A 56,262-nucleotide genomic window follows, 5' to 3' on the forward strand; every position below is an offset into this window, starting at 1 on the left:
CTCGTTACGGAATGGTGCGCGAGACGACGTACACCATGGGGTGTCCGGGCTCGGAGCGGTTCACGACGATGTCCTGGGTGGGCGCGGGGTCCTTCTGCTTGTGCACCAGACCCGACCAGGGGCCGGGTCCGTCGAACTCCCAGCCGACGACCTTCTGGTCGCGGTCGCCGATGGTGATGTCGTCCTTCTTGAGGTCGTCGGCCTTGGCGTCGACGCCCTTGAGGAAGCCGGCGAGGCCCGCCTCGGTGGTCCCGAACTGGACGTAGAGGCGGCTGGTCTTCCAGTTGTTCGTCTCGTAGTACGCGACGTCGGTGGACCGGCCGGGGATCGGGATCTGGTAGAGGCGGCGCTGCACGCGGGAGGGCCAGCCCGCGGTGAGGCCGGTCGCCGAGTACTTCTCCTCCTTGTCCTTGCCGCTGTCGCGGCTCTGGTTGGCGGAGATCACCAGATAGCCGGCCGGTACGCCGATGAGCAGCACGATGATCAGCAGCGTCAGGGCGCGGCGGCGGAACCGGTGCCGGGGGTCCTCAGGGGGCCGCTCGGGCTCGTCCGGGGAGGTCGCCTGGCGGGGCAGCGAGGCGGTCACATCGACTCCTGGCCGGTCGAGCGGCGCGACTCGGTGTAGCGCTCGTACCGCTCGTAGCGCTCCACGCGGCGGCGCTTGGCGCGCCGGAAGCGGCGGGCGACGAGGCGCGCGAGGTCGGCGGCGCCGACCATGCCGGCCTCGGGGCCGAGCTGGGCGCGCGCGATCCGGGCCTCGGGGCGGTAGCCGCGGCCGGTGAGGTGGCGGCGGAAGGCGTCGCGGGCGGGCCCGATGAGGAGGTCGTCGGCGGCGCTGACACCGCCGCCGATGACGAAGCAGGAGGGGTCGAGAGCGGCGGCCAGGTTGGCGATGCCGACGCCGAGCCACTGGCCGATGTCCTGGAGCAGCTCGATGCACATGGCGTCGCCCTCGCGGGCCAGCTCGGTGATCATCGGGCCGGTGATGTCGCCGATGCTGCCCTTGACGTGCTCGATGATCCCGTACGCCACCGGGGAGTCGGCGGCGGCGAGCTCGCGGGCCTCGCGGACCAGTGCGTTGCCGGAGCTGTACTGCTCCCAGCAGCCGCGGTTGCCGCACGGGCAGCGGTGGCCGCCGGGCACGACCTGCATGTGCCCGAACTCCCCGGCGACGCCGAACTTGCCGCGCTTGACCTGGCCGTCCTCCAGGATCGCGCCGCCGATGCCGGTGCCGAGCGTGATCATGACGAGGTGGTCCTCGCCCCGGCCGGCGCCGAACCGCCACTCGGCCCAGGCGGCCGCGTTCGCGTCGTTGTCGACGAGGACGGGCACGGCGAGGCGGCCGGCGAGGCGGTCGCGCAGCGGCTCGTTGCGCCAGGACAGGTGGGGGGCGAACAGGATGCGGTTGCGGTCGGCGTCGACCCAGCCGGCCGCGCCGATGCCGACGGCGTGCACGTCGTGCCGGTCGGAGAGGTCCAGCACCAGTTCGAGGATGGTGTCCTCGACGACCTTGGGGCTCTTGGACTTGTCCGGTGTCTCGGCGCGGACCTTCTCCAGGATGTTGCCGTCGGCGTCCACGACGCCCGCCATCACCTTCGTACCGCCGATGTCGATGCCGACGGTGGGGACACGGGGTGCCGTCAGGTGCGAACGGCGCTCGCGTGTTCCCACGGTCCGCAGGACGGTGGCCCGCGCGGAGCCCATGGAGGTGCTCCCTGCCCGAGCGGAGCCGAGAGCTCGGGGGAGCGCGAGGTCGCGGTAGGTGCTCATCGCGCCGATTCTGCCTTACGCCGTACCGGGGCCGCACCGCGGAAGGGCGGGGACGGGGGTGACCCGCGGCCTGTCCGGGGCCGGTCCCGGCCTGCCGGCGGAGCCGAACGGGTCACTCCCCCGCGCCCCTCACGCCGTGCGGTTCTCCAGTTCGTGCCGCAGGTCGTCGAGCTCGCTGCCGCCCGCCATCTGGCGTGTCAGCTCGTCGAGGGTGATCTCGTCGCGGGTGTGGCTGCCCGACATGGCTCCGCGCTTGAGGAGGACGAAGCGGTCGCCCACGAGATAGGCGTGATGCGGGTTGTGGGTGATCAAAACAACACCCAGTCCGGCGTCCCGGGCGGCGGCCACGTATTTGAGGACGACACCGGACTGCTTCACGCCGAGGGCGGCCGTGGGCTCGTCGAGGACGAGGACCTTGGCGCCGAAGTACACGGCGCGGGCGATCGCCACGCACTGGCGTTCGCCGCCGGAGAGGGTGCCGATCGGCTGGTCGACGTCGCGCAGGTCGATGCCCATGCGCAGGAGCTCCGCGTGGGTGGTGCGGCGCATGAGGTCGACGTCGAGGTGCTTGAAGGGGCCGACGCCCTTGCGCGGCTCGGAGCCGAGGAAGAAGTTCCGCCAGACCGGCATCAGCGGGACGACGGCGAGGTCCTGGTAGACGGTCGCGATGCCGAGGTCCAGGGCCTCGCGCGGGGAGGAGAGGCGGGTCTCCTCGCCCTCGATGCGCAGCGTGCCCGTGTCGTGCCGGTGCCGGCCCGCGATGATCTTGATGAGGGTGGACTTGCCCGCGCCGTTGTCGCCGAGCACACAGGTGATCTCGCCCGCGTGGACCTCCAGCGAGACGCCTTCGAGGGCTCGGATGTTGCCGTAGTACTTGCTGACGTCGTCGAGTTCGACGAGCGGCGCGCGTTCCCCGGCGGCGGGCTCCTTGGTCATGTTCGTGTCCGTGGTCATTTCGTCGCCTCCGCGCGCTTGCGGACCCAGTGGTTGAGCAGGGTCGCGAGGAGCAGCATCACGCCGAGGAAGAACTTGAACCAGTCCGGGTTCCACTCGGCGAACACGATGCCCTTGCTGACCATGCCGAAGATCAGGGCGCCGACCGCCGCGCCGACCGCGGAGCCGTAGCCGCCGGTGATCAGGCAGCCGCCGATGACGGCCGCGATGATGTAGATCAGTTCGTTGCCGACGCCCTCGCCGGACTGGACGACGTCGAACGAGAACAGCAGGTGCTGGCCGGAGATCCAGGCGCCGAACGCGACGCCCATGTAGAGGCCGATCTTGGTCTTGTCGACGGGGACACCGACCGCGCGGGCGGCCTCCTCGCCGCCGCCGACGGCATAGATCCAGTTGCCGACGCGGGTGCGCAGGAGGATCCAGGTGGCGACCGCGACCAGGACCAGCCACCACAGGATGGTGATCTTGAAGTCGACGCCGCCGATGGTGAGGGTGGAGGCGAAGACGTCCTTCGCGGAGGAGAAGCCCTCCATGTCGGAGATCGACTTGGTGGAGACGGTGCCGCTGATCAGCTTGGTGAAGCCGAGGTTGATGCCGGTGAGCATGAGGAAGGTGCCGAGCGTGATGATGAAGCTCGGCGGGTCGGTCCGGGTGAGCATGACGCCGTTGAAGACGCCGATGGCGAGGGTGACGATCAGCGAGACGAGCACGCCGACCCAGACGTTGGCCGTCATCTGGTAGCTGAACATCGACGAGATCAGCGCCGAGGTGGTGACCATGACGCCCGCCGAGAGGTCGAACTCGCCGCCGATCATGAGGAGCGCGACGGGGACGGCCATGATGCCGATGGTCGAGGCGGCGTACAGCACGGTGCTGAGGCTCGACGCCCGGACGAAGCTGTCGGCGAAGATCGCGAAGAAGAGGAAGACGGCGATCGCGCCGACCACGGAGCCGAGTTCGGGGCGGCCCATCAGCTTGCGCAGCGGCGAGGTCTTCAGGAGGCGCTCGTCGCTCGCGGGGCCGGGCGCCGGCGCGGGTGCGGTGGCGGTCATCGGGTCCCCCGGTCCGCGTACTGCTCCAGCTCGGACGCCTGGTCCTTGGTGATGATCTGCGGGCCGGTGAGGACCGGCTTGCCGCCGCCGAGGACGTCCGCGTTGTACTTGTACAGCCAGAGCAGGTCCACGGCCTCGTAGCCCTGGAGATAGGGCTGCTGGTCGACGGCGAAGCCGAGGGTGCCGTCCTTGAGCTCGGCGGCCACCTTGGCGTTCAGGTCGAAGGTGTCGATCTCGGCCTTGCTGCCCGCGTCCTTCTTGGCCTTGACGGCGGTGTCCGCGAACGGGGCGCCGAGCGTCACGACGGAGTCGATCGACCCGTCGGCCTGGAGCTTGGCGCCGATGGAGGACTGCACGTCCGGCATGCTCGTGCCCTGGACGTAGATGTTCTGCACGGTGCCGTGGAAGGTCTTCTTGATGCCGGCGCAGCGCTGCTCGTGACCGACGTTGCCCTGCTCGTGCAGGACGCACAGGGCCTTCTTGCGGCCCCGCTTGTTCAGCTCCTCGCCGACGGCCTCACCGGCGATCGTCTCGTCCTGGCCGATGTGGGTGAGCGCGCCGAAGGCCTTGGACTCCGCGGAGCCGGAGTTCACCGTGATCACCGGGATGCCGGCCTTGTGGGCGCGGGCGACGGCGGCCTTCATGGCGTCGGGCTTGGCCAGCGTGACGATGATGCCGTCGACCTTCTTGTCGATCGCGGCGTCCACGAGCTGGGCCTGCTGCTGGGCCTCGTCGTCGTGCGAGTAGAGGAACTTGATGTTGTCCTTGACGGCGGCCTGCTTGGCGCCGTTCTGGACGATGTCCCAGAAGGTGTCGCCGTCGCCCGAGTGGGTGATCATGGCGAAGGTCCACTTCGGCGTGTTCACCGCGGCCCTGCCCTGGGCCGCGGCGGCCTTACGGGCGTCCTCGGCCCGCTTCCCGCCGGTGCTGCTGCATCCCGCGAGGGACACTCCCAGCGCCCCTGCGAGCGCGATGCTTACCCAGGTCCGAGTCCGTGCCACGAGGCCGTGCCCTTCTTGCGTGCTCCTTGGTGTGCCGGGCCCTGCGGTCCTGCCCGGGGGCCGTTCCGCAGGCCCTTTCGGACCGGCTTCGTACCGGCCCAAACGACCAAGTATCAATCACGGGCACCGTCCGCCCGACCAGCGGGTCCCGCGCGCGGTGCGGCCATGCGGCGCGGTGCGGCCTTTCCGGTGACGGCGGCGGCGCCTCCGGCGTACCGGCGCGCGTCCGTCGGTCACGCGTGCCGGCGGCCTCGGTGCCGGGGCGCGGCGGGCGGGCGGTTCACGGGCGGACGAGGAGCTGGAACTCGAAGGAGTAGCGCGAGGCGCGGTAGATGTGTGTGCCGAACTCGACGGCGCGGCCGGTGTCGTCGAAGGTGGTGCGCTGCATGGTGAGCAGGGGTGAGCCGGCCGGCTCTCCGAGCCGCCCGCCCTCCTCCTCGGTGGCGGCGCGGGCGCCGACGGACTGGCGGGCGCTGTGCAGGGTGATGCCGGCGGTGCGCATCAGCCGGTACAGGCCGGTGGCCTCCATCCGGTCGCCGTCGAGGTCCAGCAGGCCGGGGGGCAGGTAGTTGCAGAGGTACGCCATCGGCTCACCGTGCGCGAGACGCAGCCGCTCGACGCGGTGCACGTCGCTGGTCTCGGTGACCCCCAGGGCGGCCGCGACCTCGGTGGACGCCGGCTCGACGGTGTTGACGACCACCTGGGTGGCGGGGCGCTGGCCCGCCGACTCCAGGTCGTCGTAGAGGCTGCTGAGTTCCAGAGGGCGTTTGACCTGGCTGTGCACGACCTGGGTGCCGACGCCTCGGCGCCGTACGAGCAGGCCCTTGTCGACGAGGGACTGGATGGCCTGGCGGACCGTGGGGCGGGACAGGCCGAGCCGTCCGGCGAGATCGATCTCGTTGCCGAGGAGACTTCCCGGGGTCAGCGCTCCGTGCTCGATGGCGGCCTCGAGTTGCTGCGACAGCTGGAAGTACAGCGGGACCGGGCTGCTGCGGTCGACGCTGAGCTGGAGCGACACGGTCGGATCCACATCTGGTTTCGGCACGGCCCGAGCGTAGCTCCGTGAGATGTTGACGGGAAGTTGTGAAGTTCGATTGTCCGGACAAACCATTGACAGGGCGGCGGGTCGGCCCTCAGTTTGTTCCCATGCGCATCGGACTCATCGGAGCGGGTCGTATCGGCACATTCCATGCCACGACTCTCAGCCGCCACCGTGAGGTCGGCGGCTCCCTCATCGTCACGGACGCGGACCCGGTTCGGGCCCAGCGGCTGGCGGACCGGCTGGGCGCGACAGCGGCGCCGAGCGTGAACGAGATCTTCACCTGGGGCGTGGACGCGGTGGTCATCACCGCCGCCACGTCGGCCCACGCGGAGCTGATCGGCCGGGCGGCACGCTCCGGGCTCCCGGTCTTCTGCGAGAAGCCCATCGCCGTCGATCTGCCGGGCACGCTGAGCGCGCTCGCCGAGGTCGACGCCGCGGGAACGGTTCTTCAGATGGGCTTCCAGCGCCGCTTCGACGTGGGCTACACCGCTGCCCGTGAGGCCGTGCGGTCGGGCCGGCTCGGCCGGCTGCACACCGTCCGCGCGATGACCTCCGACCAGTCGCCGCCGCCGGCCGGCTATCTCCCGCTCTCCGGCGGGCTGTACCGCGACTGTCTGATCCACGACTTCGACGTGCTGCGCTGGGTGACGGGCCGCGAGGTCGTCCAGGTGTATGCGGCCGGGTCCGACGCCGGACCCTCGATGTTCCGCGAGGCGGGCGACATCGACACCGCCGCCGCGGTCCTCACCTTCGACGACGGCATGCTCGCCACGGCGACGGCCACCCGGCTGAACGGCGCGGGCTACGACGTCCGCATGGAGCTGGCCGGCGAACGGGACCAGATCGGCGTCGGCCTGGACGACCGCACACCGATCGCCTCGACCGAACCGGCCGGTCCGCCGGCAGCGGACAAACCGTGGACGGGGTTCCTGGAACGCTTCGGCCCCGCGTACGAGGCGGAGCTGGCCGCCTTCGTCGAGGTGGTCCGCGGCGAGCGCGCCAACCCCTGCGACGGCCGCGAGGCCCTGGAGGCCCTCCGCATCGCCGAGGCCTGCGAACTGTCCCGCCGCGAACGCCGCCCGGTGTCCCCGGCGGAGATCCCGGGCGGCCGGGACTGACCCGGCCTCGCGGCGGGAGCCGCCCTCGGCCCGGTTCCGTCTCCCCGGCTCTCCCCGGCTCTCCTCAGCCGAGAAGCCGCACGGCGGGAGCCTCCCGGTCCATGGCGAGCAGCAGATCACAGTGCTCGCAGGTGATCCGGGCGGGCCGGACCAGGTTGGTCTGGATGCTGCCGGTCCCGGCCTCCTTCGCGACCGGGCAGTGGTAGGCGAGGTGCAGGCGCACCCACGGGTGACGGGTGGGCGCGGCCGCCTTCCCGCTGTCACGGCTGTCGGTGAAAGGTGCCCACCAGAAGTCGACCAGGGTCCGGAGCGCCAGGCGCTCCCGGCCGCTGGTGGTGTCGAACCCGGCGATCCTGGCGGGCGCGTGGTGCCGCTTGACCCCACTGCGGCTGCCGGAGCACAGCGCCTGCTCGGCTCCGACGTCGAACAGCGTCGTGCGCCCGGTCCGCTCGCAGATGAAACAGTCCAGGCTGAACTCCAGCGAGGAACGCCAGTACAGCAGGTGCGTGTCCTCCCGGGCGGTCAGCTCGGTTCTGATCTCCGCCGTACGCAGCACGGTCGACGCTCCCTTCCTTCCTGAGCCCGGTTCACCACCGCACCGGCATCCGGCGTGCCCCGCGCATCAGCATGCCGGGCAGCCAGCCGCTCGGCGGCCCGTCGAGGGCCAGGTCCGGGCAGCGCTCCAGCAGGGAGCCGAGGGCCACGCGCGCCTCGAGCCGGGCGAGCGGGGCGCCGAGGCAGTAGTGGATGCCGTGCCCGAAGGCGATGTGGCCGCGGGCCTCGCGCCGGATGTCGAAGCGGTCGGGGGCGGGGTACCGCGTGCCGTCGCGGTCGGCCGCCGTGAGGCCGATCATCACCGCGTCGCCGGAGGCCATCGCCGTGCCGCCGATGTCGAGCGGTTCCGCGGCGTAGCGGAAGGTCGCGTTCTCGACCGGTCCCTCGTAGCGCAGGGTCTCCTCGATGGTGGCGTCCAGGAGCGTCATGTCGGCGCGCAGGGCGGCGAGTTGGTCCGGGTGGGTGAGCAGGCCGTGCACCGCGCCGGCGATGAGGTTGACCGTCGTCTCGTGTCCGGCGACGAGCAGCACGAAGGCCATGCCGCGCAGTTCCTCGGGCGAGAGCCGGTCGCCGTCCTCGGCGGTGGTGCGGATCAGCCCGCTGAGCAGGTCGTCCGCGGGACCGGCGGACCGCTTGTCCTCGATCAGATCGCGCAGATAGGCGGCGAGCCGGACGAAGGCGTCGTACTCGCTCTCGGCGCTGGTGGGCGCGACCGCCTCGCTGGACAGCGCGCGGAAGGTGGCCCGGTCCGGAGCGGGCACTCCGAGCAGCTCGCAGATGACGGTCAGCGGGAGCGGATAGGCGAACGACTCGACCAGGTCGGCGTGTCCGCGCGGCAGCATCGCGTCGAGCAGCTCGTCGGTGATCTCCTGGATCCGCGGGGCCAGGGCCGCGACGCGCCGCGGGGTGAACTCACGGGCGATCAGGCTGCGCAGTCTCGTGTGCTGCGGCGGGTCGGCGACCAGCAGATACTTGCCGATCAGCTCCTCGTCGAGGAACGTGATGCCGATCTTCCCGGCGTCCTTGGCCAACCGTGGATCGGCCAGCGCTGCCCGCGCCTCCTCGTACCCGACCACGAGCCAGGTCTCGTGATGCGCGTCCGGCGGTGGCAGCCGCACCCGGTGCACCGGGCCGAGCGCGCGCAACTCGGCGTAGACCGGGTGCGGGTTCTCGGTGAACCCCGTCCCGTACTCCCCCAGATCGATCACGCCTTCCCCTCCCCGTCACCCCGCACAACGCGCGAGCCCCCCGCTCAGTGCCCGTCCTCCTCCAGCAACCCCGCGTCGTACGTCAACAACGCCACCTGGACCCGGTTGTTGAGGTCGAGCTTCGCGAGGATCCGGGAGACATGCGTCTTGACCGTGGCGACGCTCATGAACAGCTCGGCCGCGATGTCGGCGTTCGAACCGCCCCGGCCGACCGCCACCGCGACCTCGCGCTCCCGCTCGTTCAGGGCGGCGATCCGCGAACGGGCCCCGGACTTGCGGGCGTCGGCGGAGGAACCGGCGGCGTGCTCCATCAACTGGCGTGTGACGGTGGGCGACAGCACCGGGTCCCCGGCCGCCACCCGGCGCACCGCGTCCAGGATCTCGGCGGGCGGCGTGTCCTTCAGCACGAACCCGGCCGCGCCCGCGCGCAGGGCACGCAGCACCTGGTCGTCGGCGTGAAACGTCGTCAGGACCACCACCTGGGGTGCCTCCTTGCGGGCGCGCAGCCGCTCGGTGGCGGTGAGGCCGTCGACGTTCGGCATCCGGATGTCCATCAGGACGACGTCGGGCCTCGTGCGGTCCACCAGTTCCTCGACCTCGGCGCCGTCGGCGGCCTCACCGACGATCTCGACGTCCTCGGCGCCGCCCATCATGAGGGCCAGCCCCGCTCGCACCAGAGGGTCGTCGTCGACGAGCACCAGCCGAATCACAGTCATCCCCCCACCTAACCAGCTCCCGAAGATGTTTCCCGCCCCCTCCGCCCCTACCCTTCCCGTACCCGGGGCTCCGCCCCGGACCCCGCTCCTCAAACGCCGGAGGGGCTGAAACTCACGCACGGCCCGCAGTCGGCATTCGACTGGAGGGGCTGAAATTCACGTACTGCCCGCAGTCGGCATCCGGCGGGAGGGGCCGTGCCGGTACATCACATGCCCGTCGCTTACGCCCGGATCGAGCAGCTCCCGCTGCTCGACCCACGTCTGATCCAACGGCGACGGGCGGATGTACCGGCACGGCCCCGACCCCCCACCGGCGGAATCCGGAACGCCCGGCGCGCAGCCGCCCTCACGGACCGGTCACCCCCACGGCAACCATGCCGCCACCCGAAACCCCCCGTCACCCTCGTCCCCGTGCTGAAGCCGCCCACCCGCGAGCGTGGCCCGCTCCCGCAGCCCGATCAGCCCCTGCCCGGACCCCGGAACCGACGGCACCTCTCCCGACGGGGCGGGGTTGACGACGGACACGGTCAGACCGTCCCCGGCCGCTCCCCGCACCGACACGGTGACCTCCGTGCCCGGCGCGTGCTTGCGCGCGTTCGTCAGTCCCTCCTGCGCGATGCGGTACGCCGTGCGGCCGACGGACGCGGGCACGGCGTCGGGGTCGGCGACCTGGTTGTCGAGGACCACCTTCATGCCCGCGGAGCGCGACTCCGCGACCAGCCCGTCGAGCGCCGCGAGCGTGGGCTGCGGCCGCCCCCCGTCGTCGGAGTCCGACGCCCGCAGCACTCCGATGATCTCCCGCAGATCCTGCAGTGCCTCGTGCGCGCTCTCCCGGATGATCCCGGCGGCCCTGGCGACCTCCTCCCGCGGCGCGTCGGGCCGGAACTCCAGGGCCCCGGCGTGCACGCTCAGGAGGGTGAGCCGGTGGGCGAGCACGTCGTGCATCTCGCGCGCGATGGACTCGCGGGCGAGCTGCTGCGCCTGCTCGGCCCGCAGCGCCGCCTCGGTCTCGGCCCGTCGCGCCCGGTCCCGCAGACTCAGCATGAGCTGGCGCTTGGACCGTACGAACATGCCCCAGCCGACCACCGCCGAGGTGAGCAGCACGGTGACCGCGAGGGCGACGGGGTACGACAGGTCCGGGTCGGGCCGCAGCAGGAAGTACGCCGGGAGGAGGGCGAGCTGCGCGCCGGCGATCCAGGCCACGTACCGGAAGGGCCGGTGGACGGCGAGGGTGAACAGGGCGACGAGCCCGGCGCCGCCCGAGGTGGTCGAGATGAGTCCGACGGGGATGAGCGCGACGGCCAGCCCGAGCGGCCAGCGGCGCCGCAGCCAGACGGCCGCGCAGGCGACCGCTCCGACCCACTGGTCGGCGACCGCGAGGGCGTGCGGGGTGTTGGGGTCGTCGGCCAGCGTGTTCGCTGCCGCGATACCCACTCCGACGGCCAGAAGGAAACAGCCGAAGTCGACGATCCAGTCGCGCACGGTGCGCCGGGGCCGACCGGAGCGGCCGTTCCGCTCGGCGTCGGGGTCGAGGTCCGCGGCCACGGCGGACGGCAGCAGCCAGCGCCGGCCCCGCAGGGTCGGCACCGGAACGTCTCGCGGCACGCGGGCCGAATCGTCACCACTCACGGTCGACAAATCTACGCAGCCGAACCCGCGGCCACCTCCCCGTCGGCACCTTCACCGACCAAAGTCGGCAGGCTTCAGACTTTCGTCGGAGCGGGGCCGCCGCACGGGCCGACTTTCCGCCGCCCGCACGCGCCCCGCGGCCGATGCGCGCGGCACGCGCGCGGGGCGAGGGTCATGACATGAAGCAGCTGCTGGAGGTGCTCGGATTCATCGCCCTGGTGCAGGGCGTTCTCGGTCTGGTCCAGGAGATCACCGGGCTGCTGCGCGGATGGGGCATCGTGCGGCGGCTCGGCTTCCTGGACGGCTACGAGATCTACGCGAGCGCCGCACTCGTCGTCCTGGCGTTCGCCCTGTTCGCGGCCGCGGAGAGCAGCCGTACCTGAAGAGGGCGGCAGCAGCTGCCCCGGGACGCACCACGGGGCCGGCCACCCGCACACACGGGGGCCGACCCCGCAGTCCCGCTCCGCTCCTCGCGCCGTCAAGCCGTCACACCATCACGCCGCCACGCTGTGGAGCCGTCGCGCGATCAGGCCGCCGGGCCGTGGCGCCGAGCCGTGGGGACTCGGCGCCGGGCCGGCGTCAGCAGCCGAAGTCGACCAGGTCGAACGTCACGTAGTGGTCGGCCGTGTAGTAGTCCTCCTGGGTCTCCTCGCCGGTGACGATGCGGCGGGCGCCCCGGGTCGACGAGCCCGGGGTGATGACCGTGTACTCGTGGTAGTACCCGGAGGACTGGGAGGGCAGGACGCCCTCGCGGTTCTGGAAGACGACGCCGTCCTGCGAGTAGGGGAAGGGCCCTCCCGCGTCGATCAGGTCGAGCGTGTCGTGCGCCTGCGACGGCAGCGCGCCGTAACAGATGCTGCCGACGGAGGCCGCTGCGGCGTTGGCCGGGACGACGGCGGTGCCGCCCACGAGGAGGGCGGACATGAGGGCCACGAGGGCACCGATACGAGTGGTACGTGGGGGGAATCTCATGGATCCACCATGACGCGCGTAGACCATGGCATGTCAATGTCAAGGCGGCTGTTTTCTCCCGGCACGTCCGATGATTTTTCCCCGAGTTAACGGCCTGCACGGAGTCCCCGCAGGGCATCCCCGCGACCTCCACAAGCCCCGCCGGTGCACCGGTCCGCGCCCCGCACCCGGACGCCTCCGTCTCCGTCGGCCCGGACCCCTCCGCCCCCGTCGGCCGGGCCGGCGGTCGTCGCCCGCCCGTCTCACCCCTCGTTCGTCGAGAAGAGCCCGCCCGTCGGACCCTGCTTGTCGCCGCCCTGGGCCTTCCTCAGGGCGTTGGCGAGGCCCTCGATGGTGAGGGACTGGAGGATGACCTGGCCGTCACCCTCAAGGGTGGCGAGCGACAGTCCCTCACCGCCGAAGACCGCGTTCATCAGGCCCTGCCGGTTCAGGCCGCCGATGCGCTGGACGCCGTAGCGGATGCCGTCCTCGAAGGCGACGACGCAGCCCGTGTCGACCTCGATGCGGCCGCCGAAGTCCGCCGGGTTCAGGTCGATGAAGTTGCCCGCACCCGCGATGATCACCGTGCCCTGCCCGGTGAACTTCTCCAGGACGAATCCCTCGCCGCCGCTGCGCCCGGTCCGGCCGCCCTGGAAGGCGATTCCGAACCGCACGCTCGACTCCGCCGCCACGAAGGCGTCCTTCTCGGCGAACCACGCGCGCGTGCCGTCCAGTTCCAGGGCGCGCATCTCGCCGGGCAGCACGCCTGCGAACCCGACGGTGCCCTCGCCGCCCACCGCCGTGAAGTACTGGAACGCGAGGGACTCTCCCGCGAGAGCGCGCTGACCGGCCTGCATGGCGGTGCCCATGGCCTGGCGGAGCATCCCGCCCATGCCGCCGCCGCCGCCGGCCTGCGGCGCACCGCCTCCGGCTGCACCGCCGCCGCCCGGCGGACCGGAGAGCCGGGTCTCCATGGTCACGCCGGTCGTCTTGAAGAGGAACTTCCCCGCCTCGCAGTACACGGTCTGGCCGGGGTGCAGGCTCACGACCGCCATCTGCATGGCGTTGCCGACGATCTCTTGCTGAAGGGTCACGCCGGAAGAACGAGGGAAGCGGAGCTGAAGGTTCCGGCCCATCGGGTGAGCTGCCGGGACAGGGGCCGGGCCGGCCGGCCCGGGGCAGGGTGCGGTGAGCACGGCGTCCGTTGGCCGCCAGCTTCGCCGGCTCCCGGCCGCTGGGATGGACCCATGACTTCTCAGGACATCGCGAACGGCACGAACAGCGGCACGGGAACGGACGGCAGGGATGGCATGGACGGCAGGGACGACAGGGACGGCATGAAGGGAAAGGTGGCCCTCGTGACCGGGGGCGGCCGGGGCATCGGGGCCGCGACCGCGCTGCGCCTCGCCCGTGAGGGTGCGGACGTGGCCGTCACCTATGTGCGCGGCAAAGAGGCGGCGGCGGAGGTCGTACGGGCCGTCGAGGCGCTCGGCGTCCGGGGGCTCGCGCTGTGCGCGGACTCCTCCGACGCGGTCCAGGCCGGCGCGGTGGTGGACCGGGTCGTCGAGGAGTTCGGGCGGCTCGACGTGCTCGTCAACAACGCGGGTGCGGGCGTGCTGGGACCTCTGGAGTCGCTGTCCCTGGCGGACGTCGACCACGTGCTCGCCGTCAATGTCCGGGGGGTCTTCCTGACGTCGCAGGCGGCCGCGCCGCACCTCGGGGCGGGCGGCCGGATCATCACGATCGGGAGCTGCATGACCCAGCGGGTCCCCGGTCCCGGCGGGACCCTCTACGCGACGAGCAAGTCCGCGCTGATCGGCCTGACCAAGGCCCTCGCGCGGGAACTGGGCGGGCGCGGAGTGACCGCCAACATCGTCCACCCCGGCCCGACCGACACCGACATGAATCCGGCGGACGGCCCGTTCGCGTCCGGCCAGGTGGCCCTGACCGCCGTGGGCCGCTTCGCCGCCGCCGACGAGGTGGCGTCGATGGTCGCGTACCTGGCCGGGAGCGGGGCCGCCTACGTCACCGGCGCGGAGTTCGCCGTGGACGGCGGCCACGCGGCGTGACACCGCCGGACGCGGGCCCTCGCAGGGGGCCGGGCACAGCCCACGCCTGAGGTCGGCCGGCACACGAGATGACCGGCGCGCGCCCCCGAGGCACGGGGAGCGCCCCCTGGGGCACCCCGAGGGACAGGGTCCGTCCGGGCGCACCGGGCGCCGTCACGGCCTGGGGGCCGCATCGATTCCGATGCGGCCCCCAGGTGCGCGGTCACCGGCCGGGCGGGGCGGTGACGCGGTGCGGCGGTCGGGCAGGGCGGTGACGCGTACCGCGGGCGGTGGGCCGGAGGGGTCAGCCGCCCAGTTCCTGGTGGCGGGCGGCCAGCCGGGAGGCGCCGTCCTCCGTCAGGGAGCCGAAGAGGCGCAGGCGGGAGATGCCGCCGTCCGGGAAGATGTCCACGCGCGCGTGGGTGCCGACGACCGGTGCGTCGAGGGTGAAGCGGTGGTTGGTGTCGGGCTGGAGGCGGGTGCGGGGCAGGACCTCGGTCCACTCCCCCTCGTCGCCGTCGCGGACCGACACCGACGCCCATCCGGCGCTGTTGCCCTTCAGGTACGCCGTGTCGATCTCGACCGCGCGGATCTCGGACTGGGCGACGAGCTGGTAGCGGATCCAGTCGTTGCCGTCGTCACGGCGACGGCGGGTCTCCCAGCCGTCGTCCATCTTGCGGGAGCGGCCCGGCTGGATGGTGTTCGTGGCCGGGGAGTAGAAGCGGTCGGAGGCGTCCTCGACCTGGCCGCCGTTCTCCAGGGCGACGACGTCGAAGGCGCCGAGCACGGACAGCCAGCGCGGGTCGGGCACGACCTCGCCGTACACACGCAGCCGGGCGATGCCGCCGTCGGGGTGCTGGTTGACGCGCAGGTGGGTGAAGCGCTGTTCGGCCAGGACGGAGAACCCGTTGGCCGCGTGGCCGCCGACCGCCGTGCGGGGTACGAGGGTCGTCCACTTCACGTCGTCCGCGAGGAGTTCCTCGGGGGACGGCGAACCCGGCAGCGAGGTGCCCTCGACGGACACCGCCTGCGGGTAGTTGCCGCGGAAGTGGGCCGTGTCGACCACGATGCCGCGGATCACGCCGGGGGCGCCGAGGCGGACCAGGGCCCAGTCGTGGTCCTCGGCGGTCGGCCACGGGTGCCCGGCCGAGACGCCGCGGCGGCGCCGGGTCTCCCAGCCGTCCATGATCTTGCCCTTGTGCCCGAAGTGCTCGGGGTCGAACTCGGCGGCGCCGGGCACGAGCAGGTTCTCGCGCTGGGCGAAGAACTCGTCGTTGGCGGCCACCACCCCGGCGCCGAGCTGCCGGTCGGCGAGGTTGGCGTACTGGGTGAACGGGAAGTCGGCGGTGCGGTAGTCCGCGTACGGGTCGCCGCCTCCGTAGGGGTTCGCGTCTCCGGTGAAGGTGGCCAAAACGGGCGGGTTCTGCGCCGTCACGATGATCGATCTGCCTTTCGGGGGTCGGCCGTTGCGGATGCGGGTGCCGGAGTGCGGTACGGCGGTCGGTGGTGCGGTTCGGGGGTGGGGGGCCGGGGTCGACGCGTCCCGCGAGGGGGCGGAGGGCGGACCCCGGGGGCCGGAGGGGCTACGGGTTCCGGGTGAGGAGCTGTCCGGTGGGGTCGGTGAACTCGCCCGCGGCGACGATGCGTTCGCCGCGCAGCCAGGTCGACTTGACGACACCGCTGAGGGTCTTGCCGGCGTAGGCCGTGACCCGGTTGCGGTGCTGGAGCGCCGCCGGGTCGACGGTGAAGGTCTCGTCGGGGGCGAGAACCGCGAAGTCGGCGTCCCGGCCCGGTGCGATGGCGCCCTTGCGGTCGCCGAGGCCGACCAGTTCGGCCGTGCGGGAGGACATCCAGCGGACCACGTCCTCCAGTCCGTGGCCGCGCTTGCGGGCCTCGGTCCAGACGGCGGACAGGCTGAGCTGGAGGCCGGAGATGCCGCCCCAGGCGGTGGCGAAGTCGTCCGTCTTGAGGTCGGCGGTGGACGGCGAGTGGTCGGTGACGACACAGTCGATGGTGCCGTCGGCCAGCGCCTGCCAGAGCAGGTCCTGGTTGGCGGCCTCGCGGATGGGCGGGCAGCACTTGAACTCGCTGGCGCCGTCCGGGACTTCCTCGGCGGTCAGGGTGAGGTAGTGCGGGCAGGTCTCCACGGTGAGCCGGACGCCGTCGGCCTTCGCGGCGGCGATCAGCGGGAGGGCGTCGCTCGACGACAGGTGCAGCACGTGCACCCGGGCGTCGAGGCGCCGGGCCTGCGCGACGAGGCTCTCGATGGCGGTGTCCTCGGCGTCGCGGGGGCGCGAGGCGAGGAAGTCGGCGTACTTCTGGCCGCCCTTCTGCGGGGCGGCGGCCAGGTGGTGCGGGTCCTCGGCGTGGACGATCAGCAGGCCGCCGAAGCCCGCGATCTCGGCGAGGGAGCGGGTCAGCTGCTCCTGGTCCAGCTCGGGGAACTCCTCGACACCGGAGGGCGAGAGGAACGCCTTGAACCCGAAGACGCCCGCCTCGTGCAGGGGTCGCAGGTCCTTGACGTTGTCCGGGAGCGCGCCGCCCCAGAAGCCGACGTCGATGTGCGCCTTGGGCCGGGCGACATCCCGCTTCGTGCGGAGGTTGTCCACCGTCGTCGTCGGCGGCAGGGAGTTGAGCGGCATGTCGACGAGGGTGGTGATGCCGCCGGCGGCCGCGGCGCGGGTCGCGGTCCAGAACCCCTCCCACTCGGTGCGGCCGGGGTCGTTCACATGGACGTGCGTGTCGACCAGGCCGGGGAGCAGGACGTCGTCGCCGAAGTCCTCGAGCCGGGCACCGGCCGGCACCTCGGCGTCGTACGGAAGCACGGCCGTGATCTTCCCCGCGGTGACCGCGACCGAAGCGGCGCGCGTCCCTTCGGGAGTGATGACGCGCGTCGAGCGCAGCACCAGTTCGACGTCGGACACCCGGACCCCTCTCTCTGCCGCCGTTGACCCCCGTCGACGCGGGTTTACTTCCACGTAACGAAATTCAACGTTCTGTTGAAGGAGTCTTCACTCCGACCCCCGTGCCGTCAAGAGTCCCCCGTGCTCTCCATCCGTCATCCCCACTCTCTGGATGTTTCCACAAAGCGGAAGTAGACTTCCGGCAAGCAGAACGTAGTGACGTACAACCAGGGAGTCAACCGACTGCCGGGTAGGCTGCGTCCCTGCCCGTCCGTCACCGGCCACCGCCCTGATCGAGAGCCTTCGGGTCATGTCTCTCGATTCTGCGCCCTGAAAGGACCGCCGCCGTGTCGCCGTCCAGCGCCAGCACCACCGACGCCGCCAAATCACCCGCTCCCAGTGGTGGCGTCCAGTCCCTGGAGCGCGCCTTCGATCTGCTGGAGCGCATGGCGGACGCCGGGGGCGAGGTCGGCCTGAGCGAGCTCTCCGCGAGCAGCGGGCTGCCGCTGCCCACCATCCACCGCCTGATGCGCACCCTGGTGGCCTGCGGGTACGTACGCCAGCAGACCAACCGCCGGTACGCGCTCGGCCCCCGCCTCATCCGCCTCGGCGAGTCCGCCTCCCGGCTGCTCGGCACCTGGGCCCGTCCCTACCTCGCGCGCCTCGTCGAGGAGACCGGCGAGACGGCGAACATGGCGCTGCTCGACGGCGACGAGATCGTGTACGTGGCGCAGGTGCCCTCCAAGCACTCGATGCGCATGTTCACCGAGGTGGGCCGCCGGGTGCTGCCGCACTCCACGGGCGTCGGCAAGGCCCTGCTGGCGCACGCCTCGGCCGACGAGGTGCGCGCGCTCCTCGCCCGTACGGGCATGCCGGCGGCGACGGAGAAGACGATCACCACGCCGGACGGTTTCCTCGCGGCGCTGGAGGACGTGCGTCGCACCGGGTACGCGGTGGACGACAACGAGCAGGAGATCGGCGTGCGCTGCCTGGCCGTCCCGGTGCCCGACTCCCCCACCGCCGCCGCGATCTCCATCTCCGGCCCCGCGGGCCGGGTCACCGAGGCCGCCACCGACAAGATCGTGCCGGTGCTCCAGCAGGTCGCGGCCGAGCTGTCGCAGGCGCTGGCCAGTTCGGGACCCGGCGCCGTCTGACCGCTCCACCGCGTCCTCGGCCGCGCTCGGCCGTCGCCTGGGTCAGCCGTTCGCGGCCGTCACGGCGAGCGGGTCCAGCCGCCCGTCCCGCATCTCCCGCACCGCGTCCGCCTCTTCGAGGCGGGCGCGGTCGTGCGTGACGAGGACGGTGGCCGTTCGCCGCTCACGGGTCAGCCGCAGCAGCAGGCCGAGGACGGCCGCGCCGCGCTCGTGGTCGAGGGCGCTGGTCGGTTCGTCGACCAGGAGCACGGACGGTTCGCTGACCAGGGCGCGGGCGATGTTCACCCGCTGCCGCTGGCCGCCCGAGAGCTGGTGCGGCCGGCGGTGCGCGAGGTCGCCGAGCCCCACCGCCGCCAGCAACTCCCGTGCACGGGACGTCACATGACGTCTCCCGTCCAGGTGTCCCATGACCTGGAGCTGCTCCAGGGCGGTCAGCGAGGGCAGCAGGTTCGGCTGCTGGAACACGATCCCGATCTCGCGTCTGCGCAGGACGGCCCGTTCCGCGGGCCGCAGCGTCGCCGTGTCCGTACCGCCGACGAGGACGCGCCCGCGGTCGGGGGTGGCCAGGGTCGCCGCGACCGCGAGGAGGCTGGACTTGCCGGATCCCGAGGGGCCGACGACGGCGGTGACGGTTCCGGGCGGCACGACGAGGCCGACCTCGTCGAGCGCGGTCAGGCGCCCGTCGCCGTCCGGGTAGGTGAGGGTGACGGTGTCGAGGGTCAGGCTCATGAGGGCACTTCCTGGTGGTCGGTCCGATGGTTCCGGCGCCTTCAGCGGGCGCTTCCCAGGGCGGTCAGCGGGTCGACGGCGGTGATCCGGCGGACGGAGAGACCCGCGCCGAGCGTGCCGAGGGCGATCAGCACGGCGGCGGGTACGAGCACGGTCGGGCCGTCCAGGACGAACGGGACGTCGACGCCGCGCACGAGGGCGCCGGCTCCTGCGGCGAGTCCGGTGCCGAGCAGGGTTCCGGCGGTGAGCATCAGGGCCGCCTGGCCGAGCGCGTCGCGCAGCAGGTACGGCGTCGAGGCGCCGAGCGCCTTCAGGACGGCGATGTCGGGGGACCGCTGGATCGTCCAGACCGTGAAGAACGCGCCGATGACCAGGGCCGAGATGGCGAAGAGGAATCCGCGCATGAGCTGGAGGGAGCCGTTCTCGGCCCGGTAGGAGCCGATGGCGGTGAGGGCGTCGGCCTTGGCCAGGGTCTTCGTGCCCGCCGCCCGGTCACCGGCCGCCAGGTCCGCGCCGTCGGTCCGCAGCGCGATCACGGTCGCCGGCCCGGCGGGCTCGGTCCACACCACCGGGGTGTGGCTGTACGCGGCGTGTCCGGACACCGCGGCGACGGTCCGCGCGGTTCCGCCGAGCGTCACCCGGTCCCCGGGGCCGGCGGACAGCTCGGTGGCCGCCTTCTCGGAGAGGACGACGCGGCCGGGGCCGACCCCGGCCGGCGCGATCCCGGAGCCCGGCCGCACGGCGAACGACGACACCGCGGCCGTACGGTGCCCGGCGGACGCGTTCAGGGTGCGCACGCCGACCGGCTCGGCGGAGACGACCCCCGGACGGTCGGCCCAGGTCCGTACGGCGCGCGAGGAGACCTCTGCGCCGGTGAAGGACACCGACTGCCCGGTGGGCGGCGCGGCGAAGGCGAGGTGGTCGGCGGGCAGCCCGGTGACGGCCGAGGTGTTCTCCTCGGCGAGCCCGGCGGTCAGGCCGGACAGCAGCCCCACGAGCAGGGTGATCAGCACGACCACGGCGCCCATCAGGGTGAACCGCCCCTTGGCGAACCGGAGGTCTCTCCATGCGACGAACATGCCTCCCAGCCTGCGGCCGGGGCCTGCTCCGGGGCATCGCACCCGGGCATGGTTCCGCGGCGTCGAAAGGCGGAGCGGAGCCGCGCCGGAAGGCGGACCGGTCGGGGGTGCGCCGAGGCGGCGAAAGGGGGCGAAGGGGGGCGGCAGCTTTCAACCTTTCGGTTGACCGGGGTCCGGGGGCATCCGCCTACCCTGGAACGACCATGAATGTCCCCCGCCGCTCCCCCGTCCTGACCACCCTGCGCCTGTGCCTGTACGCCCTGCTCGCGGGGCTGCTGGCGCTGGCCGCCGTCCGGTCCGGGGACAGCGCCCATCCGCGGGGCGTCGTCCTGTCGGTGATCATGACCGGCGCGGTGTTCGCGGCGGGCTCGTTCAGTACGAGGGTGCGGCGCTCGCGCCGCGCGGCCGCGGTCTGGCTGGCGGCGCTGACCGCGAGCTGGCTGATCCTCGTCGCGCTGTCACCGGACGCGTTGTGGGTGGCGTTCCCTCTCTACTTCCTCCAGCTGCACCTGCTGCCGACGCGCTGGAGCGTGCCGGCCGTGACGCTGACCGCGGGAGCGGCCATCGCGAGCTTCGTGGCGCACGGCGCGCCGCTGACTCCCGGGGCGTTCATCGGACCGCTCCTCGGGGCGGCGGTCGCGGCGGCCACGGTGCTCGGCTACGAAGCGCTCTACCAGGAGAGCGAGCGCCGCCGTGCCCTGATCGAGGAACTCGTCGCCACCCGCGCGGAACTGGCCGAGGCCGAGCGCACGGCGGGCACGCTCGCCGAACGGGAACGGCTCGCCCACGAGATCCACGACACGCTCGCCCAGGGTCTGTCCAGCATCCAGCTGCTGCTGCGGGCCGCTCAGCGCCTGCTGCCCCCGGACGCCCCGGCGGCCCCGCACCTGGAGCAGGCCCGCTCGACGGCGCAGGACAACCTGGCCGAGGCCCGCCGATTCGTCCGCGCCCTGACGCCACCCGGCCTGGACGGGGGCTCGCTCGGCGCGGCGCTGGAGCGGCTGTGCCGTGCGCCCGCCGTGGGCGGTCCCGCGGTTCGCTTCTCGGTGAGCGGACCGCCCGCGGCTCTCCCGACGCCGTACGAGGTGGCTCTGCTGCGGATCGCGCAGTCGGCGCTCGGCAACACGCTGCGGCACGCGCGGGCGGACCGTGCGGAGATCACGCTCAGCTTCATGGACACCGCGGTGGCGCTGGACGTGGTCGACGACGGTGTCGGCTTCGCCCCCGGCGCGGTCGGACCGTACCCGGGCGGCGGGGACGAGGACCGTACGGACGGCGGCTTCGGGCTGCCCGCGATGCGTTCGCGCGCGGAGTCGCTGGGCGGCACGTTCACCGTCGAGTCGGCGCCCGGGCAGGGTACGGCGGTGGCTGTCACCCTGCCGCTGCCCGCCGCCGCGGAGCCCGCGGGGAACACGCCCGTGAGTGATGGCCGCCGTCCCCGGCCGCACACCGTCGGGAGCCCCGCGTGAGCGTCAGGCTGCTGCTCGCGGACGATCACCCGGTCGTCCGCGCCGGACTGCGCGCGGTGCTGTCCGCGGAGCCGGACTTCGAGATCGTCGGGGAGGCGCCGACGGCGGAGGCCGCGGTGGAACGCGCCTTGGCGGGCGGGGTGGACGTCGTCCTCATGGACCTGCAGTTCGGTGCCGGCCTGCACGGCGCCGAGGCCACCGCGGCGATCACGGCGCGCCCCGGCGCCCCGCGGGTGCTGGTCCTCACGACGTACGACACCGACGCGGACATCCTCGCCGCCGTCGAGGCGGGCGCCTGCGGCTACCTCCTCAAGGACGCCCCGCCCGAGGAGCTGTCGGCGGCCGTGCGGACGGCGGCCTCGGGTCACTCGGCCCTCGCCCCGGCGGTCGCCGACCGCCTCATGGACCGGATGCGCGCGCCGGCCGCCGCGCTGAGCCGCCGCGAGCTGGAGGTCCTCGAACTGGTCAAGGACGGCCTCTCGAACCAGCAGATCAGCAAGAAGCTGTTCCTGAGCCAGGCCACCGTGAAGTCCCATCTGGTGCACATCTACGCCAAGTTGGGCGTGGACTCCCGCACGTCGGCGGTGGCGGCGGCCACCGAGCGCGGAGTCATCCGCAGGCGCGGGTGAGACGCCGGTCGCAGGCCGGGGCGGCGCGGCGGAACCGCCGTGGCGTCAGCGGCGGTTCTCGCTCGGGGGCTCCCCGAAGAGGTCGACCGCGTTGCGGACGTCCGCGAGGCGGGTCGCGAGGGCGCTGACCGAGCCGATCGAACCGGCGATGAGTAACAGGGAGCGGCGCAGCCGGGGTGTCTCGGGGACTCCGCCGGCCACCATCGCGGCGAGCGCGGCCAGTTCGTCCTCGGCGATGCCCCGGTCGGGGAACTCGGCCGGATGCGTGGCGAGTTCACGGCGCAGCCGGGAGACGGCGGTGCGCAGTTCCGCCACCCTCGGATCCTCGTTGCTGCCCGTCACTGGTCTCTGCCCCAAGCTCCGCAACACAGCTCTCCCCCTCGCACACCGTCGTGCGTCGGTCCTTCTCGCGTCGGCACCGCGCCCCGTGGCGGTGGTCGGGCGCCGAGGGACGCGGGCCAGTAAACGCCACCCGGTGCGCCGGGCGCCACTGCCCGGACCGAAATTCAGCCCGGGGACATCGCGGGCCACGGCCCGGTTCCGAGGCGGGCCGGGGGCCGGTCGGGTATGCAGGGGACATGACGGAGAACAAGGACCAGGTGGCCGGGCTGCTGCTGGCCGCCGGTGGCGGGCGACGCCTCGGGGGTCGCCCCAAGGCACTCCTGTCCCACCGGGGACGCCCCCTCATCGAACACGCGGTCGAGGTGTTGCGGGCCGGCGGCTGCGCGAGCGTCCATGTCGTACTGGGCGCGCAGGCGAAGGAGGTACGGGAACGGGCCGCGCTGTCCGGATGCGTGCTCGTGGACAACCCGGACTGGGAGGAGGGCATGGGCTCCTCGCTGCGGGCGGGGCTCGGTTCGCTGGCGGACTCGGGGGTACCCGCCGCCCTGGTGTCACTGGTCGACCAGCCGGGGATCGGCCCGGAGGCGGTGGCGCGGGTGCTCGGGGCGTACGGCTCGCCGCGGACGCTCGCCGCGGCTGCGTACGACGGGGAGCGCGGCCATCCGGTGCTCTTCGGCGCGGACCACTGGGCGGGGATCGCGGCGACCGCCACCGGCGACCGGGGTGCGCGCGCCTACCTGAAGGCCCATCAGGACGCGATCACACTCGTGGAGTGCGGCGACGTCGCGCGGGCCTTCGACATCGACACGGAGGCCGACCTGGTCCACCTTGAGTGAACGGGGTGGCACTGAGCGCCACCTTCTGTCGACTCAGAGAATCTCGACATCAACAAACCATTGAACTTCCACCATGAGGAAACTAGTATCCACTGATCAGAAGCGCCCCGCCGTGTCGAGGGCGCCCGGCGCCGTCCCCCCGCGCCCTGGCACCGGGTGCCACGGCGCGTCGACGCCGCCATGGTCCACCCGCACAGCCCGTAGCAGCCCGCACGTAGTTCGCTGAAGGAAGTGACAGCTCATGTCCGCACCAGCGCCGTCCCCGCTGGCCATCGTCGACGCCGAGCCCCTGCCCCGGCAGGAAGAGGTCCTCACCGACGCGGCCCTCGCCTTCGTGGCCGAGCTGCACCGGCTGTTCACGCCCCGGCGTGACGAGCTCCTCGCCCGCCGTGCCGAGCGCCGCGCCGAGATCGCCCGCACCTCCACCCTCGACTTCCTCCCGGAGACCGCGGCCATCCGCGCGGACGACTCCTGGAAGGTCGCCCCCGCTCCGGCCGCGCTGAACGACCGCCGTGTCGAGATCACCGGCCCCACCGACCGTAAGATGACCATCAACGCCCTGAACTCCGGTGCCCGCGTGTGGCTCGCGGACTTCGAGGACGCCTCGGCCCCCACCTGGGAGAACGTGGTCCTCGGTCAGGTCAACCTGATCGACGCCTACACCCGGAACATCGACTTCACCGACCCGAGGTCCGGCAAGTCGTACGCCCTCAAGGCGAACGAGGAGCTCGCGACGGTCGTGATGCGCCCGCGCGGCTGGCACCTGAACGAACGTCACCTCGTCGCCGCCGACGGCACGCCCGTGCCCGGCGCCCTGGTCGACTTCGGCCTGTACTTCTTCCACAACGCGCAGCGGCTCATCGATCTCGGCAAGGGCCCGTACTTCTACCTGCCGAAGACGGAGTCGCACCTCGAAGCGCGCCTGTGGAACGAGGTGTTCGTCTTCGCGCAGGACTACGTCGGGGTCCCGCAGGGCACGGTCCGCGCGACCGTCCTGATCGAGACGATCACGGCCGCCTACGAGATGGACGAGATCCTCTACGAACTCCGCGACCACGCGGCCGGGTTGAACGCGGGCCGCTGGGACTACCTGTTCTCCATCGTCAAGAACTTCCGTGACGGCGGCGCCAAGTTCGTCCTGCCGGACCGCAACGCGGTGACGATGACCGCGCCGTTCATGCGCGCGTACACCGAGCTCCTCGTCCGCACCTGCCACCGGCGGGGCGCGCACGCGATCGGCGGCATGGCCGCGTTCATCCCCTCGCGCCGCGACGAGGAGGTCAACAAGGTCGCCTTCGAGAAGGTCAAGGCCGACAAGGACCGTGAGGCCGGCGACGGTTTCGACGGCTCGTGGGTGGCCCACCCCGACCTCGTCCCGATCGCGATGGCCTCCTTCGACGCGGTGCTCGGCGACCGGCCGAACCAGAAGGAGCGGCTGCGCGAGGACGTGTCGGTCGCGGCCGGTGACCTCATCGCCGTCGACTCGCTCGACGCGAGCCCGACGTACGACGGTCTCGTCAACGCCGTGCAGGTCGGCATCCGTTACATCGAGGCCTGGCTGCGCGGGCTCGGCGCGGTCGCGATCTTCAACCTCATGGAGGACGCCGCCACCGCCGAGATCTCGCGCTCGCAGATCTGGCAGTGGATCAACGCCGGCGTCGTCTTCGAGCACGACGGGAAGACCGTGGCGGCCACCCCGGAGCTGGCCCGCGAGATCGCCGCGCGGGAACTCGCGGACATCCGCGCCGAGATCGGCGAGGAGGCGTTCGCGGCCGGCTCCTGGCAGCAGGCGCACGACCTGCTCCTGAAGGTCGCGCTGGACGAGGACTACGCGGACTTCCTCACGCTGCCGGCCTACGAGCAGCTCGCCGGCTGACCCGGCTCAGTCCGTCGTACGGTCCGAGTGGCCCAGGGATCTCTCCGGGGCCACTCGGTCGCGTACGAGGCGCTTGACCGCCGTGGGTTCGGGGAAACCCTGCTCTCGGCGGTCCCACACCACCTCGTCGTTGACCCGGACGACGAAGACGCCGCCGGTGCCCGGCTTCAGGGACAGCTCGTCCAGCTCGGTCTCGAAGGTGGTGAGCAGTTCCTGGGCCAGCCAGGCGGCGCGGGGCAGCCAGCGGCACTGGGTGCAGTACTCGATCTGTACGCGCTGGGGGTCCGTCATCCGCTCCGCCATCCGATCCGTGGTCCCGTCCGTGGTCCCGTCCGTGGTCCGGTCCGTCGTACGGTCGGTCATCCGAGGTGCACCGACCAGTCCTGTTCCGCCGCCGGTTTGCCGTGCAGGTCAGGGACGCGTTTGAGCCAGTCCGGGCGGCCCTGCTGGGTCCGCTCCGCGCGGTCGGCGTCCTCCGCCGCGAGCTGTTCACGGCTCGGGAAGTCCGTGGGGAGCCACGCGGCGGAGGCCCGCACGCGCGCGAGGAGGTACCCGACGTAGGCCTCACGGAGCGCGTCGGGGCCCGCGAAGCCCGGCTCGTCGGTGAGCCAGGCGTCGGGCACCTCGGCCAGCACCGCGCGCAGCAGCTCCTCCGTCACCTTCGGCGCGAGTTCGGCGTCGGCGGCCCGGGTGTCCGGGCCGTAGCCGCCGAGCGCGTGGCTCCTGAAGTCGTACGCCTTCTCCGGTGCCGAGGCGTCCCAGCGGTGGTGGAAGACGAGGGCGGCGCCGTGGTCGATCAGCCACAGCCGGGGCGGCGCGACCCCGAGGGTGGGCCACACCATCAGGTTCGAGCTGTGCACCGTGCGGTCCACGTTGACGGTGAGGGCGTCCAGCCAGACCACCTTGCCCGCCTCCAGCGGGTCGACCGGGAACGCCCGCGCGACCTCGGGAGTGAGGTCGCGGGCGCCCGGCAGGTAGTCCATGCCGAGGTTGAGCCCGGCGCTGGCCCGCAGCAGGTCCTGGACCTCCTGGTGGGGTTCGTGCCCGCCGACGGCCGGGTCGAAGTGGACGAGGACCAGCTCGGGGAAGCGCAGCCCGAGGGCGCGGGCCAGTTCGCCGACGACGATCTCGGCGACGAGCGCCTTGCGGCCCTGGGCCGCGCCGGTGAACTTCACGACGTAGGTCCCCAGGTCGTCGGCCTCGACGACCCCGGGAACGGAGCCGCCCGCCGTCAGCGGGGTCACGTATCGAACAGCAGTCACGTCGCGGAGCACACTGGCCACTGTAGAACAGCAGGTCCCGACGCCGTCCGGCCTCGGGGGGCGGCCGAACGGGGGCGGCCCGGCGTATCGGGCCGCCCCCGTTCGGAAAAGGGGCTCAGCCGACGGTGAGGTCGTCCCCGTGGACCGCGCCCTGGCCGTACCAGCCGTGCAGGTACACGGTCACGGTGCCGGAGGTGCCGGTCGTGAACGGCACCGAGACCTTCGTCCAGGTGCCGGACGAGGCCCAGCCGCTGGCCGTCGCGCCTCCGCTCACGCCCAGGTAGGCGTAGGAGCCCTGCACCCACCCGCTGAGGGTGTACTTCGTCTTCGGCAGCAGCGTCAGCGTCTGCTCGCACTGGCCGGTCGCCGAGGAGCTGGGCACGGACTCCAGGGCGTGCGTGCCGGTGTGCGCGGTCGTGGTGGTGATCCCGCTGCCCGCGGCGCAGGTCCACGGGGCGAGCGAGCCGGTCTCCAGACCGCCGTTGACGACGGCTCCGCCGCCACCGCCGCCCGTGCCGGTGACGGTCAGGGTGAGCGTCGCCGTGTGCGCGGTGGAGCCCGCCGTGCCGGTGATCGTGAGGGGGTAGGTTCCGGGCGCCGTGGCCGAGGTGGTGGTCACCGAGAGCGCGGAGGTGGCGCCGGCCTTCACCGAGGCCGGGCTGAGCGTGGCGGTCACGCCCGTCGGGGCTCCCGTCACCTTCAGGGCCACCTGCTGGGCCGCGCCGGACACCACCGAGGTGGAGACGGTGGCCGAGGTGCTGCCGCCGGGTGCGACCGAGGCCGCGCCGGGGGCGACGGCCACCCCGAAGTCGTCGGGGACCGGCGTGCCGGGCCCGCTGAAGTCCGCGAAGGCGTGGCTGAAGGCCCAGGTGTCCTGGGCGATGCCGGAGCAGGTGTCGCTGCCGCCGGTGCCGGGGCAGCCGCCGTTGTCCCGCTGGAGGGCCCAGAACGAGAGGGTGTTGATCCCCTGCGTCTTCGCCCAGGAGTCCACCGCCGCCGCGTCGGCCGTGGTGAACGTCTCCGCGGCGCCGAAGTCGTCGATGCCCGGCATCTCGGTGACGCCGATGGACGCCCAGATCTGCGCGGTCGTCATCTCCGGATGCAGCGTGGCGAGTTGGCTCGCGAGTCCGGCCGTCGCGGTCTTCGTGTCGTCCGCCATGTGGTGCGTGGCGTTGTCGTAGTAGTCGAACGTCATGAGGTTGACGACGTCGATGCGGGCGCCCGCGGTCTTCGCGCTCTTCAGCACCTTCAGACCGCTGGCGGCCAGGCCGCTGGTGGTGGTCGGGAGGGTGTACGAGAACTGGACGGAGCGCCCGTTGGCGGCGGCCCAGTCCTGCACCTTCTTGATCGCCTGGTTGCGGCGGTCGATGCCGGCCGTGTTGGTGAGGGAGTTGTCCTCGACGTCGAGGTCGATGCGGGGCACGTTGTAGGTGGTGACGACCTTCTCGAACGCGGCGGCGATCGCGTTCACGTCGGTGCAGCTGTCGGCGAGTTCGGTGCCGCCGTTGTCGGCGGCGTAACCGCCGAAGGACGGGATGGCGTTGCCGCCCCGGCCCTGGAGGTCGGCGATCTCGCCGCCGAACGCCGCCTGCCCGACCGGCAGCGAGGTGTCGCCGTCCCAGTAGGGGGTGCAGGACCCCTTCTTCTCGGTCTGCAGGAACGCCAGGGTCAGGTACTTGTTGCCGGACGCGGCCGCGAGGTCGGAGATGTCGTCCGGCTGGTACGTCTCGAAGTAGGGCGCGACCACGTGCGCCGGCAGCGGAGCGGCGTCGGCATGTGCGGGGACGGCCGTGGCGAGCAGGGCGCCGGCCCCGGCGAGCACCGCGGTCAGGGCGGCGAGGGGGCGGATGGTGGCGGCTGGTCTCATGGAGACTCCCGGCAATGGGGGGGGTGGACGGTGCGGGTGACCGCCCTGCGCGCCGGGGCGGACTACGAGCGGCCCCATGATTGGTCTGGACCAACCGAACGGTCAAGATGCCGCACCCACGCATCACTTGGGCCGCTCCGCCCACCTGCGGCGGGAGGGGATCCCGTTGCCCGTTCAGCGGAAAAGCTTTACCCGGCGGTCCGCCCCGCCTCGCCGCGTCGCCGATCAGAAGTGCGTGGCGATGCCGAACGCCTCGCGGAGCCGGGCCATGTCGTGGCGGTCCCGGTCCGACGGCTCGTACCCCTGGTGGAAGGAGACCTGCTGTTCGGCGGAGAGACACGGAACGGTGCTGTCTCGAACGGTGCCGGTGACGAAGCAGGACGCCGGACAGCGGAACGGGTGCCCCGGTTCCGGGGAGGCCTGGGTGGCGCTTCCGTCGGATGCGAAGACCAGAGGGTGCAGATCGATCTCGCGTCCCGTCGCGTCGGCGACGACGAAGCGCACCGGCCGCTGGTCGAGCGACTCGGCGAAACCCGCTCCGGCGAGGGCGGCGACGACCGCCGGCTCCTGCTCCTCGCGGTGCATGAGGTCCAGGTCCCGGTGGGGCCGGGTCTGTCTCCCCAGGAGTGCGTCGATACCCCATCCGCCGCCGATCCAGACATCCGTTCCGGCGGCTCGGAGGACGTCCAGGATCTCCAGCACGTCGTCGCCCGTCATGGCCTTCGGTCCCTTCTTCCCGGCCGGCGCCGAGAGCCCACGGAGCCTCGGATCACGACGTGGCCAGCGGGTTCGGCAGCGGCACGTAGCGGGCGTCCGCGCCGTCCGCGTCCGTCCAGCGGAGCAGCAGGTTGGTCTTGCCGGGCAGGGTGGGTGAGGTGAGCAGGGCGGCGATCTCGGGGAGGTCCCCGTCCGTGGCGTGGCGCAGGAGTTCCGCCCGTACGGCGGGCCAGGGGTCCGCGCCGGGGAACCGCTCGGCGAGCAGCGCGGCCAGTTCGGCGAGGTGGTTGACGACCAGGCAGTACACGAGGCGTTCCCAGCCGGCCTCGCGGGTCACTCCGGGCAGCAGTTTCACGCCTTCCGCGTCCCGGAACAGGGCCTGGACGGGCAGGCCCTGGGCGTCGACGGCCACGACCGTGTTCTGCAGGTGGGCCTCGACGACGACGCCGTGCCGGGCGAACGCCTCCAGGACCGGGGGCACCACCTGACGGAGGTAGGCCGCCCACCAGTCGGCGGGGTCGGTGAGGCGGTCGAGCGGGCTGCCCTCGAACCCCTCCACGAGGGCGGCGGCGAGCAGCGGGGTGGCCCCGGGGAGGAGGTGGCCGGCGAATCCGTCGCGGACCAGGACGGCGAGTTCCTCGAAGGCGAAGGCGGCGGTGCGGTAGCCGCGGTCGCTCAGCCAGGCGGCGGGGCCGCCGAGGGAGGCGAAGGCGGCGGCGGTCGCCGCGTCCGTGGCGCGCAGCTTCAGCAGGTCGTGCCGCCACAGCCGGCGGATGTCGTTGGTGATCCGCACGTCCAGGCTGAACTTGACGAACAGGTCCTCGTCGGGGGCGTAGAGCGTACGGATGGCCGCCGTCGGCCACAGGAGGCGGCCGGTGCGTCCGAGGCGCAGGAGCCGGCCGTCGGCGAAGGCCTCGCGGATCGCCGGGGAGGACCGGGTGAGGGCGAGCTGCCAGGGGTGGGCGGGCAGCAGCCGGTAACCGGGCGGGGCCTCGCCGAACGCGTCGAGGGCGGTCGTGTCGCCGTCCTCGACGACGGCGTCCTCGCGCACCGCGAGGAGGTCCACGGGGAAGGAGGCGTACGCCTCGGGGGCGTACGGCAGCCAGTCGGCCGCGGGGCCGCCGCCGCGGATCTTGGGCGCGGGGTGGTGCGGGTGGCCGAGGATCAGGGACTGCTCGGAACGGCGGTACGGATCCCTCGGCGGCGTCGTCCGCGCGCGGGCCCGCAGGAGCGCGGCGACGACGTCCCGGCTGCCGGTCATCTCGGCGGGCAGTTCGGTGTTGGCGACTCCGGTGGCGCGGAACAGTTCGTCGGCGGTGAGCCGGACCAGCTCCGGGTGACCGAGCGGGCGCCAGGCGCCGTCGGCGTGCACCTCGGGTTCGACGGGACGTCGGGTGCCTCGTACCCGCAGCAGCGCGCCGCCGCCGGGCAGGCGGTGAACGCCCGGTTCCGGTGTGGGTTCCGCGACTTCGCGAAGGAGACAATTGAGCAACGGCGCGGCGGCGTACGCGTCGGCGGCCTCGTCCGTGTCGCCCCTGGTGAGTGCGGGGAACACGGTCGGCTTGAAGTCCACGCGATCCATCCGGTCCGTTCGATCCATACGGTGCACTGGTGATCAGTATGTCTGCCACGGCGGACGACCGCGACGCAGTCCCGTACCCAAGGAGCCAGCCCGTGCCCCGTCCCTCCACGACCGACACCGAGGCCGTGTTCGCCGACGAACTGAGCGGTGTGCGCCCCGACCTGTCGGCGCCGTACACGGCCGCGCTGCCCGGCGCCCGGGCGGCCGTGCTGACCCGGCTGTGGCGCGCGCTGGCCTACGAGCCGCTGCCGTGGATCGCCGAGCGGTCCGCCGACAGCACCGGCGACCGTGACAGCGGCGGCGGCCTGACGCTGCGGCTGCGGGACGGCCGCCGCCTGCACGGGCCGCGCCCGGACCCGTACGCGACGGACGGGTACGTCACCGAAGTGTGGCTGGACAGAGAGCCCTTCGAGCGCCCGGAGCGGCTCGTGGACGCCCTCGGTGTCCCGCACGGGGCCTCCTTCTCGGCCGAACTCGGCAACAGCGTCGCCTCCTTGGCCCTGTCGCGGGCCGACCGGGTGCCCGGTGTCCCGGAGGCGTCCGCGGCGAGCTGGGAGTGGGAGCAGCGGATCGTGGACGGACATCCCTACCACCCCAACTGCCGCTCCCGGCCGGGGTTCTCGGTGGCCGAGCAGTTCGCCTACGCGCCGGAGCACCGGCCGTCGGTGGACCTGGGCCTGGTGGCGGTCGACGACGCCCTCGTGACGGGCGAGTGGCCCAAGTGGCTGCGGGACGGCGAGCGGGTGCTGGTCCCCGTGCATCCCTGGCAGACCGCGCACGTGCTGGACGCCGAGGTCCAGGAGGGTTTCCCCGCGCACCCGTTGATGTCCCTGCGCACGCTCGCCGTGCCGGACGGAACGCATGTGAAGACGGCCCTGAGTGCCCGGCTCACCTCGTCGGTGCGGGACATCTCGGTGTACTCGGTCCGGACGGCGGACACCGTCTCGGCGTTCATGGAGGGGCTGACGGCCCGGCTGGACGCGCCGCTGCACGTCACCCGCACGCTCGGCGCGGCCTCGGCGGGTGTCGCGGATCTCGCGGCGGTGGCGCGGGAGTCCCCCGACGCGTACGCGGGCGACGGCGAGAGCTGCGTGCCGGTGGCCGCGCTGCCGCTGACCCGGCTGCCCGAAAAGCCCGCGTGGCTGGCCGAGTTCACCCGGCTCGTCCTCGGAGTGGGGCTGCGGCTGCTGGAGCTGGGCGTGGCCCTGGAGGCACACGGCCAGAACCTGCTGGTGGTGCTGGACAGCGCGGGCGCCCCCGTACGGCTCGTCTACCGCGACCTGGCCGACATCCGGGTCAGTCCGGCCCGGCTGGCGCGCCACGGCGTCCCCGTTCCCGGCCTGTCCGGCCGCATCGTCACGGACGACGAGACCGCCCTGCGCCGCAAGCTCTTCGGCTCCCTCGTGGGCGGCGCGCTCGGCGCGACGGCGGGTTCCACGGCCGCGCTCCGCGACGCGCTGGAGACGGTCGCGCCGGACCTTCCGCGCACGGCGGACCTGCCCGCGCTGCTGAGTGAGCCACTTCCCACCAAGGCGCTCACCTTGATGCGGCTCTCCCCCGGCACCCCCGGTGACCAGTGGACTCTGCTCCCTCAACCGCTCGGCGGACCCTTGCCGTTGTGAGACGCGGCGCATCTCGTTTTGAAGCGCGGCACCTTTGATCAATAGGATCCGCCGATGATCACAAGACAACGGCTGGCGGCGGGCGTCTGCGCCCTGCTCGCCGCCCTGACCGCGGGGATCGCGTTCCCGGCCGGAGCGGTCGCCGACGAAACCACGGCGACCGCCCCCAAGGTCGAACTGCTGCTGGACGTCAGCGGTTCGATGCGCGCCCGGGACATCGACGGCGAGTCGCGGATGTCCGCGGCCAAGCAGGCGTTCAACGAGGTGCTCGACGCGACGCCGGAGGAGGTGCAGCTCGGCATCCGCACGCTCGGGGCCAACTACCCCGGGGACGACCGCAAGACGGGCTGCAAGGACACGGCCCAGCTCTACCCGGTGGGGACACTGGACCGCACCGAGGCCAAGACCGCCGTCGCGACCCTCAGTCCGACCGGCTGGACCCCGATAGGCCCCGCCCTCCTGAAGGCGGCCGACGACCTTCAGGGCGGTGAGGGCACCCGGCGGATCGTGCTGATCAGCGACGGAGAGGACACCTGCCAGCCCCTCGACCCGTGCGAGGTGGCCCGCGAGATCGCCGCCAAGGGCATCGACCTCACCATCGACACCCTCGGCCTGGTCCCGAACGTCAAGATGCGCAAGCAGCTGAGCTGCATCGCCGAGGCGACCGGGGGCACCTACACCTCGGTCGAGCACAAGGAACAACTCAGCGACCGGGTCAATCAGTTGGTCGACCGGGCCGCCGATCCGGTGGTGAAGCCGGTGGCCGTCGAGGGCGCCTCCGCGTGCACCGGCGCGCCGGTCGTCGAGTCGGGTCTGTACACCGACCGCGAGGAGTTCACGCAGCAGCGCTGGTACCGCGTGGAGCTCGATCCCGGCAAGGAGCTGCGTGCCTCGGTGAGCATCGCCGCCGACCGGCAGGTGAACCCGGACCACGGGGTGCTGCTGCGGGCGGTCACCCAGCACGGCCGGGAGATCGTGCGCGGCGAGGCGGCCGGACACGGCCGCACCGACGTGGTGTCGACCGGTCTGCGCTACCCGAAGGCCGAGAGCGACGACGAGGACGCGCCCGCCGAGGTCGTGTGCCTCCAGGTCTCCAACTCCTTCTCCGCGGCGGCGGGCGTGAAGACCACGCCCGGTCTGCCGCTGGAACTGACCGTCGACGTCGTCGACGGTCCCGACCAGGCCGCGGACGTGGCCTCGTTCGGCCTCGGACGCGGCTGGTGGCTGCTCGGCGCCCTGGTGATCGCCGGCTTCCTCGCCGGTGTCCTGTGGGGCTGGATCTCACGCTGGCGGTTCGCGGTCTGGAGGACCAACTGATGCGTGTCCGACGTGTGTTGAGCACAGCCGCACTGTTGCTGGGGGTCGCCGCGGCGCCCGCCCTGCTCGGTGCCACCGCCTCCCCCGCCGCCGCGGACGCCTCGCCGTCGGCGAGCCCGTCCGGCGACGACGGCGGTGACAGCGCGCCCACCCAGGCCGGTACGTCGTTCCGTACGGCGACCGAGGTCGAGCAGGGTGTCGACGCCACCGCGAACGGCTCCACGGGTGACTACCTGTACTGGTCGTTCCCCGCCGACGCCGGGCAGCGTCCGACCGTGAAGGCGACGGTGAAACTGCCCGAGGCCTCCAGGCCCTCCGCCTCGCAGACCTGGCAGATCGACGTGTACGACGGTCTGCGGCGACGCCAGGCCTGTCAGTACGGGGCACAGACCCGGACGGCCGCGGCGGACGCGGCGTCGGTCGAGCTGGCGTGCACGCTGCGCACCGTCCGCGCGTGGTCGGAGCCGTGGGCCGACGACCCGCTGCCGGGCACGTACTACATCCGGCTGACCGCCGTCGGGCTCGGCGCGGGCGACCTCGGGCAGCCGGTGGGCGCCGAGGTGCGGGTGGACTCCAAGGACATCGGCGGTTCGGCCGCGGTGGACGGTTCACTCGCCGAGCCGCTCGTCCCGGGCGTCGCGACGACGTCCGAGAAGGCGGACTCCGACGAGGAGTCCGGTTCGGCCTCGGCCGCGCTGTCCTCGCTCGAACCCGACGACGGCTGGACGTCCGGCTGGTGGTCCGACCGCTGGGTGTGGACCGGGATCGGTGGTGTTCTCGCGGCCCTCGCGGGGATCGGCGGCTACGCGCTGACGCGCGGGAACGGCCGCCCGCGCCGGGTGCCGCCGGGCGCCTGACCCGGACACCCCGCCCACGGCCCGCCGCAGCCCCGTCCCGGGGATGCGGCGGGCCTCTTTGTCACCGCACCCGCCCCCGGCGCCCGGCCCGGGACCAGCCCCGGAGCGGGCCAACGGCGTTCACACGGAACGCAGTTCCTTGGCCAGGGGTCCGTCGCCCGCCACCTCGACCCGGCCCTCCCGCAACAGGTCCGCCAGCGTGGCCTCGCCGCGGCTCACCGCCTCGCAGGCCGGTGTGTCCAGGGTCAGCCGGGCGTCCGGCTCGCCGGGTGCCCCGCCGTCGCCGTAGGGCGGCGCCGCCTCGTCACCGAGGCGCACATGGAACCGCCCCTCGTCCAGGCGGACTTCGAGCAGCCCCTCTCCCACGCCCAGCGACCGAAGGCCTCGCAGCAGCGGCAGCGCGAACCAGTGCGCCCGTACGGCGTCGGTGGGCCGCCGCCCGTCGAGCGCGGGCGCGCCCCACTCCCCGAGGGCCTGGAGGACCGGCAGCAACTCCTGGCCGCGCCCGGTGAGTTCGTAGACGTAGGCCGCGCCGGGCGGCGGCAGACGGCGACGGGTGGTCAGGCCGTCGCGTTCCATGTCCTTCAGCCGGGAGGCCAGGACGTCGGTGCTGACGCCGGGCAGATCGGCGTGCAGGTCGGTGTAGCGGCGCGGGCCGCCGAGCAGTTCGCGGACGATCAGGAGGGTCCACCGGTCCCCGACGGCGTCGAGGGCACGGGCGGCGGAACAGTACTGGTCGTAGCTTCGGCGCGGTGACATGCGACGCAGTCTAGCTATCTTGTTGGACTTTCCAAGCTCCCACTTGGTAAAACCAAGCAACACCACAACCGGAGGGCACAGCGCATGGAGTTCCGGCAGTCGAGCAAGCTCAGCGAGGTCTGTTACGAGATCCGCGGTCCGGTCATCGAGCAGGCCGACGCGCTGGAGGCGGCGGGCCACAGCGTGCTCCGCCTGAACACCGGCAACCCGGCACTCTTCGGCTTCGAGGCGCCGGAGGAGATCCTCCAGGACATGATCCGGATGCTGCCCCAGGCGCACGGCTACACCGACTCCCGCGGGGTCCTGTCCGCCCGCCGCGCGGTCGCCCAGCGCTACCAGGACCGGGGGCTGGCCGTCGACGTGGACGACGTCTTCCTCGGCAACGGCGTGTCCGAGCTGGTCTCCATGGCCGTGCAGGCCCTCGTCGAGGACGGCGACGAGGTCCTCATCCCCGCACCGGACTTCCCCCTCTGGACGGCCGTCACCACCCTCGCCGGCGGCAAGGCGGTGCACTACCTCTGCGACGAGCAGGCCGACTGGTACCCGGACCTGGACGACATGGCGTCGAAGATCACCGACCGGACCCGCGCGGTCGTCATCATCAACCCCAACAACCCGACGGGCGCGGTGTATCCGAAGGAGATCGTCGAGGGCATCCTCGACCTGGCCCGCCGGCACGGCCTGATGGTGTTCGCGGACGAGATCTACGACCAGATCCTGTACGACGGCGAGGTGCACCACTCGGCCGCCGCCCTCGCCCCCGACCTGGTCGTCCTCACCTTCTGCGGGCTGTCGAAGACCTACCGCGTCGCCGGTTTCCGGTCCGGCTGGCTGGTCGTCACCGGTCCCAAGCAGCACGCCCGCAGCTATCTGGAGGGGCTGACGATGCTGGCCTCCATGCGGCTGTGCGCCAACGCCCCGGCGCAGTACGCCATCCAGGCCGCGCTCGGCGGCCGGCAGTCGATCCACGAGCTGACCGGGCCCGGCGGACGGCTGCGCGAGCAGCGCGACCGCGCGTGGGAGAAGCTCAACGAGATCCCGGGCGTCTCGTGCGTCAAGCCCAAGGGCGCCCTCTACGCGTTCCCGCGCATCGACCCGGCGGTGCACCCCATCCACGACGACGAGAAGTTCGTCCTCGACCTGCTGCTGCGCGAGAAGATCCAGGTCGTCCAGGGCACCGGCTTCAACTGGCCGCGCCCCGACCACTTCCGCATCCTCACCCTCCCGCACGCCGACGACCTGGACGCGGCGATCAGCAGGATCGGACGCTTCCTCGGCGGGTACCGGCAGTAGAGACCGGCCCGGCGGCCCCGGTAGGGCCGACCGGAGGAGCCGGTGCTGCGTTCCCGCCCGGTCGGTGTCACCGTACGGGGGACAGCATCTGACGCAGGGACGGAAAGGGTGCGGCGATGGGTGACCTGCTCCTCGTACGGCACGGCGAGACCGAGTGGTCGTTGTCCGGACGGCACACGGGGTCGACGGATGTCCCGCTGACCGACAACGGCCGGGAGCAGGCGCGGCGGCTCGCCCCGCTGATCGCCCGGCACCACATCGCGGCGGCGTTCGTCAGCCCGATGCGGCGGGCCCGCGAGACGGCCCAGCTGGCCGGGATCGGCGGTGCCCGCGTGGACGCGGACCTCTCCGAGTGGGACTACGGCGGGTACGAGGGGATCACCACCGTCGAGATCCACCGCGAGCGGCCCGACTGGTTCCTGTTCACGGACGGTGTGGCGGCCGGGCCGCCGGAGCATCCCGGGGAGAGCCCCGAGGAGGTCGGGGCCCGCGCCGAGCGGATGCTGGCCAGGATCGACGCGTCGCTCGCCGAGTCGGAGGGCAGCGTGGTCGTCGTCTCGCACGGTCACTTCCTGCGGGTGCTGACCGCACGGCGGCTCGGGCTGACCGCCCAGTCCGGCGCGCTGTTCCAGCTCGGCACCGGGACGATGAGCCGGCTGAGCACCGAGCACCGGCGGCATGTGGTGGCCGGGTGGAATGTCAGACCCGACGCGTACTGTTCCCATGGTCCGCTCACCCCCGCAGGGGAGCTGCCCGAGCAGCAGTGACCTGCGGCGGAGGCGGAGCGCCGTGGCACCACCGGGTGGAGGGAGCGCGCCGTGACACGACCGCCGACCGCCGCGCAGCTGCGCCTGATCGAGGCCGCCGATCCCGTGACCGGGCGGCTGAGAGGAACGGACACACAGCTCGCCGCGCTGGTGAAGCGGGGGCTCGCCTTCCGCCATCCGCGTCCGCCGCGCGACCACTTCCTGACCCCGGCGGGGCACCGCGTGCGGGAGGCACCGCAGGACCCCGTTCCGCCGCCCGCCGCACCGGATGCGGTCGCGGAGCCGTCCGGCGCGGCGGCCGCAGCGGCCTCAGGGGGCTTCTCCGCGCGGATCGGCGGCGAGGAGGGCGCCGTGTCGGGGCCGGCCCGGCTGCGGGAGGTGCACAGCGCCTGGCAGGGCCTGCTGGAGCTGCGCCGCATGACCCGCACGGACGGCGCCACCGACCGTCCGTGCGCCTGGGAGCGCACCCATCTGGTGCAGGCCGCGGCGCTCGCCCTGGAGGCGGCGGGCCATCGTCCGGCCGCTGCGGAGGGCGGCGGGTACCGGGTACGGGCGACCCCCCAGCCCGAGGCGGTCTCCGTCCACGAACCGGACCCGGCCGCGCTGCGCGCCTGTGCCGCCACCCTGGACGGGGCAGGCTGGCAGACGGGCGAACACACCGAGCCGCGCACCGGCGCCCGCTACCTCCTGGCCTCGCCCCGCAGGGCCTGACACGCACCGCCCTCGCGGGGCGGTGTCACATGCCCGGACAGGTGTGAGGTACAAGGGAGTTGGCGGTTTCCTGAGGCGCGGCCCGCTCCACCGTGCGCGGCTCGCGGCACGAACCGCCGCGGCCCGCGCGGCCGGGCCGGCGGAGCGGCCGCCGGCACCGTCGCATCACCGTCGTCGAAGGGAACCTCGATGCAGAGCCGTTTTCCGTGCCCGTGACCGTGCGCGGGTACGAGACCGATGTGCAGGGCCATCTCAACCAGGCCGTGTACCTGCAGTACGCCGAACACGCCCGCTGGTCGGTGCTCCAGGCGTCCGGCATCAGTCAGGCGGTCCTGGCGGCCCGAGGGGTCGGCCCGGTCGCCCTGGAGACCACCATCCGCTACCGGCGGGAGCTGCGGGCCGGCGACGAGGTCGAGGTGACGTGCGTCTTCCTGTGGGGTGAGGGCAAGACCTTCCGCATCCAGCAGACCATCCGCAGGACGGACGGCACGGTCGCGGCGGAGATCACGGCCGTCGGCGGTCTGATGGACCTCACGGAGCGCCGGCTGGTCTCCGGCCCGCGCGACGCCTTCAAGGCCCTCGCCACCGACCCGGGCCCGCTCGGCCTGTAGGCCGGACGGCAGGCCCTACGTGTCCAGCAGCTCCGGCCGGTGCTCGGCGTCGTAGGCCGCGCGGGACTCGGCGATGGTCACGCGGTGCCGCTCGGCCCAGTCGGTCAGGGAGAGCAGCGTCGCGTGCAACTCGCGGGCCACCGGGGTGAGTTCGTACTCCACCTTCGGTGGCACCGTCGGGTGGACGGTGCGGGTGACGAGCCCGTCGCGCTCCAGGTGACGCAGGGTGAGGGTCAGCATGCGCCGGCTGATCCCCTCGATGCTGCGCTCCAGTGCGGTGAAGCGGATCGGGCCGTGCGCGGCGGCCACGATGATCAGCACGCTCCATTTTCCGGCGACCCTGTCAAGAACCTCGCGGACCGGGCACGCCTGCGCGAGCACGGCCTGCGACGTAACACCGGTGTTCCCCTGGGACATCCGGGTGCCTCCTTATGCCGTCTCCCATGGTCACTCACGATGTACCCCGTTACAAGTCGTGCACCAAGGGAGAACGTCCACGGGCCGGTCACCGTCCGTGGAGAACACGGAGGTCGTCATGTCGTCCCGGACCGGGCCCGCAAACCCCCCGACACCACGAACGTACTCGCGCCGGGCCTCGCTCGTGGTGCTCTGCGCGGGAACGCTGATGACCGTCCTGGACGGGAACGTCGTCACCGTCGCCCTGCCCGCGATCCAGGAGGACCTGGGCTTCTCGGCCGCCGGACTGGCCTGGGTGGTGAACGCCTACCTGATCCCGTTCGGCGGACTGCTGCTGCTCGCCGGGCGGCTCGGCGACCTGGTGGGCCGCAAGCGGATGTTCACCGCGGGGCTGGCCGTGTTCACCGCGGCGTCCGTCCTGTGCGGGGTCGCGACCGGCCCCGCCGTGCTGGTCGCCGCCCGCGCCCTGCAGGGCGTCGGCGGGGCGATGACCTCGGCGGTCGTCCTCGGCATGCTCGTGTCGCTCTTCGCCGGAGACCGCGAACAGGGCCGCGCCATCGCGGTGTTCAGCGCGGTCGGCGCGGCGGGCGGCGCGCTCGGCACGTTCCTCGGCGGCGCCCTGACGCAGGCGCTCGGCTGGCACTGGATCTTCCTGATCAACCTGCCGATCGGCGTCCTGGCCTGGGGCGCCGCGCTGCGGATCCTCGCGCCGGACCGACCGGACCGGGGAGCCGGCGTCGGGCGGGGCGCCGACCACCCCGGCGCCGCCCTCGTCACGGGCGCACTGATGCTGACGGTGTACACGATCGTGGGCGCGGGCGACCGGCCCCTCGGCGGCACGCTCGCCCTCGGCGCCCTCGCACTCGCCCTCTTCGCGGGTTTCACCGTCCGCCAGGCCCGGGCCGCCCGACCCCTGCTGCGTCTGCGGCTGTTCCGCTCCCGGACCCTGACGAGCGCCAACGCCGTGCAGGTCCTGATGATCGCCGGTATGTACGGCTTCCAGTACATCGGCGCGCTGTATCTCCAACGGGTGCTCGGTTACAGCGAGTTGCTGACGGGAACGGCGTTCCTTCCGGCGCCGGTCGCCATCGGCGTGCTGATGCTGACCCTGTCGGCGCGCACGGTCGCCCGCTTCGGCCCGTACCGGGTGCTGCTCGCCGGACTCACCCTGATCACGGCGGGGCTCGCCCTGCTCGGCCGGGCGCCGGTCGACGGGTCCTACGCCGTCGACGTCCTGCCCGCCCTCCTCCTGCTCTCCGCCGGATTCGCGGCCGCGATGCCCGCGGTGACCGGACTCGCGATGTCGGGCGCCCGCCCGGAGGACGCGGGGCTCGCCTCGGGCCTCTTCAACACCACGCAGGTGGTGGGTGGTTCGCTCGGACTCGCCGTCCTGACGACCCTGGCGGCGAGCCGCACCGAGGAACTCACGGGCGCGGGCGAGCACGTCGTGACGGCGACGGCGGACGGCTACCGGCTGGCCTTCACCGCCGCCGCCGTGATCGCCGCCACCGCCCTGACCTCGGCCGCCGTGCTGCTGCGTCCACGCCCGGGATCCTCAACTCCCGCCGCGGAAGCGGAATCCGGGACGCATGAGGTGCGCGAGGCATTCAACTAGCCCTCGCCGAACGGGTGTACGCCCTTCCGAATCTCTGGTAGGAAACCTTCCTAACAATACGCGGCACCATCACTCCCCTACCGGAGGCACCGTGAACACCCCCCACATAGGCACCTCGCGTCGCGCCCTGCTCGGCCTGCTCGGCGCGTCGCTCGTGGCCGTCCCCCTCCTCACCACCCAGAGCGCGACGGCCGCGCCCGTCGGACTGGACGACCCGGCGAAGAAGGAGATCGCCATGAAGCTGGTCTCCAGCGCGGAGAACTCCTCGCTGGACTGGAAGGCGCAGTACAAGTACATCGAGGACATCGGCGACGGCCGCGGCTACACCGCCGGCATCATCGGCTTCTGCTCCGGGACCCACGACATGCTCGACCTCGTCGAGCTGTACACCCAGCGCAAGCCCGGCAACGTACTGGCCAAGTACCTGCCCGCGCTGCGTGAGGTCGACGGCAGCGACTCCCACGAGGGACTGGACCCCGGCTTCCCCGCCGACTGGCGCAAGGCCGCTCAGGACACCGCGTTCCAGCAGGCCCAGAACGACGAGCGCGACCGGGTCTACTTCAACCCCGCCGTGAAGCAGGGCAAGACCGACGGCATCGGCGTGCTCGGCCAGTTCACCTACTACGACGCCATCGTCATGCACGGCGACGGCGGCGACAGCACGAGCTTCGGCAGCATCCGCAAGCGCGCGCTGGCGAAGGCCAAGCCCCCGGCCCAGGGCGGCGACGAGGTGACGTGGCTGAACGCCTTCCTCGACGCGCGGGTGTGGGCCATGAAGCAGGAGGAGGCCCACTCCGACACCAGCCGCGTCGACACCGAGCAGCGGGTCTTCGTCCGCAACAAGAACCTGAACCTGAACACGCCGCTGGACTGGAAGGTCTACGGCGACAGCTACCACATCGGCTGATCCGCACGAGCGCGGCGGAGGGCGCGGCACCTTTCGTGTGCCGCGCCCTCCGTGTGCCGCCTTCTCCGGTCAGTGGGCGGGTACCGGATTGAGGTCCTCCCCCGCCTCCATGGGATGGGTGACCTCGCCGGCGTCCTCGCGGCCCCTGCCGAGGTGGTTGAAGACGAGGTTGAGGACCACGGCCGCGACGCAGCCGGTCGAGATGCCGGAGTCGAGGACGATCCGCGCCGTCTCCGGGAACGCGTGGTAGAAACCCGGCGCGGTGATCGGGATGATGCCGACCGCGAGGGAGACGGCCACGATCAGCACGTTGTTGTCCTTCTCCAGGCCGGCCCTGACCAGGGTCTGGATGCCGCTGGCCGCGACCGAGCCGAAGAGGACGACCCCCGCGCCGCCGAGCACCGGGCGCGGCACCACGGCTATCAGGGACGCCGCCATCGGACACAGCCCCATGAGCACCAGGAAGCCGCCTCCGGTGGCGACGACGTACCTGCTGCGGATCCGGGTCATCGCCACCAGGCCGATGTTCTGCGCGAAGGCGCTGCACATGAAGCCGTTGAAGAGCGGGCTCAGGGCGGAGCCGAGGGTGTCGGCGCGCAGTCCGGCCGCGATGGTCTTCTCGTCGGCCGGCCGCTCGACTATCTCGCCGAGCGCCAGCATGTCCGCCGTCGACTCGGTCATCGAGACGACCATGACCACGCACAGGGAGAGGATCGCGGCGAGGTGGAACTGCGGGGCGCCGAAGTGGAACGGCGTCGGGAAGCCGACGACGTCCGCGTCGGCCACCGGGCCGAAGTCCGTGACGCCGAACGGGATCGCGACGAGCGTGCCCACGATCAGGCCGAGCAGGACCGCGATCTGTTTGACGAACCCGCGGGTGAAGCGGCGCAGCAGCAGGACGATGACGAGGGTCACCGCCGCGAGGCCGAGGTACGTCTGCGAACCGTAGTCGTGCGCGGCGGGGTCGGGGCCCTGCGCCCAGCCGAAGGCGACCGGCAGCAGGGAGACGCCGATGAGCGTGATGACGCTGCCGGTGACGACGGGCGGGAAGAAGCGGACGGCCTTGCTGAAGAAGGGGGCGGCCAGAAAGCCGAGGACACCGGCGACGATGACCGCGCCGTAGATGATCGGCAGGGCGTCGCTCTTGTCCTTGGCGGCGGCGACGACCGCGGTCATCGGGGCGACGCCGGCGAACGTGACGCCGTTGACGAAGGGCAGCCGGGCTCCGATCTTCCAGAAGCCGAGCGTCTGGAGGAACGTGGCGAGGCCCGCGGTGAACAGGCAGGCGCCGGTGAGGAAGGTGAGTTCGGTGGCGGAGAGACCGACGGCGGCGCCCACGATCAGGGGCGGCGCGACGACTCCGGCGTACATGGCGGCCACGTGCTGCAGGCCGCTCGTCGCCATCTTCAGGGCGGGCAGTTTCTCGTCAACCGGGTGCTTCGACTGGCCAGGTGCTCCAGTTGCTCCAGTTGGTCGTGCATCGGTGCTGGGCTCGGGCTGGGCGGCCACGGCGGCTCCTCCGGTCGGGTACACGTCGCCGTCGACGTGGGTGTCAGGGAGGTGATGCGCGGTCGTGCGGGACCGGGACGATGACCGTCGCGGGGACGCGGTGTCCACGCGGCGGAGACCGTTCCGGGGCGCGCACGTCCATGCACGCCCCGGATACGGCCGCCATGGACCCCGCTCGGGTCCACGGCTACCGGCCGAGGGCCGTCCCCCTCAGCCGGAGATCTTCGGTTGTCAGGCCTGCGCGGCGATCCGCGCGAGGCGCTGCGCCTCCGCCCGCGTGGAGCGGGCGATGGCGTCCTCGTCGACGTTGAGGAGCCGGCTGTCCTCGACGACCGGCTTTCCGTTGACGAGCGAGAGGGAGACCGGCGCTGCCGCGCCGAAGACGAGCGCCGTCACCGGGTCGGCGATCGACGCGTGCGCCAGGGTGTCCAGGTTCCACAGCACGAGGTCGGCGAGCTTGCCCGCCTCCAGGGAGCCGATCTGGCTCGCGCGGCCGAGGACCTGGGCGCCGCCGAAGGTGCCGAGACGCAGCGCCTGACGGGCGTTCAGGGCGGCCTCGCGGTGGGCGCCGAGACGGTTGATGAGGAGCGCGTTGCGCAGCTCGGTGTGGAGTTCGCCGGACTCGTTCGAGGCGGTGCCGTCGACGCCGAGGCCGACCGGGACGCCGGCGGCGAGCATGTCGGGGACCCGGGCGATGCCGGCGGCGAGCCGGGCGTTGGAGGACGGGCAGTGGGCGACGCCCGTCTTCGTACGGGCGAAGGCGGCGATGTCGGAGTCGTTCATGTGGACGCAGTGCGCCATCCACACGTCCTCGCCGAGCCAGCCGGTCGACTCGAAGTAGTCGGTCGGGCCCATCCCGAACAGTTCCTTGCAGAACTGCTCCTCCTCGACGGTCTCCGAGCCGTGCGTGTGGAGCCGTACGCCCTTGCGGCGGGCCAGCTCGGCGCCCTGCTTCATGAGTTCGGTGGAGACGGAGAAGGGCGAGCAGGGCGCGACGGCGACCTGGGTCATGGCGTCGAAGGAGGCGTCGTGGTGCTCGTCGACGGTCGCCTCGGTGGCGGCGAGCGCGCCGTCGAGGGTCTCGACGGCGAAGTCCGGCGGCAGTCCGCCGTCCTTCTCGCTGCGGTCCATGGAGCCGCGGGCGAGGGTGAAGCGGACGCCGGTCTCGCGGGCGGCCCGGATGATGGCGCCGGACAGGTCGCCGGAGCCCTTCGGGAAGACGTAGTGGTGGTCCATGGCCGTGGTGACTCCGCCGCGGGCCATCATGGCGAGGGAGCCCTGCGCGGCCGAGTAGGCCATCTGCTCGTCGATGCGCGCCCAGGTCGGGTACAGCGCGACGAGCCAGTTGAAGAGGTTGTGGTCCGTGGCGAGGCCGCGGGTGATCCACTGGTAGAAGTGGTGGTGGGTGTTGACCAGGCCGGGGGTGGCCAGGTGCCCGGTGCCGTCGATGCGGCGGACCACGTTCTCCAGGTTCTCGGGGGCCTTTCCGGCACCCACCGACTCGATCCTGTTGTCGGCGACGACGATGTGACCCGAGGCGTACTCGGTGTCACCCGCGTCCACGGTCGCGATGGCGCAGTTCTCGATGACGATGCGCTGGACTGCCACGACGGTTCCTCGTTCTTCCCATTGGTGGACGGACCCGGGGGCCGAGCGGGGTGACGACCGGGTCCGTGGTGCTGTTGTTGCGCAGATGCCCCCGCTCTCCCCTGGGACCAGGGCCTGTCGTTCGGATCATGTGGCGGGTCGCGGGGCAGGTCACGCACATCTGCGGCGTTGTCGTCGGTTGCCGACGCTCCGCGTCGTCGCCCTCCTCCGCCTTGCAGCTGCACGCACCCTGCCCCGCTCGACCGTCCGACAAGGCGCCGCACCTCGGCGCCACCTGACCCGAACGACAGACCCTTGACGCCGGCGCACGCGTCGGGGGTACAGCGGCAGTACCGCGGGGGCGGTCCGTGCGGACCGCCCGTGCAGTACTACAGGTTGGTGAGGTCCACCGGGATGTGCGGCTCGCAGCCGTCGCGCAGGATGGTGGCCTCGATCAGCCCGTACGGACGGTCGGCCGCGAAGTAGACCTCGTTGTCGTTCTCGAGGCCGAACGGCTTCAGGTCCACCAGGAAGTGGTGCTTGTTCGGCAGGGAGAAGCGGACCTCGTCGATCTCGCTGCGGTTGTTGATGATCCGCGAGCCCATCTGGTACAGGGTCTGCTGGAGCGAGAGCGAGTAGGTCTCCGCGAAGGCCTGGAGCATGTGCTTCCTGACCTGGTCGTAGGACTTCTCCCAGTTGGGCATCTTCTGGTCGTCGCCGGTCCAGTTGAAGCGCCAGCGGCTGGAGACCTGGGTGGCCAGGATGCGGTCGTAGGCCTCCTGGAGCGTCGTGTACTTGTCCTTGACGTAGCCCCAGAACTCGGAGTTGGTCGAGTTCATCACGACGAGGTCCTTCAGGCCCGAGATGACCTCCCAGTTCTCACCGTCGAAGGTGATCTGGGTGACCCGGGTCTCCTGGCCCTTGCGGACGAAGGAGTGCTTGACCTCGTCGGCGCCGATGAAGCGGGAGTTGGCGTCCGAGGTCGCGATCCGCTCCCAGGAGTACTCCTCGATGCGGATGCGCGCCTGCTTGATCGGCTCCTGGCTGGTGACGAAGTGCCGGGCCAGGTGGATGCCGAACTGCTCGGCGGACTCGATGCCGTGCTCCTTGGCGAAGGCGTACACCGTGTTCTTGGTGGTGTCCGTCGGCAGGACGTTCGCGTTGGAGCCCGAGAGGTGGACCTCGGACATGTCGCCGCTGAGCGCGACGGACACGTTCAGGTCCTTGATGTGGTGCGTGTCGCCGTCGCGGGTGATCTTGACGACGCGGTTCTCGGCCTTGCCGTACTGGTTCTGTCCCAGAATCGTGGGCATGTCTGCTAGCTCCCTCGGTAAACGGAGTAGCCGAACGGGTTGAGCAGCAGCGGTACGTGGTAGTGCTCGCCCGGCCTGACGGCGAAGGTGATGGCCACCTCGGGGAAAAACGTCTCGCTGTCCCGATTCGCGGGGGCGTCCTGCTGCGCATCGGCTTGCTGTGTCGCTGATTCCGACTCGAAGTACGCCTCGACCGCGAAGTCGAGCCGCACGTGGGTCGTGCCCTCCGGCAGGGCCGGAAGGTCCTTGCACCGGCCGTCCGCGTCGGTCGCGGAACCGCCGAGCGCCCGCCAGTCGGCCTCGCGCCCGGCGCGGGCCGCGAGTTGGACGGCGACGCCCCCGGCGGGGCGGCCGACGCTGGTGTCCAGGATGTGGGTGGACACGGAGGCGGTGGTGTCGGTGCTCATGCCTCTTCTTCCTGTACGAGATTGCCGAGCCGGATGCGGTTGATCTTCCCCAGTTCGACGCGGACGATCTCGCGCTCCTGCTCGGAGGAGTTGCCGATCCGCTCCTTGACCGCGTCGCGCATCTGCTCGCCGGTCCGGCCGGTGGCGCAGATGAGGAAGACGTGGCCGAACTTCTCCTGGTAGGCCAGGTTCAGTTCGAGCATCTCCTCCTTGAGTTCCTCGGAGGCGCCGGCCATGCCGCGCTGCTCCCGGGAGGAGGTGGGGTCGCCGGGCTTCGGCCGCCCGATGGGCGGATGCCCGGCCATCGCCTCGGCCAGGTCCGCGTCGGTCAGCTCGGCCATGGCGGCGTCGCTCGCGGTGTACAGGTCGTCGGCGGTGGCGTACGGGCGGGCGGCGAGGAGCCGCTCGGCCCACGCCCGGGAGGCGCATGCCTCGTGGAGCGCGGCGAGGGCCGCGTGCTCCGCCAGTGCGTTGAACCGGGCGAGGCCGCCAGGTGTCGTACTCGACGTCACGGGAAGCCTCCGTGGCCTTGTGCTGGACGGGCTGCGGATAGCTAACGCTCTCGGAAACACCACGTCAACACTTTGTTGAAAACTTCGGGTAACAAAAAACGCCGCCCGGACGGTCCGGGCGGCGGCGGCCGACGGCGGGCCGGAGCCCGCCGTCACCCAGGGCGTTGTCGCTGGTCAGGCGCCCTTCTCACGGTTCAGGTAGTTGTAGACGGTGAAGCGGCTGACGCCGAGCGCACCGGCCACGGTCTCCACGCCGTGCCGCACGGAGAAGGCGCCGCGCGCCTCCAGGATGCGGACGACCTCCTGCTTGGCCCTGCGGTCGAGGTCCGCGAGCGGCTTGCCCTGCTTGCGCTCCAGGGCGGCGAGGATGTGGTCCAGCGAGTCGGCGAGCTGGGGCAGGCGCACGGCGACGACGTCGGCGCCCTCCCAGGACAGCACCACGTCGTCGGCGCCGGCCTGCTCGGGCGGCAGCATCTCGCCCCCCATCGCGTCGACCAGCGGCTTGACCGCCGTGACGAAGGGGTCGTCCCCGATACCGGTCACTTATCGCCCTCCCCGACGGCACCCACGACGTTGACCTGGAGGGAGACCCGGGTGGCGCCCGCCTCCAGGGTTCTGCGCAGCAGCGCGTCGACCGCGGTCAGCACGGAGTCCGCGCCGCCTTCCGCGGTGTTGCCGAACGGGCCGACATCCACGGCCTCCAGGTCGGCCGCCTCGATGACCTCGCGGGCGACCAGCGCGTGCCGGGGCGCCTCGTCGAGATCGAAGGGCTCGGTCGTGAACTCCACTCTCAATCGCACGGGCTCAACCTACTGCGCGGCGCCGCCACCCCGGCAGTCCCCTCCGCACGAGGGCGGCTTTCCGGTGGCACCCCCTTGACAAGCTCCGACACACGACGGCAATCTTCCATTAAGCAGAAACGAACTTCCGCAATACGGAATCTCCGGACTCCGCGAACACGGAGTCGCTGCGAAACAGCCGGCCCGGCCGACAGCACGGCCGCCAGTACGGAAGGGAGCGCCGACCCCCATGGGATTCGCAGACCAGCGCTTCAACGTCAACCTGTCGATCCTCTTCACGGAACTCCCGCTCCTGGAGCGCCCCGCGGCCGCCGCCGCGGCGGGCTTCACCGCGGTCGAGCTGTGGTGGCCCTGGGTCGACTCCCCCACCCCCGAGCAGTCCGAGCTCGACGCCCTGAAGAAGGCGATCGAGGACGCGGGCGTCCGGCTCACGGGCCTGAACTTCTACGCCGGGCAGCTCCCGGGTCCGGACCGGGGCGCCCTGTCGCTCCCCGGCGCGGAGTCGGAGCGCTTCCGCGCCAACATCGACGTGGCCGCCGACTTCGCCCGCTCGCTCGGCTGCACGGCGCTCAACGCGCTGTACGGCAACCGGGTCGAGGGCGTGGACCCGGCCGAGCAGGACGCGCTCGCCCTGGAGAACCTGGTCCTCGCGGCCCGCGCCGCGGACCGCGTCGGAGCGATCCTCCTGATCGAGACGCTCAACCGGCCCGAGTCCCCGCGCTACCCACTGGTGAGCGCCCCGGCCGGCATCGCGATCGTCGACAAGGTCAACGAGGCGACGGGACTCGGCAACGCCAAGTTCCTCATGGACCTCTACCACCTGTCCATGAACGGCGAGGACCTCCAGCAGGTGATCGCCGCGTACGCCGACCGGACCGGTCACGTGCAGATCGCCGACAACCCCGGCCGCGGCGCCCCGGGCACCGGCACGCTCCCGCTGGAGGAGCTCCTCGACCAGCTGGCCAAGGCCGGCTACGAGGGCTTCGTCGGCCTGGAGTACAAGCCGGGCGACCGGCCGAGCGCGGAGGCCTTCGACTGGCTGCCCGCCGCCGCCCGAGCCGCCCGCTGAGCGGCACCCCGAAGACGTAGCAGAGATTTCAGAGAGGCACCCTCATGAGCAACACGAATCTGCCCAAGGTCGCGTGGATCGGTCTCGGCATCATGGGCTCGCCCATGGCGGAGAACCTGATCAAGGCCGGGTACGACGTCACCGGCTTCACCCTGGAGAAGGACAAGCTGGAGCGCCTGTCCGCCGCGGGCGGCAGCGCCGCCGGTTCGATCGCCGAGGCGGTCCGGGACGCCGACGTCGTGATCACGATGGTGCCCGCCTCCCCGCAGGTCGAGGCCATCGCGTACGGCCCCGACGGCATCCTGGAGAACGTGAGGTCCGGCGCGCTGCTGATCGACATGTCCTCGATCACCCCGCAGACCTCGGTGGACCTCGCGAAGGCGGCGAAGGACAAGGGGATCCGCGTCCTGGACGCCCCGGTCTCCGGCGGCGAGGCCGGTGCGATCGAGGCCGTGCTGTCCATCATGGTCGGCGGCGAGCAGGGTGACTTCGACACGGCGGAGCCCATCTTCGAGGCGCTCGGCAAGACCATCGTGCTGTGCGGTCCGCACGGCTCGGGCCAGACCGTGAAGGCCGCCAACCAGCTGATCGTCGCCGTGAACATCCAGGCGTGCGCCGAAGCCGTGGTCTTCCTGGAGAAGTCCGGCGTCGACCTGAAGGCCGCGCTCGACGTCCTCGGCGGCGGCCTCGCGGGCTCCACCGTGCTGGCGCGCAAGAAGGACAACTTCCTGAACCGCGACTTCAAGCCGGGCTTCCGGATCGACCTGCACCACAAGGACATGGGCATCGTCACGGACGCCGCCCGCAACGTCGGTGCCGCGCTGCCCGTCGGCGCCGTGGTCGCCCAGCTCGTCGCCAGCCTGCGCGCGCAGGGCGACGGCGGCCTGGACCACTCCGCGCTGCTGCGCGCGGTCGAGCGCCTCTCCGGCGCCCAGATCTGAACGAGGCGACGAGCCGGCCCGGTTCCGTCCGGGCTCCCGAACCTCCGGGCCGCGGTGGCGCTGACACCTGTCCTGTCGCGCCCAGGCGCCACCGCGGCCCGGATCCTTTTCAACAAACTGTTGACGTCTCGTTCGCCCCGAACCTAGGCTCCACGAAGCGGAAGTGGTCCACATAGCGGAAGAACGTTTCCGCTGACCCCGCTGCCCACACGTACGGAAGGTCCACGATGTCGAAGCGCGTGCTCACGACCGAGTCCGGCGCCCCAGTCGCCGACAACCAGAACTCCGCCACCGCCGGCGTCGGTGGCCCGATCCTCCTCCAGGACCAGCACCTCCTGGAGAAGCTCGCCCGCTTCAACCGTGAGCGCATCCCGGAGCGTGTGGTGCACGCCCGCGGCTCCGGCGCGTACGGCTACTTCGAGGTCACCGACGACGTCACCGGCTTCACGCACGCCGACTTCCTGGACACGGTGGGCAAGCGCACCGAGGTCTTCCTCCGCTTCTCGACCGTCGCCGACAACCTCGGCGGCGCCGACGCGGTCCGCGACCCCCGCGGCTTCGCGCTGAAGTTCTACACCGAGGAGGGCAACTACGACCTCGTCGGCAACAACACCCCGGTCTTCTTCATCAAGGACCCCATCAAGTTCCCCGACTTCATCCACTCCCAGAAGCGCGACCCGTTCACGGGCAAGCAGGAGCCGGACAACGTCTGGGACTTCTGGGCGCACGCCCCCGAGGCCACGCACCAGGTGACCTGGCTGATGGGCGACCGCGGCATCCCGGCCTCGTACCGCCACATGAACGGCTACGGCTCGCACACCTACCAGTGGACGAACGCCGAGGGCGAGGCCTTCTTCGTCAAGTACCACTTCAAGACGAACCAGGGTGTCCGCAGCCTCTCCGGCGAGCAGGGCCAGGAGCTCGCGGGCAAGGACCCGAACTCCCACCAGACGGACCTGCTCCAGGCCATCGAGCGCGGCGTGAACCCGTCCTGGACGCTGTACGTGCAGCTCATGCGGGCCGCCGAGGCGGCGGACTACCGCTTCAACCCGTTCGACGTCACCAAGGTGTGGCCGCACCAGGACTACCCGCTCCAGCGCGTGGGCCGGCTGGTCCTGGACCGCAACCCCGACAACGTCTTCGCCGAGGTCGAGCAGGCCGCGTTCTCCCCGAACAACTTCGTTCCGGGCATCGGCCCCTCCCCCGACAAGATGCTCCAGGGCCGGCTGTTCGCCTACGCGGACGCGCACCGCTACCGCCTGGGCGTCAACCACACGCAGCTCGCCGTGAACGCGCCGAAGGCCACGACCGCGCACAACTACGGCCGTGACGGTCTCATGGCGTCCAACGCCCAGGGCCGCGCCGCGAAGAACTACGAGCCGAACTCCTACGACGGCCCCGTCGAGACCGGCCGCCCGCTGGCCGCTCCGCTCGCCGTGAACGGCCACACCGGCACGCACGAGGCCCCGCTGCACACCAAGGACGACCACTTCTTCCAGGCGGGCGAGCTCTACCGGCTGATGTCCGAGGACGAGCGCTCACGGCTCGTGGCGAACATCGCCGGCGGTCTCTCCCAGGTCTCCCTGGACGACGTCATCGAGAAGAATCTCGCCCACTTCCACGCCGCCGACCCGGAGTACGGCAAGCGCGTGGAGGAGGCGGTCCGCGCCCTGCGCGAGGACTGATCCCCGGCTCGCGTGCCGCCTCTGACGGGAGGTCAGGGCGGCGCGCGTAGCCCGCGGAAACCATGCGGCCCGGATGAGGGGTGGCCGCAGGACCCTCCGCGGGCGAGGCGAGGACCGCGGCGGCATACGAGCCAGTGCGGTGGTGAAGGTTCCGCGACCCCCTTCTCGACCTGAGGGAAGAGGCGTCACGGTTCCGTCGCATCCGCCGCGGTCCCAGCCACACACGTTCCACCGGCCCGTACGGGCCCCACACGCCCCGTCCGGCGGCGCGAACGTCCTGTCGCGCCCAGCCTCGCGCCGTCGGACGGCAACAACCTCACAGCGCGAACAGCCTCACGGCTCACCGGCCGGGTGCCGGGTACGGACGGTCCCGTACCCGGCACCCGGCCGTCCGCGTCGAGAGCCCGGCGGACCGGGTTCGCGGCAGGACCTCCGGGTGCGGAATACGGCCGGGCGCAGCAGCCTGGGAGCATGGAGGCTGACGGCATGGACTTTCCCCGGACGGTGGTGCACCCGCCCGGCCTGGACGGATCGCGGCGGGTCACCGCGGGCGACCGGTTGCTCGGCATCGCGTACCACCTGGACGACGTGGTCGAGATCCTGCGCCAGGCGGACGTCGACCTCGACGCGATCGAGGTCGAGAAGACCGACATCATCGAGTGGGTGGGCGGCGGTCCCGACGACTGGCCCGGGCTCTCCGAGTACCCGGAGGACGGAGTCCCCGGGCGGTGAGTCCGGCGGCACGCGGGGGTGCCCGGCGCGGCGGGGCGCTGCCGGAAGCACCCGGTCGAGACGGGCGGCAAACGGGCCCCGGACGTACACCAGCGGGCGTAGCGGGCCTACGGAACCCTCAAATCAAGCTCTGAACACCGCCCCGGGGGCTTCAACTCCCGCCGGATGGGGCCCATTCTCGGCACACGGGGCCCGCCGGCACGGGGGCGGCGGGTCCCGCACGGGGGTACGGGGGAAGCACGGGAACGACAGCGCGGCGGCGAGGCCCGAGGGCCTTCGACCGTCGCGCTGTCGCGTGCGGGACCGCGCCGGCTTCGGCGCCCATCACTCCCCGGCGGGGTTCTCACCTGCCGCGGGGACGGCTGGGGCTTCTGACGCGGCTCGGGGCGACGGCTCCCGGATCGTCCAGGAAGGGCAGGACGTGCCGCAGGAAGAGCCCCGGGCGTTCGTTGTACGGTTCGTGGCCGGTCGGCAGCAGCACGCTCGACACCCGTGCGGGAAGCGCGCGCCGGGCGCGGCGGCCGTCGAGGAGTGCGGGGACGACCGGGTCGCGGCTCCCCCACAGCAGCAGGATCGGCAGGTCGAGACCGGCCGGGTCGGCGAGCCCGAAGTCGGGGTCGGCGAGAGCGCGCCAGATCGCGCAGTGCACGGCCAGTCTCCGCTCCTCGTAAGGGAGTTGGCGGGCGCGGGCGTACGTCTCCCGCGCGCTCGGCGAGCCGAGGCGGCCGAGGTAGGCGCGGGCCAGGGGGACCACCAGGCGGCGGGCGCGGACGGGACGGCCCATCACCTCGCGGCAGAACCAGCGGGTGAGCGCGGTGTGCCGGGTGAAGCCCGCGGGGTCCACCAGGACGAGCGCGGTGACCGCCGCGGCGCGCGGACCCTGGGCGAGCCGGCAGGCGACGTAGCCGCCGACGCTGTTGCCGAGGACGGCGATCCGGCGCACCCCGTGCCGGGCGGCCAGCACGTCGATCACCCGTTCCGCGACGGCCACCAGCCCTTCGGGAGTGACCCGTTCGGGGTCGCGCGCGGTCGAGCCGCCGTAGCCGGGCCAGTCGACGACATAGGTGCGGTGCCGGTCGGCCAGGGCGGGCAGCACGGCGTCGAAGTCGCGCCCGTCGCCCGGGTTGGCGTGCAGCAGGAGCAGCGCGGGCGCCTCGGCCCGGTCGGGGTCCCGCCCGGGCCCGGTGGGGCCGACGGGCTCCGCGAGGCAGCGTACGGCGATGTCGCCGAGGGGGGTGGGGACGGTCATCCGCATGAGCCGAGGATGCCGGAAGGGTCCGCTCCTGGGAACAACGCGCCGGGGCGGCCCATCCTCCCGGGATGGGCCGCCCCTTCGTTCACGCGGCTGCTTCTGTTCGGGTGCGGGCCGCGTCAGACCTTGAGGGTCCGGATCGAGGTGGGCGTGTGGCCCGGCTCGGTCGCGACCTCCTCGAACTCCACGACGGCACTGATGTCGTTGGTCTTGCTCATGGCGATGTTGGTGACACGCTCCAGGATCGCCTCGACGACGACGGGCACCTGGAACTCGGCGGCGAGCTTCTTCGCCTGCTCGAAGGCGGCGCCGAGTTCGCTCGGGTCGGTGACCCGGATCGCCTTGCAGCCGAGCCCCTCGACGACCTTCACGTGGTCGACGCCGTAGACGCCCAGCTCCGGGGAGTTGATGTTCTCAAACTCCAGGTTGACCTGGAAGTTGATGTCCAGGCCGATCTGCGCCTGCCGGATCAGGCCCAGGTAGGCGTTGTTCACGAGGACGTGGACGTAGGGGATCCGGTGCTGGGCGCCGACGGCCAGTTCCTCGATCATGAACTGGAAGTCGTAGTCGCCGGAGAGAGCGACGACCTGCGCGTCCGGGTCCGCCTTGGCGACACCGAGGGCGGCCGGGATCGTCCAGCCGAGCGGGCCCGCCTGGCCGCAGTTGATCCAGTGGCGCGGCCGGTAGACGTGCAGCATCTGGGCGCCGGCGATCTGCGAGAGGCCGATGGTGGAGACGTACCGGGTCTCCGGTCCGAAGGCCTTGTTCATCTCCTCGTAGACCCGCTGCGGCTTGATCGGGATGTCGTCGAAGTGCGTGCGGCGCTGGAGCGTGGCCCGCTTCTCCTGCGCGGAGGCGGCCCAGGCGGAGCGGTCGGGCAGCTTGCCCGCCGCCTTCAACTCCCGTGCCACCTCGACGAAGAGCTCCAGAGCGGCCTTGGCGTCGGAGGCGATGCCGAACTCCGGGGCGAAGATCTTGCCGATCTGGGTGGGCTCGATGTCGACGTGCACGAAGGTGCGGCCGGCGGTGTAGACGTCCAGCTTGCCGGTGTGGCGGTTGGCCCAGCGGTTGCCGATGCCGAGGACGAAGTCGGACTCCAGGAACGTCGCGTTGCCGTAGCGGTGCGAGGTCTGGAGGCCCACCATGCCGGCGTTCAGCTCGTGGTCGTCGGGCAGGATGCCCCAGCCCATGAGCGTCGGGACGACCGGGGTGCCGGTCAACTCGGCGAACTCGACGAGGAGTTCGGTGGCGTCGGCGTTGATGACACCGCCGCCGGCCACGATCAGGGGACGCTCGGACGCGTTCAGCAGTCCGATCGCCTTCTCGATCTGGGCGCGGGTCGCGGCCGGCTTGTACGCCTGGAGCGGCTCGTAGGTGTCGGGGTCGAACTCGATCTCGGTGAGCTGGACGTCGATGGGCAGGTCGATGAGGACCGGCCCGGGACGCCCGGAGCGCATCAGGTGGAACGCCTGCTGGAAGACGCCGGGGACCTGCGCGGCCTCCAGCACCGTGACGGCCATCTTCGTGACGGGCTTGGCGATCGACGCGATGTCGACGGCCTGGAAGTCCTCCTTGTGGATCACCGCGGTCGGCGCCTGGCCGGTGATGCACAGGATCGGGATCGAGTCGCCGGTCGCGGAGTACAGGCCGGTGATCATGTCGGTGCCCGCCGGACCCGAGGTCCCGATGCAGACGCCGATGTTGCCGGGGTGCGTACGGGTGTAGCCCTCGGCCATGTGGGAGGCGCCCTCGACGTGCCGGGCGAGGGTGTGGTTGATGCCGCCGGACGCCTTGAGCGCCGCGTAGAAGGGGTTGATCGCCGCACCCGGGACGCCGAACGCGTTGCTGACGCCCTCGCGCTTGAGGATCTCGACTGCCGCGCGGGCAGCGGTCATACGAGCCATGGAGTTCTCCTGCTTCGGATGTCGGATTCTCCCGCTCCCGTCGCGCCCCGCGGAGAGCTTTAGATTCCGTATTGCGGAAACTAACTTCTACTATCTGGAAGCAATGTAGGCGGAGGAGGAGGGAGCGTCAAGGGTGGGCCGCTCTTGCCGTCCTGTCGCGGGGCGTCGGGCCGTTTCGCTGCCGAAGGCGGCCCGGCTGGAGGACGATGGGCACGCTGACCCGACGTGACGTCCTGGAGTGGGCCATGGCCGAGAGCGTGCCCGTGCGGTGTCCGGCCTGCCGCCGCGAGCACCGCTACGCGGCGCAGTCCTATCCCTGTGTCTGCGGGGTGCCCGTGGCGCCCTCGCTCGACGCCCTGGTGGAACCGACGGTCGTGACCGTGCGCGCGTGGGACGACGAGTGGGCCACCGTGCGCTGCGGGGCCTGCGCCCGCGAGACCCAGTGGCCGCACCCGGAACTGGGCTGCGACTGCGGGACGATGCTGCGGATCCCCGTCCGGGCGGCCGGGGCGCTCCCTCCCCCGCGGGACACGGACCGCGCCACCGGGCCCGATCGACATGCCGACGCCGGCGCGGGCGACCGCACGGACCACGACCTCCCCGGCGGCCTGCCCGCCGAGGGCGGCACCCGTCGGCCCGGCGGCCCTGACCACCGCGCCGATGCGGGGACCGAGGAGCTCCGGCCTCCCGGCGGGGACGAGGAGCAGCCCCGGGACGGCGGTCGACACGGAACGCCGTCCGTCGACGGCCCGGCGCATCAGGGCGGCGGCGGAGCCGGCACCCGGGACACGACCCCCGCCGAGGCCGCCGCCCCGGCGGCGGACACCGGCCGGGACGAGCGCCGCGACGCCGGTGACGAAGCGACAGCGGACACCCCGGGCCGAAGCCGGGACGCCCGCCTCGACACCCCGCCCGGCGCGACGACGGGCATCGGTCCGGTCGGGGGCCGGGACGCGGGTGGCGACCGGGCGCCGGGCGGCGGCACCGGCGCGACGGTGGATGGCGGGACGTCGGACGACGGTGCCGGAAGGCGGGGCCCGTTCCGGCCCGTGACCATCCGGACCGCGCGGGACGCGGTCACCGCCGCCGCGCTGTATCTGCGCTGGCTGGGCTATCCCGACGTCCGGCGCGCCGACCAGCGGCCGCCCTCGGGGATCGGGCTCGCCGCGCGCGGCATCCTGGCGCA

54 protein-coding genes and 1 pseudogene (1 of these 55 only partly in view) are annotated in these 56,262 nt (G+C 72.2%); 22 read left to right on the plus strand and 33 right to left on the minus strand.

All coding sequences use genetic code 11. The features are described from left to right. Nucleotides 1-4: 4 nt before the first annotated feature. From OG406_RS09870 to OG406_RS09895, 6 genes are all read right to left on the minus strand, one after another. Complete coding sequence (locus tag OG406_RS09870) at nt 5-586, minus strand: sugar kinase (protein ID WP_164370335.1); 582 nt, start codon at nt 584-586, stop codon at nt 5-7. Continuing rightward, nucleotides 583-1,770 (minus strand): ROK family glucokinase, encoded by a 1,188-nt coding sequence (locus tag OG406_RS09875; protein WP_384811081.1) that lies wholly within the window; start codon nt 1,768-1,770, stop codon nt 583-585. The genes OG406_RS09870 and OG406_RS09875 overlap by 4 nt, the downstream gene beginning before the upstream one ends. Nucleotides 1,771-1,899: 129 nt before the next feature. Continuing rightward, nucleotides 1,900-2,724: an ATP-binding cassette domain-containing protein gene (locus OG406_RS09880; protein WP_267048869.1), complete on the minus strand. Its 825-nt coding sequence runs from the start codon at nt 2,722-2,724 to the stop codon at nt 1,900-1,902. Next, nucleotides 2,721-3,776 carry an ABC transporter permease gene (locus OG406_RS09885; RefSeq protein ID WP_164370334.1) on the minus strand — a complete coding sequence of 352 codons (1,056 nt, stop codon included), beginning with the start codon at nt 3,774-3,776 and terminating at the stop codon, nt 2,721-2,723. Before OG406_RS09885 ends, OG406_RS09880 begins: the two co-directional genes overlap by 4 nt. Continuing rightward, nucleotides 3,773-4,777: a sugar ABC transporter substrate-binding protein gene (locus OG406_RS09890; RefSeq protein WP_164370333.1), complete on the minus strand. Its 1,005-nt coding sequence runs from the start codon at nt 4,775-4,777 to the stop codon at nt 3,773-3,775. The genes OG406_RS09885 and OG406_RS09890 overlap by 4 nt, the downstream gene beginning before the upstream one ends. Before the next feature lie 280 nt (nt 4,778-5,057). Further along, nucleotides 5,058-5,795: a GntR family transcriptional regulator gene (locus OG406_RS09895; protein WP_107482815.1), complete on the minus strand. Its 738-nt coding sequence runs from the start codon at nt 5,793-5,795 to the stop codon at nt 5,058-5,060. A gap of 128 nt (nt 5,796-5,923) precedes the next feature. On the opposite strand from OG406_RS09895, the gene OG406_RS09900 reads away from it, so the two are divergent. Next, nucleotides 5,924-6,937, plus strand: a complete 1,014-nt coding sequence (locus OG406_RS09900; protein WP_164370332.1) for a Gfo/Idh/MocA family protein — start codon at nt 5,924-5,926, stop codon at nt 6,935-6,937. 64 nt (nt 6,938-7,001) lie between these two features. Here OG406_RS09900 and OG406_RS09905 read toward each other — a convergent pair whose 3' ends face one another. From OG406_RS09905 to OG406_RS09920, 4 genes are all read right to left on the minus strand, one after another. Further along, nucleotides 7,002-7,493, minus strand: a complete 492-nt coding sequence (locus OG406_RS09905; protein ID WP_267048868.1) for a hypothetical protein — start codon at nt 7,491-7,493, stop codon at nt 7,002-7,004. Nucleotides 7,494-7,524: 31 nt separating this feature from the next. Beyond that, nucleotides 7,525-8,700, minus strand: a complete 1,176-nt coding sequence (locus tag OG406_RS09910; RefSeq protein ID WP_329185333.1) for a cytochrome P450 family protein — start codon at nt 8,698-8,700, stop codon at nt 7,525-7,527. Nucleotides 8,701-8,744: 44 nt separating this feature from the next. Next, complete coding sequence (locus OG406_RS09915; protein ID WP_329185335.1) at nt 8,745-9,416, minus strand: response regulator transcription factor; 672 nt, start codon at nt 9,414-9,416, stop codon at nt 8,745-8,747. Between the two features lie 357 nt (nt 9,417-9,773). Next, nucleotides 9,774-11,045 (minus strand): sensor histidine kinase, encoded by a 1,272-nt coding sequence (locus tag OG406_RS09920; RefSeq protein ID WP_266617363.1) that lies wholly within the window; start codon nt 11,043-11,045, stop codon nt 9,774-9,776. Between the two features lie 179 nt (nt 11,046-11,224). On the opposite strand from OG406_RS09920, the gene OG406_RS09925 reads away from it, so the two are divergent. Beyond that, nucleotides 11,225-11,428: a hypothetical protein gene (locus OG406_RS09925; RefSeq protein ID WP_164370328.1), complete on the plus strand. Its 204-nt coding sequence runs from the start codon at nt 11,225-11,227 to the stop codon at nt 11,426-11,428. 196 nt (nt 11,429-11,624) lie between these two features. On the opposite strand, the gene OG406_RS09930 is transcribed toward OG406_RS09925, so the two are convergent. Further along, a complete protein-coding gene (locus OG406_RS09930; RefSeq protein ID WP_266851676.1) occupies nt 11,625-12,017 on the minus strand; it encodes a ribonuclease domain-containing protein in 393 nt (130 codons plus the stop codon). Between the two features lie 242 nt (nt 12,018-12,259). Next, nucleotides 12,260-13,090, minus strand: coding sequence for an AIM24 family protein (locus OG406_RS09935; RefSeq protein ID WP_164370326.1), 831 nt, complete (start codon nt 13,088-13,090; stop codon nt 12,260-12,262). Nucleotides 13,091-13,333: 243 nt separating this feature from the next. On the opposite strand from OG406_RS09935, the gene OG406_RS09940 reads away from it, so the two are divergent. Continuing rightward, nucleotides 13,334-14,065, plus strand: a complete 732-nt coding sequence (locus OG406_RS09940) for a 3-oxoacyl-ACP reductase family protein (protein WP_164370397.1) — start codon at nt 13,334-13,336, stop codon at nt 14,063-14,065. A gap of 283 nt (nt 14,066-14,348) precedes the next feature. Here OG406_RS09940 and alc read toward each other — a convergent pair whose 3' ends face one another. Then, complete coding sequence (gene alc / locus OG406_RS09945; protein WP_266617361.1) at nt 14,349-15,479, minus strand: allantoicase; 1,131 nt, start codon at nt 15,477-15,479, stop codon at nt 14,349-14,351. Nucleotides 15,480-15,627: 148 nt separating this feature from the next. After that, a complete protein-coding gene (allB, locus tag OG406_RS09950) occupies nt 15,628-16,968 on the minus strand; it encodes an allantoinase AllB (protein ID WP_164370324.1) in 1,341 nt (446 codons plus the stop codon). 326 nt (nt 16,969-17,294) lie between these two features. On the opposite strand from allB, the gene OG406_RS09955 reads away from it, so the two are divergent. Continuing rightward, a complete protein-coding gene (locus tag OG406_RS09955) occupies nt 17,295-18,101 on the plus strand; it encodes an IclR family transcriptional regulator (protein ID WP_081220106.1) in 807 nt (268 codons plus the stop codon). A gap of 42 nt (nt 18,102-18,143) precedes the next feature. Here OG406_RS09955 and OG406_RS09960 read toward each other — a convergent pair whose 3' ends face one another. Continuing rightward, entirely contained in the window at nt 18,144-18,830 is a 687-nt protein-coding gene (locus OG406_RS09960; protein WP_326842073.1) for an ABC transporter ATP-binding protein, read from the minus strand. A gap of 41 nt (nt 18,831-18,871) precedes the next feature. Then, nucleotides 18,872-19,909: an ABC transporter permease gene (locus OG406_RS09965; protein ID WP_326842074.1), complete on the minus strand. Its 1,038-nt coding sequence runs from the start codon at nt 19,907-19,909 to the stop codon at nt 18,872-18,874. A 203-nt stretch (nt 19,910-20,112) separates the two neighbouring features. Between OG406_RS09965 and OG406_RS09970 the strand changes: the two genes are divergently transcribed. Beyond that, entirely contained in the window at nt 20,113-21,378 is a 1,266-nt protein-coding gene (locus OG406_RS09970; protein WP_329185342.1) for a sensor histidine kinase, read from the plus strand. Then, the gene (locus OG406_RS09975) at nt 21,375-22,007 is read left to right on the plus strand and encodes a response regulator transcription factor (RefSeq protein WP_329185344.1); all 633 of its coding nucleotides are present in this window, start codon (nt 21,375-21,377) and stop codon (nt 22,005-22,007) included. Before OG406_RS09970 ends, OG406_RS09975 begins: the two co-directional genes overlap by 4 nt. A gap of 45 nt (nt 22,008-22,052) precedes the next feature. On the opposite strand, the gene OG406_RS09980 is transcribed toward OG406_RS09975, so the two are convergent. Next, nucleotides 22,053-22,376, minus strand: a complete 324-nt coding sequence (locus OG406_RS09980) for a DUF5955 family protein (RefSeq protein WP_329185346.1) — start codon at nt 22,374-22,376, stop codon at nt 22,053-22,055. Nucleotides 22,377-22,585: 209 nt separating this feature from the next. On the opposite strand from OG406_RS09980, the gene OG406_RS09985 reads away from it, so the two are divergent. Together OG406_RS09985 and aceB are read left to right on the plus strand one after the other, a co-directional pair. Further along, nucleotides 22,586-23,185, plus strand: coding sequence for a nucleotidyltransferase family protein (locus OG406_RS09985; protein ID WP_266851690.1), 600 nt, complete (start codon nt 22,586-22,588; stop codon nt 23,183-23,185). Nucleotides 23,186-23,426: 241 nt separating this feature from the next. Further along, nucleotides 23,427-25,061: a malate synthase A gene (aceB, locus tag OG406_RS09990; protein WP_164370318.1), complete on the plus strand. Its 1,635-nt coding sequence runs from the start codon at nt 23,427-23,429 to the stop codon at nt 25,059-25,061. A gap of 6 nt (nt 25,062-25,067) precedes the next feature. Here the strand turns inward: aceB and OG406_RS09995 are convergent, their stop codons facing one another. The 5 genes from OG406_RS09995 to OG406_RS10015 form a co-directional block, all read right to left on the minus strand. Continuing rightward, complete coding sequence (locus OG406_RS09995) at nt 25,068-25,352, minus strand: SelT/SelW/SelH family protein (RefSeq protein WP_164370396.1); 285 nt, start codon at nt 25,350-25,352, stop codon at nt 25,068-25,070. A 68-nt stretch (nt 25,353-25,420) separates the two neighbouring features. After that, nucleotides 25,421-26,335 carry a HipA family kinase gene (locus OG406_RS10000; protein ID WP_081221882.1) on the minus strand — a complete coding sequence of 305 codons (915 nt, stop codon included), beginning with the start codon at nt 26,333-26,335 and terminating at the stop codon, nt 25,421-25,423. 103 nt (nt 26,336-26,438) lie between these two features. Then, entirely contained in the window at nt 26,439-28,190 is a 1,752-nt protein-coding gene (locus tag OG406_RS10005; protein WP_329185348.1) for a glycosyl hydrolase family 18 protein, read from the minus strand. Nucleotides 28,191-28,415: 225 nt separating this feature from the next. Then, nucleotides 28,416-28,907: a nucleotidyltransferase domain-containing protein gene (locus OG406_RS10010; RefSeq protein ID WP_164370316.1), complete on the minus strand. Its 492-nt coding sequence runs from the start codon at nt 28,905-28,907 to the stop codon at nt 28,416-28,418. Between the two features lie 52 nt (nt 28,908-28,959). After that, complete coding sequence (locus OG406_RS10015) at nt 28,960-30,489, minus strand: IucA/IucC family protein (RefSeq protein WP_329185350.1); 1,530 nt, start codon at nt 30,487-30,489, stop codon at nt 28,960-28,962. 92 nt (nt 30,490-30,581) lie between these two features. Here OG406_RS10015 and OG406_RS10020 point away from each other — a divergent pair, with 92 nt between their 5' ends. The 3 genes from OG406_RS10020 to OG406_RS10030 are packed head-to-tail and all read left to right on the plus strand — an operon-like array spanning nt 30,582 to nt 34,285. Continuing rightward, nucleotides 30,582-32,111 (plus strand): IucA/IucC family protein, encoded by a 1,530-nt coding sequence (locus OG406_RS10020; RefSeq protein WP_329185351.1) that lies wholly within the window; start codon nt 30,582-30,584, stop codon nt 32,109-32,111. Between the two features lie 54 nt (nt 32,112-32,165). Continuing rightward, entirely contained in the window at nt 32,166-33,428 is a 1,263-nt protein-coding gene (locus tag OG406_RS10025) for a VWA domain-containing protein (protein ID WP_329185352.1), read from the plus strand. Beyond that, nucleotides 33,428-34,285, plus strand: a complete 858-nt coding sequence (locus tag OG406_RS10030; protein WP_266617348.1) for a hypothetical protein — start codon at nt 33,428-33,430, stop codon at nt 34,283-34,285. Before OG406_RS10025 ends, OG406_RS10030 begins: the two co-directional genes overlap by 1 nt. A gap of 120 nt (nt 34,286-34,405) precedes the next feature. Here OG406_RS10030 and OG406_RS10035 read toward each other — a convergent pair whose 3' ends face one another. Continuing rightward, nucleotides 34,406-35,044, minus strand: coding sequence for a winged helix-turn-helix transcriptional regulator (locus OG406_RS10035; protein ID WP_329185354.1), 639 nt, complete (start codon nt 35,042-35,044; stop codon nt 34,406-34,408). Nucleotides 35,045-35,128: 84 nt separating this feature from the next. Here OG406_RS10035 and OG406_RS10040 point away from each other — a divergent pair, with 84 nt between their 5' ends. The 4 genes from OG406_RS10040 (at nt 35,129) to OG406_RS10055 (ending at nt 38,426) form a co-directional block, all read left to right on the plus strand. After that, nucleotides 35,129-36,337 carry a pyridoxal phosphate-dependent aminotransferase gene (locus OG406_RS10040; RefSeq protein ID WP_164370311.1) on the plus strand — a complete coding sequence of 403 codons (1,209 nt, stop codon included), beginning with the start codon at nt 35,129-35,131 and terminating at the stop codon, nt 36,335-36,337. Nucleotides 36,338-36,453: 116 nt separating this feature from the next. After that, a complete protein-coding gene (locus OG406_RS10045; protein WP_329185357.1) occupies nt 36,454-37,104 on the plus strand; it encodes a histidine phosphatase family protein in 651 nt (216 codons plus the stop codon). 51 nt (nt 37,105-37,155) lie between these two features. Continuing rightward, a complete protein-coding gene (locus tag OG406_RS10050) occupies nt 37,156-37,815 on the plus strand; it encodes a hypothetical protein (RefSeq protein WP_329185358.1) in 660 nt (219 codons plus the stop codon). A gap of 212 nt (nt 37,816-38,027) precedes the next feature. Then, a complete protein-coding gene (locus OG406_RS10055) occupies nt 38,028-38,426 on the plus strand; it encodes an acyl-CoA thioesterase (protein ID WP_329185360.1) in 399 nt (132 codons plus the stop codon). A gap of 15 nt (nt 38,427-38,441) precedes the next feature. On the opposite strand, the gene OG406_RS10060 is transcribed toward OG406_RS10055, so the two are convergent. Then, nucleotides 38,442-38,843 carry a winged helix-turn-helix transcriptional regulator gene (locus OG406_RS10060; RefSeq protein WP_164370307.1) on the minus strand — a complete coding sequence of 134 codons (402 nt, stop codon included), beginning with the start codon at nt 38,841-38,843 and terminating at the stop codon, nt 38,442-38,444. 208 nt (nt 38,844-39,051) lie between these two features. On the opposite strand from OG406_RS10060, the gene OG406_RS10065 reads away from it, so the two are divergent. Both OG406_RS10065 and OG406_RS10070 read left to right on the plus strand, forming a co-directional pair. Continuing rightward, nucleotides 39,052-40,458 (plus strand): MFS transporter, encoded by a 1,407-nt coding sequence (locus tag OG406_RS10065; RefSeq protein ID WP_329185363.1) that lies wholly within the window; start codon nt 39,052-39,054, stop codon nt 40,456-40,458. 91 nt (nt 40,459-40,549) lie between these two features. Then, the gene (locus OG406_RS10070) at nt 40,550-41,365 is read left to right on the plus strand and encodes a chitosanase (protein ID WP_266617343.1); all 816 of its coding nucleotides are present in this window, start codon (nt 40,550-40,552) and stop codon (nt 41,363-41,365) included. 69 nt (nt 41,366-41,434) lie between these two features. On the opposite strand, the gene OG406_RS10075 is transcribed toward OG406_RS10070, so the two are convergent. The 7 genes from OG406_RS10075 to OG406_RS10105 form a co-directional block, all read right to left on the minus strand. After that, entirely contained in the window at nt 41,435-42,769 is a 1,335-nt protein-coding gene (locus OG406_RS10075) for a nucleobase:cation symporter-2 family protein (protein WP_385391025.1), read from the minus strand. Between the two features lie 336 nt (nt 42,770-43,105). After that, nucleotides 43,106-44,482 (minus strand): 8-oxoguanine deaminase, encoded by a 1,377-nt coding sequence (locus OG406_RS10080; RefSeq protein WP_164370303.1) that lies wholly within the window; start codon nt 44,480-44,482, stop codon nt 43,106-43,108. Nucleotides 44,483-44,850: 368 nt separating this feature from the next. After that, nucleotides 44,851-45,774 carry a factor-independent urate hydroxylase gene (pucL, locus tag OG406_RS10085; protein WP_081220086.1) on the minus strand — a complete coding sequence of 308 codons (924 nt, stop codon included), beginning with the start codon at nt 45,772-45,774 and terminating at the stop codon, nt 44,851-44,853. A 5-nt stretch (nt 45,775-45,779) separates the two neighbouring features. Then, nucleotides 45,780-46,181 (minus strand): hydroxyisourate hydrolase, encoded by a 402-nt coding sequence (gene uraH, locus OG406_RS10090; protein ID WP_081220085.1) that lies wholly within the window; start codon nt 46,179-46,181, stop codon nt 45,780-45,782. Beyond that, a complete protein-coding gene (gene uraD, locus OG406_RS10095) occupies nt 46,178-46,693 on the minus strand; it encodes a 2-oxo-4-hydroxy-4-carboxy-5-ureidoimidazoline decarboxylase (RefSeq protein ID WP_267048855.1) in 516 nt (171 codons plus the stop codon). Before uraD ends, uraH begins: the two co-directional genes overlap by 4 nt. 174 nt (nt 46,694-46,867) lie before the next feature. Next, complete coding sequence (locus tag OG406_RS10100) at nt 46,868-47,236, minus strand: helix-turn-helix domain-containing protein (RefSeq protein WP_164370301.1); 369 nt, start codon at nt 47,234-47,236, stop codon at nt 46,868-46,870. Beyond that, on the minus strand, nt 47,233-47,493 hold the full coding sequence (locus OG406_RS10105; RefSeq protein ID WP_081220082.1) for a hypothetical protein: 261 nt from the start codon (nt 47,491-47,493) through the stop codon (nt 47,233-47,235). Before OG406_RS10105 ends, OG406_RS10100 begins: the two co-directional genes overlap by 4 nt. A 229-nt stretch (nt 47,494-47,722) precedes the next feature. Between OG406_RS10105 and OG406_RS10110 the strand changes: the two genes are divergently transcribed. The 4 genes from OG406_RS10110 (at nt 47,723) to OG406_RS10125 (ending at nt 51,920) form a co-directional block, all read left to right on the plus strand. Beyond that, nucleotides 47,723-48,562, plus strand: a complete 840-nt coding sequence (locus OG406_RS10110) for a TIM barrel protein (protein WP_329185365.1) — start codon at nt 47,723-47,725, stop codon at nt 48,560-48,562. Nucleotides 48,563-48,606: 44 nt separating this feature from the next. Beyond that, nucleotides 48,607-49,503, plus strand: a complete 897-nt coding sequence (locus OG406_RS10115; RefSeq protein ID WP_164370299.1) for a 2-hydroxy-3-oxopropionate reductase — start codon at nt 48,607-48,609, stop codon at nt 49,501-49,503. Nucleotides 49,504-49,730: 227 nt separating this feature from the next. Next, nucleotides 49,731-51,188 (plus strand): catalase, encoded by a 1,458-nt coding sequence (locus tag OG406_RS10120; protein WP_329185367.1) that lies wholly within the window; start codon nt 49,731-49,733, stop codon nt 51,186-51,188. A 486-nt stretch (nt 51,189-51,674) separates the two neighbouring features. Then, entirely contained in the window at nt 51,675-51,920 is a 246-nt protein-coding gene (locus OG406_RS10125; RefSeq protein ID WP_081220078.1) for a hypothetical protein, read from the plus strand. A 343-nt stretch (nt 51,921-52,263) separates the two neighbouring features. On the opposite strand, the gene OG406_RS10130 is transcribed toward OG406_RS10125, so the two are convergent. Beyond that, the gene (locus OG406_RS10130; protein WP_329185370.1) at nt 52,264-53,175 is read right to left on the minus strand and encodes an alpha/beta fold hydrolase; all 912 of its coding nucleotides are present in this window, start codon (nt 53,173-53,175) and stop codon (nt 52,264-52,266) included. 116 nt (nt 53,176-53,291) lie between these two features. Then, a complete protein-coding gene (gcl, locus tag OG406_RS10135) occupies nt 53,292-55,076 on the minus strand; it encodes a glyoxylate carboligase (protein WP_329185372.1) in 1,785 nt (594 codons plus the stop codon). 1,031 nt (nt 55,077-56,107) lie between these two features. Here gcl and OG406_RS10145 point away from each other — a divergent pair. Further along, a pseudogene (locus OG406_RS10145) lies at nt 56,108-56,262 on the plus strand (hypothetical protein) (its annotated part continues 226 nt past the right edge of the window); the annotation flags it as partial.

Origin of the sequence: Streptomyces sp. NBC_01428 (assembly GCF_036231965.1) — a bacterium.
GTDB lineage: Bacteria > Actinomycetota > Actinomycetes > Streptomycetales > Streptomycetaceae > Streptomyces.

What these genes read in the sequence shown, in the direction of transcription:
- OG406_RS09875 (WP_384811081.1), bottom strand. Translation starts at nt 1,770, where the DNA reads ATGAGCACCTACCGCGACCTCGCGCTCCCCCGAGCTCTCGGCTCCGCT.
- OG406_RS09880 (WP_267048869.1), bottom strand. Translation starts at nt 2,724, where the DNA reads ATGACCACGGACACGAACATGACCAAGGAGCCCGCCGCCGGGGAACGC.
- OG406_RS09885 (WP_164370334.1), bottom strand. Translation starts at nt 3,776, where the DNA reads ATGACCGCCACCGCACCCGCGCCGGCGCCCGGCCCCGCGAGCGACGAG.
- OG406_RS09900 (WP_164370332.1), top strand. Translation starts at nt 5,924, where the DNA reads ATGCGCATCGGACTCATCGGAGCGGGTCGTATCGGCACATTCCATGCC.
- OG406_RS09915 (WP_329185335.1), bottom strand. Translation starts at nt 9,416, where the DNA reads ATGACTGTGATTCGGCTGGTGCTCGTCGACGACGACCCTCTGGTGCGA.
- OG406_RS09925 (WP_164370328.1), top strand. Translation starts at nt 11,225, where the DNA reads ATGAAGCAGCTGCTGGAGGTGCTCGGATTCATCGCCCTGGTGCAGGGC.
- OG406_RS09930 (WP_266851676.1), bottom strand. Translation starts at nt 12,017, where the DNA reads ATGAGATTCCCCCCACGTACCACTCGTATCGGTGCCCTCGTGGCCCTC.
- OG406_RS09940 (WP_164370397.1), top strand. Translation starts at nt 13,334, where the DNA reads ATGAAGGGAAAGGTGGCCCTCGTGACCGGGGGCGGCCGGGGCATCGGG.
- OG406_RS09960 (WP_326842073.1), bottom strand. Translation starts at nt 18,830, where the DNA reads ATGAGCCTGACCCTCGACACCGTCACCCTCACCTACCCGGACGGCGAC.
- OG406_RS09965 (WP_326842074.1), bottom strand. Translation starts at nt 19,909, where the DNA reads ATGTTCGTCGCATGGAGAGACCTCCGGTTCGCCAAGGGGCGGTTCACC.
- OG406_RS09970 (WP_329185342.1), top strand. Translation starts at nt 20,113, where the DNA reads ATGAATGTCCCCCGCCGCTCCCCCGTCCTGACCACCCTGCGCCTGTGC.
- OG406_RS09985 (WP_266851690.1), top strand. Translation starts at nt 22,586, where the DNA reads ATGACGGAGAACAAGGACCAGGTGGCCGGGCTGCTGCTGGCCGCCGGT.
- aceB (WP_164370318.1), top strand. Translation starts at nt 23,427, where the DNA reads ATGTCCGCACCAGCGCCGTCCCCGCTGGCCATCGTCGACGCCGAGCCC.
- OG406_RS09995 (WP_164370396.1), bottom strand. Translation starts at nt 25,352, where the DNA reads ATGACGGACCCCCAGCGCGTACAGATCGAGTACTGCACCCAGTGCCGC.
- OG406_RS10005 (WP_329185348.1), bottom strand. Translation starts at nt 28,190, where the DNA reads ATGAGACCAGCCGCCACCATCCGCCCCCTCGCCGCCCTGACCGCGGTG.
- OG406_RS10010 (WP_164370316.1), bottom strand. Translation starts at nt 28,907, where the DNA reads ATGACGGGCGACGACGTGCTGGAGATCCTGGACGTCCTCCGAGCCGCC.
- OG406_RS10015 (WP_329185350.1), bottom strand. Translation starts at nt 30,489, where the DNA reads ATGGATCGCGTGGACTTCAAGCCGACCGTGTTCCCCGCACTCACCAGG.
- OG406_RS10025 (WP_329185352.1), top strand. Translation starts at nt 32,166, where the DNA reads ATGATCACAAGACAACGGCTGGCGGCGGGCGTCTGCGCCCTGCTCGCC.
- OG406_RS10030 (WP_266617348.1), top strand. Translation starts at nt 33,428, where the DNA reads ATGCGTGTCCGACGTGTGTTGAGCACAGCCGCACTGTTGCTGGGGGTC.
- OG406_RS10035 (WP_329185354.1), bottom strand. Translation starts at nt 35,044, where the DNA reads ATGTCACCGCGCCGAAGCTACGACCAGTACTGTTCCGCCGCCCGTGCC.
- OG406_RS10040 (WP_164370311.1), top strand. Translation starts at nt 35,129, where the DNA reads ATGGAGTTCCGGCAGTCGAGCAAGCTCAGCGAGGTCTGTTACGAGATC.
- OG406_RS10045 (WP_329185357.1), top strand. Translation starts at nt 36,454, where the DNA reads ATGGGTGACCTGCTCCTCGTACGGCACGGCGAGACCGAGTGGTCGTTG.
- OG406_RS10060 (WP_164370307.1), bottom strand. Translation starts at nt 38,843, where the DNA reads ATGTCCCAGGGGAACACCGGTGTTACGTCGCAGGCCGTGCTCGCGCAG.
- OG406_RS10065 (WP_329185363.1), top strand. Translation starts at nt 39,052, where the DNA reads ATGACCGTCCTGGACGGGAACGTCGTCACCGTCGCCCTGCCCGCGATC.
- OG406_RS10075 (WP_385391025.1), bottom strand. Translation starts at nt 42,769, where the DNA reads ATGGCGACGAGCGGCCTGCAGCACGTGGCCGCCATGTACGCCGGAGTC.
- pucL (WP_081220086.1), bottom strand. Translation starts at nt 45,774, where the DNA reads ATGCCCACGATTCTGGGACAGAACCAGTACGGCAAGGCCGAGAACCGC.
- uraH (WP_081220085.1), bottom strand. Translation starts at nt 46,181, where the DNA reads ATGAGCACCGACACCACCGCCTCCGTGTCCACCCACATCCTGGACACC.
- OG406_RS10110 (WP_329185365.1), top strand. Translation starts at nt 47,723, where the DNA reads ATGGGATTCGCAGACCAGCGCTTCAACGTCAACCTGTCGATCCTCTTC.
- OG406_RS10115 (WP_164370299.1), top strand. Translation starts at nt 48,607, where the DNA reads ATGAGCAACACGAATCTGCCCAAGGTCGCGTGGATCGGTCTCGGCATC.
- OG406_RS10120 (WP_329185367.1), top strand. Translation starts at nt 49,731, where the DNA reads ATGTCGAAGCGCGTGCTCACGACCGAGTCCGGCGCCCCAGTCGCCGAC.
- OG406_RS10125 (WP_081220078.1), top strand. Translation starts at nt 51,675, where the DNA reads ATGGACTTTCCCCGGACGGTGGTGCACCCGCCCGGCCTGGACGGATCG.
- OG406_RS10130 (WP_329185370.1), bottom strand. Translation starts at nt 53,175, where the DNA reads ATGCGGATGACCGTCCCCACCCCCCTCGGCGACATCGCCGTACGCTGC.
- gcl (WP_329185372.1), bottom strand. Translation starts at nt 55,076, where the DNA reads ATGGCTCGTATGACCGCTGCCCGCGCGGCAGTCGAGATCCTCAAGCGC.